Genomic DNA, 51,602 nt, shown 5'->3' on the forward strand with positions numbered 1-51,602 from the left:
TGTGTTTGTTTTTTCCTCGCGCGTGGCGGGGGCGGGCGGGTATATTTCCGCCCCCGTGGGGGGGGGGGGGGGGGGTTGGGGGGCGGGGGGGGGGGGGGGCCCCCCCCCCCCCGGCAAGGTGCTCGGCGAGTTCGTACCGAAGGCGCAGACCGGGCTGATCGTGCAGTTCTGTCTGGCCGTGATGATCAGCAGCGTGGTGGCGGGCGCCTTCATGCTGTTGCAGAACCTGACGATCCTGCGCTTGGAGGGCCGTATCGAGGCGACGCTCCAGCCGGCCCTGTGGGACCGGCTGCTGCGGCTGCCGACGAAGTTCTTCACCGAGCGCTCGACCGGCGAGCTGGCGAGCCAGGCCATGGGCATCAGCGCGATCCGCCGGCTGATGGCCGGAGTCGGCCCCGTCGTCGCCCAGTCGGTGACGGTGGGCGCGATGAACCTGTCGCTGCTGTTCTGGTACAGCGTGCCGATGGCGCTGGCGGCGATCGGCATGCTCGTCGTCATCGCGGCGGTCTTCCTGGGGCTCGGGCTGTGGCAGGTGCGCTGGCAGCGGCGGCTGGTGGTGCTGAGCAACAAGCTGAACAACCAGGCGTTCCAGACCTTGCGCGGACTGCCGAAGCTGCGGGTCGCGGCGGCCGAGAACTACGCGTACGCGGCCTGGGCGGACCGGTTCGCGCGCAGCCGTGAACTCCAGCAGAAGGTGGGGCGGATCAAGAACCTCACCACGGTGCTGGGCGCGGTGTATCTGCCGGTGTGCACGCTGCTGATGTTCATGCTGCTGGCGGGCCCGGCACGCGGGTCGATGTCGGCGGCGGCCTTCCTGACCTTCAACACCTCGGTGACGATGCTGCTGACCTCGGTCACCCAGCTGACCGGCTCGTTCGTGTCGGTGGTGGCGGCGCTGCCGCTGTTCGAGGAGATCAAGCCGGTCCTTGAGGCCACGCCCGAGGTACGCACGGCCAGCACCCGGCCGGGCCCGCTGACCGGGTCGATCGAGGCGCGCCGGCTGTCCTTCCGGTACTCCGACGACGGCCCCCTGATCCTCGACGACGTGTCCTTCGATGTCCGGCCGGGCGAGTTCGTGGCGATCGTGGGCCCCAGCGGCTGCGGCAAGTCGACCCTGCTCAGACTGCTGATCGGCTTCGACAAGCCGGTCTCGGGCAGTGTCCTGTACGACGGCCAGGACCTGGCGGCGCTCGACCAGTCGGCCGTGCGGCGGCAGTGCGGGGTCGTGCTCCAGCACGCCCAGCCGTTCACCGGGTCCATCCTGGACGTCATCTGCGGTACGGAGCCGTACACGCCGGAGGAGGCGATGGCGGCGGCCGAGATGGCGGGGCTCGCCGAGGACATCAAGCGGATGCCGATGGGTCTGCACACGATCGTCTCGGGCAGCGGTGCGATCTCCGGCGGACAGCGGCAGCGTCTGATGATCGCGCAGGCGTTGATCCGCCGGCCGCGCATCCTCTTCTTCGACGAGGCGACCAGCGCCCTGGACAACGAGACGCAGCGCACGGTCATCGAGTCGACCAAGGCCCTGAACGCCACCCGCATCGTCATCGCGCACCGGCTGTCGACGGTCCTGGACGCCGACCGCGTCATCGTGATGCAGGACGGCAAGGTCGCCCAGCAGGGGCCGCCCGCGCAGCTCCTCGCGGACACGGGCGGGCGGTTGCACGAGTTGGTGCGGCGGCAGATGGCGTGAGTGAGGTTTCTTGACAATTCCGGGTCGGCTCAGGGGTTTCCACGGCAACCCCCGAGGCGTCGCCCTGAGGGCGGCCCTGACCACGTCCCTGTGCCTTCCCTGATTCCCGTCCTGTTCGGTTGTGCCACCGAGTGGATCACTGCCACGTTCGATCTTGCGGGTCTCCCCCGCGATCCGTTCGCAGGACACTCGGAAGGGACTTCATGCGGCCACTCATCAGGGCGCTCACCGCAGCGCTCGCCGCCGGATTACTCGCGGGGGTGTCGACGCCGGGCATGGCTGCGGCACCCTCCGGCCCACACGGCACGGACACAGCGCCCCGGCAGACGATCGACTGGAAACCGTGCGCCCAGGACGGCACGGCGGAGTGCGGGACCCTGCGCCTTCCCGTCGACTGGGCGCGCCCGTCGGGCGGGACGTTCGATCTCGCGGTGGCCCGGCGCAAGGCGACCGATCCGGATCGCCGCGTCGGGGCACTGCTGGTCAACCCGGGCGGACCGGGCGACTCGGGTGTGGACTTCGCGATCACTCGGGCCAAGTCCCACTTCAGCAAGGCCGTCCAGGAGAGGTTCGACATCGTCGGGTTCGACCCCCGGGGTGTCGGCGGCAGCAGTCCGGTGAAGTGCTCCACGGAGCTGCTGGGCCGACGGCCGTCGGCCTACCCCCGCGACCAGGCCGAGTTCGATCGACTCGCCGAGTACAACCGCGCTCTGCGCGAGGACTGCCGACGGCACACCGGGCCGGTCTTCGACCACGCCGACACCTTGAGCGTCGTCCGGGACATGGACGCACTGCGCGGGGCGCTGGGCGAGGAGAAGATCAACTACTTCGGCCACTCCTACGGCACGCTGATCGGCGAGCAGTACGCGGAGGAGTACGGCGACCGCATCCGGTCCATGGCACTGACCGCGAACATCGACCACAGCATCGGCACCCGGGAGTTCCTCCTCTCCTCCGCGACCACCGCCGAGGACTCCTTCCACCAGTTCGTGAAGTGGTGCGAGCGCACCGGCTCCTGCGCACTGCACGGCCGGGACGTGACGGCCGTGTGGGACGGTTTGCTGGAGCGCGCCGACCGGGGGGAGATACACGACCCCGAGACGCCGGCGCGGACCCTCACCGCGAACGACATCACCCTGTTCGCCTTCAAGGCGTTCTACGGCCCCGACTGGACGGAACTGGCCACCTACCTGGCGGGGCTCGACGCGCAGAAACCGACCCAGCGACGAGGATCCGAGCGGTCCCGGCAGGCGGAGCCGCAGACGAAGGCGGAACCGTTCCACGCGGTGTTCTGCCAGGACTGGCGCATCCGGCCGAAGGACCACCGCGAGTTCGCCGGGCTGCCCCGGGCCGAGCTACAGGCCGCACCGCACATGCGCGGCTCGCCTCGGGTGCATGCCGCGGTGGCCGGCTGCGTCGGCTGGCCGGACGAGGTGAACAACCCGCAGCACCGTCTGCGTATCACCGAGGCGCCCAGGATCCTCATGCTGCATTCACGGCACGACCCGGCGAACAACTTCGCGTGGGCGGCCCAGGTGCACCGGCAGACCCGAGGGACGACGGTCCTGCTGCCGTACGAGGGTGCCGGACACAGCGTCTACGGGCGCGGTGACTGCACGCGTGGTGCGGTGGACGACTACCTCACGGAGCTGAGGCTCCCGATATCCGGGACCAGTTGCGCCCCGGCCGGGACGGACTGATCACGCTCAGGTGTCCAGGCCCGGGACCGGGGCGCCGGAGGGGACGCCGGCGGCCACATAGCCGGCGTAGAGCTCCTTCCAGGGCGCCCCGGCCCCGGCGTGCGGTCCCTCGAAGCGCTCCCCGCGCGCGTGTGCGTCGAGGGCGGTCAGACAGACCTCCCAGCCGGCGCTGTTGCGGGCAGCGGTGTTCTCGGCGACGAGGACGTTGGTGAGGGTGAAGCGGGTGCGCTCGGCGTCAAGGGGCTCCAGGTCGAAGTGGAGCTCGTCGCCGCCCCACTCGAAGGACAGGTGCCGGGGTTCGTCGACGGCGATCACGCGGCCGGTGGAGTCCTCCATGTTCGGGTCGCCGCCGAACTTGATCTCGCCGCCGGGGCGCAGATCGATCTCGGCGCGGGAGGGGAACCAGTGGGCCAGTTCGTCGGCGTCGGTCACGAACCGCCAGACGCGCTCGACGGGGTGGTCGTAGGTACGGGTGAAGCGGACGGCCGGGCGGCCGTCGTCCAGGGTCAGAAAGGTGCCGGTGAGGTCGGCGGTCATGGCGGATCAGTCCTTCGTGGTGGGTCCCTTGGGGTCGTACGACGTCTCGTCCGACGCCTTGTCCGACGCTTTGCCCGACGTCTCGTCCGACGTCTCGTCGAGTCGGCGGCCCAGGGCGTCCAGGCTGCGGTTCCAGAGCGCGCGGTACGGGGCGAGCCAGGCGTCGAGCTGGGCGATCGGGGCGGGGTCGAGGGCGTAGACACGCCGCTGCGCGTCCTGCCGTACCCGCACCAGGCCCGCCTCCCGCAGCACCTTCAGATGCTTCGACGTGCTCGGCTGGCTCAGCCCGCATGCCTCCACGATCTCCCCCACGGGCCGCGGCCGCTCAAGGAGCAGCGCGACGATGGCCCGCCGGTGGGGATCGGCGAGGGCGCTCCAGAGGGAGGCGTCGTCGGACATGAGACCAATATGCCTCAGAGGTTATATGCCCGTCAAGGAATACACGGGCCCTGGGACCGTCCGCCGATCGCCGGACCGGAGGTCAGTCCGTCGGCACCGCGGCCGGCAGGCCGAGCGCGGTGGAGACATGGCGCCAGATGGAGGTGAGGGCCGAGTCGAGGGTGACGGTCGGGTCGCGGAGCATCAGGCGGATGCCGTAGCCGTCGCTGAGGGACAGGACGAGGGTGCTGAGGTCGTCCACGTCGGTCGCCGTGAACTCGCCGGAGGCGATACCGCGCCGTATCGCGTCGGACACCCAGCCGTGCAGCTGGGCGTACAGGTCGACGGCGAAGACCCGGGTGGTCTCGTCGCGCAGGGCCCGCACCCACAGTTCCTGCCACAGCCGCCAGTCCTGGTGGAGTTCGGGGTCGGTCGGCAGCAGATTGCGCAGGATGCGGGCCAGGATGACCGCCGCCGGTGCCGTCTCCGCGTCGCGTTCCACGTCGACGGCTGTGTTGGCGAAGGAGTGGGTCATCGCCTCGGTGAAGAGCTTCTCGCGCGTGTCGAAGTGGTAGTGCAGCAGCGCCGTCGACACACCGGCCCGCTCGGCGACCATGCGCATGCGGATCTTCTCGAAGCCGGTCTCGGCGATGACCTCGCACGCCGCGGTCAGGATGCGCTCGCGTGTGTCTGCCGTGCGCACCTTGGTGGACACCGTGCGGCTCCCCTCGTTCGGTGGTCGTACGCCATGACCATCTTCCCTCACGACCGCCTCGCCGGTACCGGTACCTCGGGCCGTTCCTGTTCGTCGTACACATGGAAGCCCCGCCCGGACTTGCGGCCCAGCAGCCCGGCCTCCACCATCCGGGACAGCAGCGGGGGCGGCGAGTACTGGGGCTCGCGGAACTCGGCGTACAGCGACTCGGCGATGGCCCGGGTGGTGTCCAGGCCGATCAGGTCGGTCAGGGCGAGCGGGCCGAGCGGGTGCGCACAGCCCAGGACCATGCCGCGGTCGACGTCCTCGACCGTCGCGCTGCCCGACTCCACCATGCGGATGGCGGCGAGGAGATACGGCACGAGCAGGGCGTTGACGACGAACCCGGCCTTGTCCCGGGTGCGGACGACCTCCTTTCCGAGGGTGCCGGTCACGAACCGCTCGGCCCGTTCCGTCGTGGTGGGCGAGGTGAGGAGCGACGGTACGAGTTCGACGAGCCGCAGGACCGGTACGGGGTTGAAGAAGTGCACGCCGACGACGCGGTCGGGGCGGGTCGTCGCGGCGGCGAGCCGGATGACGGGGATGGAGGAGGTGTTGGTCGCGAGGATCGTGCGGTCGTCGGTGATCACGGAGTCGAGGCGGGAGAAGACGTCGACCTTGAGGCGCTCGTCCTCGGCGACCGCCTCGATCACGAGGTCGCGGTCGTGCAGGGCCTCGATCTCGTCGACGACGGTGATCAGGGCCGCGGCGGTGTCGCGTCGCCCGGCGTCGATCCTGCCGCTCCCGGCGGCCCGGTCGAGCGAGCGGGTGATGCGGAGGCGGCCCGCCCGGGCGGCCTCCGCATCGCGCTCCACGACCGTGACCGGCACGTCGGCCCGTGCGCACACCTCGGCGATGCCCGCGCCCATCAGACCGCAGCCCACCACCCCCACGCGCTTGATGTCGGTCATCGGCCTTCCTCTCTGTTCTGCGACCTCTGTTCTGCGGCCTCTGTTCTGCGGCGGCACGCGTCAGGCGACCGGCAGGTCCAGGACCCCGGAGCCACGCTTGATGAGCTCATTGGCGATGATCAGCCGCTGGATCTCGGAGGTGCCCTCCCAGATGCGGTCCACGCGCAGCTCGCGGTAGAGCCGCTCGACGGCGTACGCGCGGTCGTAGCCCCGGCCGCCGTGGATCTGCAGGCAGCGGTCGATCACCCGGCCGGAGGCCTCGCTCGCCGCGAGCTTGGCGATGGCCGCCTTGGCGTGCAGCGTCTTGCGGTCCTCGGCCGAGGAGTTGTCGACCTCCCAGGCGACCTGGTGGGTGTAGGCGCGGTTGACGGCGATGTCGACGGCGCAGTCGGCCAGCATCCCCTGGATCAGCTGGTACGAGGAGATCGGCGCCCCGAACTGCTCGCGCTCCACGGCCCAGTCACGGGACAGTTCCAGCGCCCGTTCGGCGGCGCCGGTGGTGCGGGCGGCGATCATCAGGCGCTCCTCGGTGAACCAGGAGCGGGTGATGTCGTAGCCCTCGCCGATGCCGCCGAGCACGGCGTCCTCGCTCACCTGCACATCGGTGAAGGTGAACTCGGGGTGCTCGTAGACGAAGGTGTGCATGAAGCGCGGGACGCGCGTCATCTCGATCCCCGGGGTGTCCTTGTCGACCAGGAAGAGGGTGGGCGCGCGCTCCGGGCCGGCCGCCGCGAGCACGATCATGAAGTCGGCGTGGTCGCCGACGGTCACGAACCACTTCTCGCCGTTGAGCACCCAGCCCCGGTCGTTCCTGGTGGCGGTGGTGGCGAGGTTCTGCGGGTCCGACCCGGCGCCGGGCTCGGTGACGGCGTAGCAGTCGCGCCGCTCGCCCTTGATCACCGGGATGAGGAAGCGCTCACGCTGTTCGGGGGTGCAGAAGCGGAGTGCGTTGGCGGGTCGCCAGACCATGTCCCACAGGGCGCCGGTGAGGCGACCCAACTCCTCCTGGACGGTGGCCTGTTCGGCGATGGTGAGGCCGGCGCCGCCCCACTCGGCGGGCATGTTGACGGCCTGCAGCCCGGCGTCCAGCACGGCGTCACGGATCTTGGCGTGCGCGTCGGCGGGCAGGCCGTTCTCCTCCTCGCACTGGGTCTCGTAGGTGGCGATGAAGTCGGTGAGGGCGCGGGCGTCGGCCTTGAGCCGGACCTGACGCGGGGTGAGACGGAAGTCCATGGAAGTCCTCGCTGTGCGGTGCGGAAGGGTGGGTGTCAGTGCGTGGGCAGGGCGAGCGCGCGGGTGCCGCGCTTGATGAGCTCGTTGGCGATGATCAGCCGCTGGATCTCGGAGGTGCCCTCCCAGATCCGGTCCACGCGCAGCTCGCGGTACATGCGCTCGACGGGGTAGGAGCGGTCGTAGCCCCGGCCGCCGAAGATCTGCAGGCACCGGTCGGCGACCCGGCCGGCGGCCTCGCTGGCGGCGAGCTTGGCGGTGGAGGCCTTGGCGTGCAGGGTCTTGCGGTCGGTGCCGGGCTGGTCCGCCTCCCAGGCGACCTGGTGGGCGTAGGCGCGGTTGACGGCGATGTCGACGGCGCAGTCGGCGAGCATGCCCTGGATCAGCTGGTACGAGGCGATGGGCGCCCCGAACTGCTCGCGCTCCACGGCCCAGTCACGGGCGAGCTGGAGGGCGCGCTCGGCGGCGCCGACCGTGCGGGCCGCGATCATCAGGCGTTCGTCGGTGAACCATTCCTTGGTCAGCTCGTAGCCCTTGCCGACGCCGCCGAGCACGTCCTCGTCGGCGACGAAGACGTCGGTGAAGGTGAACTCGGGGTGCCCGTTGACCGCGGAGTGCATGAAGTGCGGCATGCGGGTCATCTCGACGCCGGGCGCGGCCTTGTCGACGAAGAACAGCGTGGGCAGCTTCTCGGGCCCGGCGTCCGCCTGCACCAGCAGGAAGTCGGCGATGTCGCCGCAGGTGACGAACCACTTCTCCCCGTTGAGCAGCCAGCCCCCGTCGGTGCGGGTGGCCGTGGAGGTCCCGGAGGACGGGTCGGAGCCCGCGCCCGGCTCGGTGACGGCGAACGCGTCGAACCTCTCGGCGCGGATCACCGGCAGCAGGTACTTCTCGCGCTGCCGCTCGTCGCCGTACGCGAGGACGTTGGCGGGCCGCCAGGGGATGTCCCACAGGCAGTTGGTGATCTTGCCGAACTCCTCCTCCACGATGACCTGGTCGAGCAGGCTCAGGCCCGCGCCGCCCCACTCGGCGGGCATGTTGATGGCGTAGACCCCGGCGTCCATCGCGGCGCGGGTCAGTTCGGTGACGATCTCCTGCGGCAGGGGGCCGCCGGCCTGCTCGGACTGGTCCTCGTACCGCATCAGCAGCCGGGCGTACTCGGCGGCGCGACGCTTCAGGTCGGCCTGTTCGGGGGTGTAGCGCATGTCCATGGGGTCCTCCGGGGCGGGCGGGTGCGGCTCGGTCAGGCGAGTACGGCGCGGGAGTCGAGGGCCAGGGCCCCGTCGGGCCGTACGAGAAGGGGGTTGACCTCGATCTCGGCGATCTCGGGGTGGGCGGCGGCGAATGTCGTGATCGTCTCGACGGCCCGCGCGGCGGCGTCGACGTCGACCGGCGGGCGGCCGCGTACGCCGTCGAGCAGGGCGGCGGTGCGCAGTCCGCGCAGCAGGTGCAGGGCGCGGTCGGCGGGTACGGGGGCGAGGGTGAAGGCGATGTCGTGCAGTGCCTCGGCGAGCACCCCGCCCAGGCCCACCATGGCGACCGGGCCGAAACGCGGGTCCCGGTTGACGCCGACGATCAGCTCGATGCCGTCGGTCAGGTCCGCCATGGCCTCCACGGAGTAGGAGGGGGCGCCGAGCCGGGCGTGCATCTCGCGGAAGGCGGCGAGCAGTTCGGCCCGTCCGGCCAAGCCCAGCGCCACTCCCCCGGCGTCGGACTTATGGAGCAGGTGCAGGGCCTTGAGGACGTACGGGCCGCTGAACTCCCCTGCGGCGGCGAGCAGTTCGGCCTCGTCGTGGATCTCGCGGGCGGCCGGGAAGGCGAGTCCGGCCGCTTCGAGGGCTCTGCGGGTCTCCAGGTAGCCGCTCTCGCGCAACGGGGTTGCGGGGTGGGGCAGGGGCGTCACGCCGGTGTGCGGTGCGCCGGGTGAGGTGGCGGCGAGTGCGCGGGCGGCGTCCTCGGTGGCGCCGAAGACGGGGACACCGGCTGCGGCGAGGGTGCGGCAGCTGGGCGAGTCGGGATACATGGACTGCACGACCAGGGGTTTGGCGGTGGCGCGGTGCCGGGCGGCTATGAGGCGGGCGGCGGCCTGTTCCCCGTCCGCGAGCGCCTTGCCGCCTCCGCCGAGCCCGCCCTCGGCGGCCGCGTAGCCGCCGAAGTAGCCGGTCATCAGTACGGCGTCGACCTCCTCGGCCGCCAGCAGCGCGGCGACGGTCTCCGCGTAGGAGCCGGGGTCCTGCTCGCCCATGCCGGCGAGGTCCACGGGGTTGGCGACGGCCGACTGTTCCCACAGGGCTTCCCGCAGTTGCACCCGGGTCGGCTCGTGGAGTTCGGGCACGGTCAGCCCGGCGGCCTCGACGGCGTCGGCGGCGATGACGCCGTGGCCGCCGCCGTCCGTGAGCACGGCGACCCGGCGGCGGTCGGCGGAGCGGCGTCCACCGTGCAACGCGGCGAGGGCGACGGTGAGTTCGCGGGGTGTGGCGACCAGTTCCACCCCGGCGTCCCGGCAGGCGGCGGCCACGACGTCGGCCGAGGTGGTCAGCGCCCCGGTGTGCGACTGCGCGCTGCGTGCGGAGGCGTCCCCGCGCCCGGCGGTGAGCAGCACGACCGGCTTCCCGGCGTCCGCGGCCACCTCGGCGAAGGCCCGTCCGTCGCCGAAGTCCTCGGCGTAGACCGCGATGGCCTGGGTGCCCTCGTGCCGGGCGCAGTCGGCGAGCAGGTCGACGAGGGTGACGTCGGCCTGGTTGCCGAGCGAGACGAACCGCGAGAAGCCGAGGCCGTGCGGGCGGAAGCGGAGCTGGAGTTCGAGGGCGAGGTTGCCGCTCTGGCTCAGCAGCGCGACGCCGCCGGGTGTGAAGGTGTCGGAGGCCAGGAAGAGATCGGTGGTGTTGTCGGCCAGCCCCAGGCAGTTGGGCCCGACCATCACGGCACCGGCGGCCCGCACCCGCTCGGCGACGGCGTCCTGACGGGCCCGCCCGGCGTCGCCGGTCTCGGCGAAACCGGCGGTGATCGCGACGATCGCCCGGGCCCCACAACGCAGGGCTTCGTCCACGGCGTCCTCGAATCCGGCGGCGGGCACGGAGACCACGGCCAGGTCGACGGGCTCGCCGATCGCGCTCAGGCTGGGGGCGGCGGTGCGTCCGAGCACCGTGCCACCGCGCCGGTTGACCAGGTGGACGGGGCGGCGGCCGTCCGCACGGACGGCCTGGGCGGCGATGGCGTGGCCGTACTTGGCCGGGTCGTCGCTGGCTCCGACGACGGCGACGGAGACCGGGTCGAAGAGGGCGGACAGGTCACGTCCCATGTCACTTCACCAGCCGCAGCGCGGAGTTGGGGCAGGCGGCGACGGCGGCCTCGGCGGCGTCCTCCCCGCCCGGCGGCACTTCGGCGACGCGCACCTGCGCATAGCCCCACTCGTCGAGGTCGATCAGCTCGGGCGCGGGTTCCTGGCAGAGGCCGTAGCCCTGGCAGCGGGTGGAATCCAGCAGGAGTTTCATGGTGCGGTCCTTTCGGTGCGGCGAGGCGGGCAGAGCGGGGTCGGGGACGGGGGCACGGTCCGCGAACGGGGGCGCGGTCCGTGGAGGGGGCTTCGATACGGCTCAGGGCACCGGCACCCTGAACCGGCGTCCGTCCTCGGGCCTCGCCCCTTCGCAGGCGGGGCAGACGGAGCGGCAGTGGGCGTCGACGCGGTCGGAGAAGTGGGCGAGGAGGGTGGCGACGACACGGGCGGCGGCATCGAGCAGTCCGCAGGCCCCGCGACCGGGCAGTTGCTGCGACCATCGGTGCAGCTTGGCGACCGTGTCGTAGCCCGCCTCCCCGTGTGCGACGGCCACGAGGGCCTTGGTCATCGCCCCGGTTCCGGAGAGGCACACTCCGCACTGCCGGGCGCTCTGCGCCCCGAGATAGGCGGCGGCCTCCACGGCCACGGCGACCGGACAGTCCTCCGGGCCCAGGAAGTGCAGCGCACCGCAGCCGAGGGCGCCGCCGGCCGCGTTCAGACCGTCGTGGTCCAGCGGGAGGTCGGCCCAGCCCTCGCCGTACAGCCCGCCGAACAGGCCGCCCAGCAGCACCGCCTCGGCCCTGCCGTGCCCGCACAGATCGGCGAGAACCTTGAGATGCGTACCGGCGGGCACCTCCACGAGCACGGCACCACCACCGGCACCGGATCCCGCACCCGCGGCACCGGCACCCGGGGCACCAGCCCCCGACAGAGTCACCAGGTGCGCCCCCGCGACAACCTCCGCCTCCTCGGGCCGCGAGTACATCACCGCGACCCGGGCCAGCGTCTCCACATTGGCGACCAGCGTCGGCGCGCCCCCGACCCCGCTCTCGAACGGCCGCGGGGGTTTCGCCGTGGGCAACGCCGGGCCGCCGTCGATACGTCGTACGACCGCGCTCTCCTCCCCCGCGACATAGGTGTGCTCGGTCCGTACGACCTCGACGGGCAGCTCGGGCGGACACTCGGCGAGCGCCCGTCGCACGGCCCGCTCGGCGAGGGCGTCGGAGAGGTACACGAAGCCACGTTCGGCACCGGTCATGGCCGCGGCCAGCCGCAGACCGTCGAGGACCGTATGCGGGCGATGCCGCAGCAGCCAGCGGTCCTTCACGGAGCCCGGCTCGCCCTCCTCCCCGTTGGCGACGACGACGCGCGGGCCCGGTGCGTCACGCACGGCACGGAGCTTGATCGCGGCGGGGAAACCGGCCCCGCCCCGGCCGCGCAGCCCCACGGCGGCGATCCGGTCGAGCAGGCGGTCGGGCGCGACGAGCGGCGCGTACCCGCCCACGGCGAGGTACCCGTCGACAGCGGGATTCCCGTCGACGTTCTCGCCGCCGAACGACCCGTCACCGGGCCGCGGCGGGGCGAGGAGGCCCTGCCGTCCTTCGGGGAGGAGGGAGATCACGCCGGTCATACGGTGCTCCTGAGCTCGCGGTGGCCATGGGGAGCGGTCGTGTGGCGAGCCCGCAGCCGCTCCAGTGCCCGTTCCAGGTCCCGCCGCTGTGTGGCGGTGCGGTCGTAGCCCGCTCCGGGCAGGCCGATCAGCATGCGGTGGTGGTCGAGGACGACCTCGCCGGCCAGCAGGGCCGCCCCCGGATCGGCGGACCGGGATGCCGCGGCCCGGACGACCAGCTCGGTGACTTCGCCGAGGTAGCGCAGCCACCCGCGCTGGGTCCCGCGCAGCACCAGCCGCTCGACGCGGTGCCGTTCGGCGGCGACGACGGCCGAGGGCGGGCGGCCGTCCGGCGGAGACCGCAGGGCGGCCACCGCGGCGGGCAGCTCCTGTTCGGGCTCCGGCGTGAGGCCGAGCCAGACGAGACTTCGGCGAGCGCTCATGCGTGCCTCCGGGGTCGCACCGTCTCCGGATGCTCCGGAGGCGGTGGCGGCGCGGCCAAGACGTGGGCGGGGGGATGCTCCGGCGCCGGGACGAGAGCGGCGGCGAGCTGTGCGGGGTGTCCGGATTCGAACGCCCCATGTGGCGCGGTGCTGAAGTCCGCGGGCTTGTGGAATGCGCCCGGGCATCCGGCTTCGAGCCCGGGCCATCCATCTGCCAGGAGACTAACTAACTAATCAGTCAGCTCACAAGTCTTGACTTGTTCCCACCATCGCCCCACTCTGACTAACCAATCAGTCAGCCGGATCGCGGCAGATCACGGCAGGTCCGTGACTCGCTCCTGCCCCCGCCCCGGTCCATCCCCTCACCGCCCATCGCCGCCGCAGCGGCGCGGAGGAGGACCCCATGAACCCCTCGACGACCCGGGCAGCGGAGACCGTCTCCCCTGCCCCGCCGCAGCCGCCCCCCGAGCTCTCCGAGCATCCCGGGGAGGCCCTGCCGGCCCGCTACTACACAGATCCGGCCATCGCCGACGCCGAGACCGACCGGATCTTCGCCAAGTCCTGGCAGCTCGTCTGTCACGAGTCCGACCTCCCCGGCCCCGGCGCCCGGCTCACCGCCACCGCCGCCGGACGCGAGGTGCTGGTCGTCCGTACCGAGGACGGCTCTCTCGCCGCCCACCTCAATGTGTGCCGGCACCGCGGAACCCGTCTGGTCGCCGACCCGGAACCGTCGGGCAAGGCGATCCGCTGCCCGTACCACGGCTGGACCTACAAGCTGGACGGACGCCTGGTCGGCGCCCCCGAGGCGCGCCGGATCCCCTGCCTGGACAAGCCACGCCTCGGTCTGCACCCGGTGAACGTGGAGTCCTTCCTCGGCTTCGTCTTCGTCAACCTCGACATGGAGGCGACCCCGCTGGCCGAGAGCTGCGCCGGGCTCGCCGAGGCCGTCGGCCACTACGCCGGGCCCGGCCTGGTCCCCGTGGGCAGGCACCGTATCCACGACCTGGCGGGCGGCGAGGAGCAGAACGCCAACTGGAAGGTGATCGTCGACAACTACCTGGAGGGCTACCACGTCCCCGTGGCCCACCCGGCGCTCATGCGACTCCTCGACTACGCGGCGTACACGGTGGACGTCCAGGAGAACTACGTACTGTTCGAGTCACCGCTGCGCGACAAGCCGTCGTCGAACTGGACCGAGCGGCTCTACCAGCGGCTGGCGACCCCGATGCCGGGGCTGGCCGAGGCCGACCGGCGGGTGTGGCGGTACGCCGTGATCTACCCCAATACGCTCATCGACTTCTACCCTGACCACGTGCTCGCGTGGACCGCCCTGCCCACCGCCCAGGACCGGGCGGCGATTCCCGGCGCCTTCTACACCAAGCTCGGGGAAGGCATGCGCACCCGGCTGGCCCGGCGGCTCAACATCCACATCGGCTGGGTCACCAACGACGAGGACGCCGAGCTGGTGGAGCGGGTGCAGGCCGGTCTGCGCACTCCCGGTTTCGAGCCGGGGCCGCTGTCGCAGCGCGAGGCCGCCGTCGGCTGGTTCGCCCGCCGGGTCAGGAAGGATCTGGAGGGGGCCGACCAGTGACACCCGCCGTCCCGGCGCCGTCACCGCGCCCGCACCGACGCCCGCGTCGGCGGCCCGCCGCCGCAGGCCTGCCGTCGGCCCCGGCCTCGCCCTTACCACGCGCCCTCTGAGCCGCGCACGCACCCTCCCCAGACCGGTCATCCCTTCGGCATCAGGGCCCGAAGCGAGCCGACCAGCCGGTCCCGCCCTGGACTTGTGCCGTTCCTCGACGGAGAGGACGCTTCATGTCCCCCGAGGTACCACCGCCGTCCCGTCGCGCCGTGCTGCGGGCGGGCGCCTGCGGCCTGCTGGGCGCAGCGGCCGGCGGCTGCGGGTTCATGCCCGCGAAAACGCCCGACGCGAAACAGCTCGCCCCGGTCGAGGCGCGCGTCGACGGCGATCTCGTCTACTTCAACTGGGCCGACTTCGTCGACCCGGCCGTGTTCAAGGGCTTCGAGAAGGAGTACGGCGTCAAGGTCATCCAGTCGAACTTCGACTCGATGGAAGGCATGGTCGCCAAGCTCAACGCGGGCAACCGCTACGACATCATCTTTCCCACGGCCAAGTGGGCCCAGCGGCTGGTGCGCGGAGGCCGGCTGCGCCGTATCGACCACTCCCGGCTCGCGCACTCCCAGGCCATATTCGGGACGTACGACTACTTCGCGGACCCGTGGTACGACCCCGGTTCCGCGCACACCGTCCCCTTCACCGCGTACAAGACCGGCATCGGCTGGCGGCGCGACAAGATCGGTGAACTCAGCGATTCCTGGCGGGACCTGTGGAACGACCGGGCCAAGGGCAAGGTCTTCCTGCTGGACGACCGGGACGAGGTGCTGGGCATGGGCGCCCTCGCGCTCGGCCTCGGCGTCAGCACCGGTGACACCGGCGACCTCGACCGCATCACCTCCTTGCTGGGCACCTTGCGGCCGCGACTGCGTGGCTTCTCCAGCGACAGCTACAACAACCTCCTCAACGGCAACGCGCTGATCCAGCAGGCCTGGAGCGGCGACATGGCCGCCATGCTCTACCAGGCGAAGGACCCGTCCGTGTTCGGGTTCGAGGCCCCCAAGGAGGGCACGCCGATCAACACCGACTGCTACGCCATCCCTTGGAACGCGCCCCACCCCGGCACCGCGATGCTGTTCATCGACTACATGCTGCGGCCGGAGAACGTGAAGAAGAACATCGAGTACATCGGCTACCCGATGCCGGTCGCGGGCTCCGAGAAGACCTACGCCGATCTTGTCGAGCCCTTCCCGGAGTGCATGGTCACCCAGGACGACCTGAAGGCCGGTCTGTTCTTCCGCAACGGCGGCAGCGCGGCGGAGGACGCCCGCGACACCGCCTGGACCCATGTGAAGGCGGGCTGAGACATGGCACTGCTCCGCCCCTCCTCACGCACCCGGCGCCGGGACGCGAACGGCACCCGTATCTGGACCTGGCTCATGCTGCCCGGGACCGTGTGGATGACCGGCTTCCTGATCGCCTCGCTGGTCCTGGTCGCCGTCCTCGCGGTCGGCACCACCGACGAGCTCGGCAACCCGCGCTTCGGCTTCGACCTGGCCGGTGTGCGCGCCCTGACCGACCCCGCCTACACCGAGGTCCTCGCCCGCTCCCTCGGCTACGCCCTGCTGACCTGCGTGATCTGTCTGCTGATCGCCTATCCGGTGGCGTACACGATCGCCCTGTACGGCGGGCGGTACAAGCACGCGCTGATCGCCGCGATCGTGGTGCCGTTCTTCGCCAACTACCTGGTGCGGATGTACGGCTGGTCGGTGGTCCTCTCCGACGACGGGCCGGTGCTGCGCGCCCTGCGCGCGATCGGTCTGGCCGGCGACGGCACCAAGATCCTCAACAGCGGTTTCGGCGTGGTCGCGGGACTCGTCTACGGCTTCGTCGTATTCATGATCATCCCGCTGTACGCGGCCCTGGAACGCCTCGACGTCTCCCTCATCGAGGCCGGCCGCGATCTCTACGGCGGCCCGGTCCGCACCTTCTTCTTCGTCACGCTGCCCGCCACCCGGCAGGGCGCGGCGGCCGGGCTCGTCCTGGTCTTCCTGCCCGCCATGGGCGACTTCGTCAGCGCCCAGCTCATGGGAGGCCCGGACCAGATCATGATCGGCAACCTCATCCAGGACAAGTTCTTCCAGGGCCAGAACTGGCCGCTCGGCTCGGCCCTGACCATGCTGCTGATGCTGGTCCTGCTGATCGGGATGCTCGGCTATCTGCGGCGCACCCGCAAGGACGAGGCGGAGGCGCTGCGATGACCCTGGTCAGCACCCCCTCCACCACCGCTCCGGCCCACGAGTCCGCCCGGACGCGAAAGCGCCCACGCGCCCAGCGCAGGCCCCGCCTCCTGATCGCGGTCACCGGGCTGTTCTTCGCGCTGCTCTACCTGCCCATCGCGGTCGTGGCGCTCTTCTCCTTCAACTCGCAGAAGTCCCTGACCGTGTTCGACGGGTTCAGCCTGCGCTGGTACCGCGCCTTCGCCCACGACGACGTGCTCATCGCCTCCCTCGGCACCAGCCTGCGCATCTCCCTCGTCGCGATGGCCGGTTCGGTCGTCCTCGGGGTGGCGCTCGCCGTCGGGCTGGTCCGCTGCCGTACCCGGCTCGGCTCACTGGCCGGGCTGATCATGCTGGTGCCGCTGATCACGCCGGAGATCGTCACGGGTGTGGCGTCGATGCTGCTGTTCAAGGGGCTGGGCGTGTCCCTGTCCACCGGCACCGTGATGCTCGCCGAGATCACCTTCTCCATCTCCTACGTCACCGTCATCCTCCGTTCCCGGGTCGCCGCGCTGAACCCGGAGGTGGAGGAGGCCGCCATGGACCTCGGCGCCACCCGGTGGCAGGCGGTCCGGCTGGTGACCCTGCCCGCGCTGCTCCCGGCCGTGCTGGCCAGTGCCGTACTGATCTTCGCGCTGGTCTTCGACGACTTCGTCCTCGCCTACTTCACCACCGGCGTCGACCCGCAGCCCCTGTCGGTGCGGATCTACTCGGCGATCCGCTTCGGCGTACAGCCCACCATCAACGCGGTCGGCACGCTCATGCTCGCGGGATCCATCGCCCTGATCGCCCTGGCCCTGTTCATCCCGCGCCTCTTCGGCCGCCGCGGCGGCCTCGACATCCTCTCCGGAGAGTGATCCCCATGGACGCGACCCCCGCCGTCCGGCTCGACGGTGTCTCCAAGCAGTTCGGCGACTCCTATGCCGTCCACCACCTCGACCTGGACATCGAGGCCGGCCACTTCTTCTCCCTGCTCGGCCCGTCCGGCTGCGGCAAGACCACCACGCTGCGCATGATCGGCGGGTTCAGCGACCCCACCGAGGGTGCGGTGCTGCTGGCCGGTGAGGACGTGACCGACCTGCCGCCGAACAAGCGCAACGTCAACACCGTCTTCCAGAGCTACGCCCTGTTCGACCATCTGAGCGTCGCCGACAACGTCGGCTTCGGCCTCAAGCGCAGCGGCGTCGCCAAGGCCGAGATACGGCAGCGGGTCGGCGAGATGCTGGAGCTGGTCCAGCTCGCCGGTCTCGCCGACCGCAGGCCCCGTACTCTCTCCGGCGGCCAGCGCCAGCGCGTCGCCCTGGCCCGCGCGCTGGTCAACCGTCCCGCCGTACTGCTCCTGGACGAGCCGCTGGCCGCCCTGGACCTGAAGCTGCGGCGCCAGATGCAGGTGGAGCTGAAGCAGATCCAGCGCGAGGTCGGCATCACCTTCGTCTTCGTCACCCATGACCAGGACGAGGCGCTGACCATGTCCGACCGGATCGCCGTGATGAACGCGGGCCGCATCGAGCAGTGCGGCACCCCCGAGGACATCTACGAGCACCCCGCCAGCCGCTTCGTCGCCTCCTTCATGGGCACCTCCAACCTGATGACCGGCACGTACCGCGGTGGTGAGGTGGCCCTGGAGAAGGGGCCCGCCCTGTCCGTCGGCTCCCGTTCCGAGATCGCGGACGGCACCGCGGTCAGTGTGTCCGTGCGCCCCGAGAAGATCTGGCTGTCGGACTTCGAACCGGGCATGTCGAAGCTGAGCGGTGTGATCCGCGAGACCGTCTACAGCGGCCCGACCACGACCTATCTCATCGAACTCGCCCCGGGCGTCACGCTGTCGGTGCTGGAGCAGAACACGGCCCGTGCCCGCATGGAGGACCGCTGGAGCGGCGGGGAGACGGTGGAGTTCGGATGGCGGCCCGAGCACTGCCTGGTCCTGGCCTGAGCGCCCCTGACACAAGAAAGCGAAACCCATGCATCACGACGTGATCGTGCTCGGCGCCGGTCTCGCCGGGCTCGCCGCCGCCCGGGACCTGGCCTCCGCCGGCACCGACGTGCTCGTCCTGGAGGCCCGGGACCGCGTCGGCGGCCGGGTCGAGCAGACCCGCACACCCGACGGCCGCACCGTCCAGCTGGGCGGTGAGGTCGTCGGCCACGGGCACACCTCCTATCTCCGGCTCGCCAAGGAACTGGGCCTGGCGCTGGTTCCCAGCTATGTCCAGGAGCCGGGCCGCATGTCCCGCGCGACCCCGGAGGGGCTCTCGGCCGGTGAACCTCCGCACTGGTTCGGCCCCGGGGACGCGGCCCTGCACTCGCGCCTGAGCAAGGAGTTCTCCGCCCTCGCCGCCACCGTCGACCCGGACGATCCCTGGTCGCATCCGGACGCGCCCGCCCTGGACCGGCTGTCCGTGGCCGACTGGCTGCGCTCCCGGGAGGCCACACCGGCGGTGGTACGTCTGTGGGACATCGGCCAACTCGCCCTGGCGGGCGGCTCGTACGAGCGGATATCCCTGCTCGCCGCGCTGCGCAAGAGCGCGGCGGTCCCCGGCTCGGGCACGGGCGACTACGACTACGACGACTGGGAGGGACTGCGGCTCGCGGAGGGCTCGGCGACGCTCGCCGAGGTCCTGGGCCGCGTCCTGGGTCCGCGCATCCGGCTCGGTTCACCCGTCGCCGCGCTGGACGTCCGCCCCGGCCGCTGCACCGTGCGCCTGGCCTCCGGCGAGGTCCTCACCGCCGGTGCCGTGGTGAGCGCCCTGCCCGTCGGCCCGCTGCGGGACGTCGCCGTCAGCGGGGTGAGCGAGGCGCGGCTCGCCTCCCTGCACCGGCAACGGCAGGCCACGGCCGCCAAGTTCGCCGCCGTCTACGACCGTCCCTTCTGGCGGGACGCGGGTCTGAACGGCCTGTCGGAGGCGGAGGGGGTGCTGGGCAGCACCTGGCCGCAGAACGAGGGCGTCCTGTCGGCGCTGATCCCGCCCGAGCGCTATGGCGTCCTGCTCGGCGCCCCGCCCCACCTGCGCACGCCCGAACTGCTCGCCGAGATGGCCGGCATGTTCGGTGACGAGGCGCTGCGGCCGAGCGCCTGCCATCTGCGGCTGTGGGGCACCGACCCGTGGACCCAGGGCTATGTCACCCAGTGGCCGCCGGGCGAGGTCATGGCCGTCGGGCCGCTGCACGGCACGCATGAACCGCCGTTCTACGTCTGCGGCTCCGACCAGTGGGTCGCCGGTTATATGGAGGGCGCCGTCCGCACCGGCCGCGCCGCCGCCGAGGAGGCGCTGCGCCGTGGCTGACACCGACCGCCTCAACCACATCGGCGGCAAGGAGGTACCGGCCGCGTCCGGTGCCACCCTGTCGTTGATCGACCCGGCCACCGCACTTCCCCATGGCACGGCCCCGCTCTCCGGTCCCGAGGACGTGGACGCGGCCTGCCGGGCGGCCGAAGAGGCCTTTCAGGACTGGTCGTCGACGACTCCGGCGCAGCGGCAGTCGGCGCTGCTGCGGATCGCCGACTCCCTGGAGCGGGAGGCCGAGGCGGTGACCCGCGCCGAAGTCGCCGACACGGGCAAGCCGCGTGCCCTGTTCCTCGCGGACGAACTGCCCGCGATCGTGGACGTGTTGCGGTACTTCGCCGGGGCCGCCCGCAATCTGCCGGGCGCCGCGGCGGCCGAGTACACGCCGGGCCGCACCTCCGTCCTGCGCCGGGAGCCGGTCGGGGTCTGTGCGCAGATCACGCCGTGGAACTACCCGCTGATGATGGCCGTATGGAAGATCGCCCCAGCCCTAGCGGCCGGCAACACCGTCGTGCTCAAACCGTCCGACACGACGCCGTCGTCGGCGCTGCTCCTGGCCCGGCTGGCCGCCGAGCACCTGCCGTCGGGTGTGCTCAACGTGGTGTGCGGCGACCGTGACACCGGGCGTGCCCTCGTCGCCCACCCGGATGTCAGGCTGGTGGCCGTCACCGGAAGTGTCCGCGCCGGACAGGAGATCGCGGCGGCCGCGGCGGCCGACCTCAAACGGCTGCATCTCGAACTCGGCGGCAACGCACCGGTGTTGATCCACTCGGACGCCGATCTCGACGACGCGGTCGAGCAGTTGTCGTCGCTGTCCTTCTACAACGCCGGGCAGGACTGCACGGCCGCGACCAGGATCCTGGTCGACCGGCGGGTCCACGACGACTTCCTCGCGCTCTTCGCCGACCGTGCCGCCCGCCGGCAGCCCGGAGCACCGGACGACGAGCGCGCCGATTTCGGTCCACTCGCGAACGCGGCCCAACTCGCCGCCGTACAAGGCCTGTTGGAGCGGCTCCCGGGGCACGCCGAGGTCGTCACGGGTGGCGCGGTCCTGGACCGGCCCGGCTACTTCCACCGGGCCACGGTGGTCGCCGGAGTGCGGCAGGAGGACGAGATCGTGCGGAGCGAGGTGTTCGGCCCGGTCGTCACCGTCCAGCCGTTCGCCGACGAGGCGGAGGCGTTCCGGCTGGCCAACGGGGTCCCGCAAGGGCTCGCGGCGAGTGTGTGGACTCGTGACCACGACCGGGCGATGCGGGCGAGCCGGGCGCTGCGGACCGGCATCGTGTGGGTCAACACGCACGGCACGACGGTGTCGGAGATGCCGCACGGCGGTGTACGCCACTCCGGGTACGGCAGTGACCTCTCGCTCACCGGGCTGCTCGACTACACGCAGGTCAAGCACGTCATGCTGTGACGGGCGTACGGCTCCGGGCGGCCCGCCCTACTGCTTGGCGCCGAAGGCCTGCGTCCACCAGGGGCCGCCCGAGCCGTTGTGGATGCCGACGCCGATGTCCTTGAACGAGCAGTTGAGGATGTTGGCACGGTGCCCGGGGCTGTTCATCCAGGACTCCATCACCGCTTCCGGGGTCTGCTGGCCCTGGGCGATGTTCTCGCCGTAGGTGGACCAGCGGTACCCGGCGGCGGTGATGCGCTGGCCGGGGTCGGCGCCGTCGGGGTTGGTGTGGTCGAAGAAGCCGCGCGCGGCCATGTCGTCGGAGTGGCCCTGCGCGGCCTTGTTCAGCAGGGGGTCCTCCGCGAGCGGACCGCAGCCGGCGGCCGACCGCTCCTTGTTCACCAGCGCGACGACCTGCCCGACGGTGTCGGTCGGGGCCGACTGCGGCTGGGGCGTGGCGGTCGGGGTCCGGGTCGGGCTTGTGGACGGCCGGGGCGTGGGCGAGGGCTTCTTGGTGGGTTTGGGGGATTTGGAGGGGCTTGCCTTCTTCGACGGCGACTTGGACGGCGAGGGGGACTTGGACGGCGACGCGGAGGTCTCGATCTCGCTGGGCTCCGCCAGGTCCACGGAGGGGGCGCCGGCGGCCCGCGCGGCGGCGGTCTCCTCGGTCCCGGTGCCGGGGTCGGTGTCGAAGTACCAGAAGCCTCCGCCCGCGACGCAGGCCGCCACGACGGCGCCGCCGACGGCCCGGCGTTTGATCCGCCGCCGACGACGGGCCTCTCCACGGGAGAGCGTCCGGCCGCGCACGGCACGGTGACCACCGGTCGCGTCGGATCCGGCGTAGCCCGCCGACGCGCTCAGCCGGGAGGTCGACGCCACCGCGGCGATTCCGCCGGAGGCGGACAGCACCCGCTCCAGCAGTGCGGGTGCCGCGGCGACCAGGGCGAGGCCGGCCAGCAGTCCTTCGGCGGGCATCAACCCGCTCCACATACCGGAGCAATACGTGCAACCACGAGCATGACGGGCTATTCGCTTGCGCCACAGCGCCGAGGGCCGACCGTCCCAGGAGACCAGCACACCTTGCAGTTCCCCGCATCGGGGCCGGGCGTCAAGCGCCCGCACGACCACCCGGGCCGCCTCCAACTGCGCCTTCATACGCTGCACCCGTACCGCCGTGTGCTGCGGCGACAGCTCCAGAGCCTCGGCGACCTCGGCGCGGGTCAGCTCGCCGGCGCACTCCAGCCACCACAGGGACAGCAGCCCCCGGTCGTCGGGCTCCAGCCAGCGGGTGGCGCGTGCCGTCTCCTGGCGCTGGCCGGACAACTGGAGCTGCACCATGGTCAGGTCCACGAAGTCGGCGCCCGGATCCGCGAGATCCTCGGCCTCCTCGACGGCGCCGGGGGCCGACTGCCGGTCGTGCCAGTGCGCCCGGACCTGGTTCATCGCGATCGCCACGAGCCAGGAGCGGAAGCTCTCGGGGGTGCGCAGACCGCCGAGCGCGTCCAGGGCGCGCAACATGGTCTCCTGCACCACGTCGTCGACGTCGACGGAGCCGTTCAGAGCCCTCCCCACGATGTTGTAGACCAACGGGAGGTACGCACTGACCAGGGCGTCCTGAGCCTCCGGGTCGCCACTGCGGGCCGCGGTGACCAGCCCCGCCAGTTCGCTCGTGCGCTCTGTACTCATCAAAAACTTCCCTGTCCTCGACGGCGAACGAAGCTGTCCGATACATGGGAGATCGATCGATGAGCTGCCGATAACAGTTCTTCGGACGCTTGTTCCACGAGAGACTCACGGGGTCTGCGCGGCGGCGCAATGGAGGACGTCACATCGAGGGGACCGAACCGCCGATCAGTCAATCGTCGCGAGCGAAATTCACCAGGTCGAGTGAACCGAATCTTGCGAGGGGCATCGCAGGGATGCTCACGCTCGCCTCCGGGTAACTACCCGGATCAAATACGCCCCTTCCGAGGTGGAGCGGACATGACGCCGGACGCCGACGACCGCGCCCCCTATCCGACCGAGGACTTGGCAGCGGACCCCTTCCGCTCCGCGCCGCCCGCGGCGAACGCGCATGCCCGCACACGTAGATGCGGGCCGTTCACCGTGGTCGAGGTCATCGGTGAGATCGATCTGGCGACGGCGACACTCGTCGCCGAGCATCTGGACGCGGCGACGGCGAAGCCGGAGTCGGACGTTCTGGTCGATCTGCGGCGGGTCGACTTCTTCGACTGCTCGGGACTGCGCGTCCTGTGCCGGGCAGAGACACGGGTCAGAGACCGGGGCGGCCGCCTCCGCATCGTCTCCGACGCTCCGCGGATACGGCGGCTGCTCGGCGGTGCGGGGCTGTTGGGCCGGTTCGCGCCGCTGTCGGCCATTCCGGGCGAAGGCGGCGATTCCACCTGATCCGCGGCGTCGGCCATTTGGCGATCCACGGTGTCGGACGGCCGGCGATCCGAGGTGTCGGCCGGGCGGCCCCACTCCGCCCGACCGACCCCCGGTGCGAGATCGCGGGGCCTCACGGCACGACACGCACTCCCCATCTGCGAGCCGCTGCCGAACTGCACGAGGCCGTACGATCCCGGTCCCTTAGAACGCGAAGAGGCTGGTCCCGTAGGAGCTCTTCACGCACTCGTTGGCGAAGGTGCGCTCATAGGAGACGCGCTTGCCCTGCCAGACGCCGTCGACCGTGACGAACACGGGGTCGTACTGCTTGGTGCACAGCACGCCGTCCCGCGCCCCCAGGGCCTCGAAGTCACCGCCCACGCCACGTAGTTCGGCGCACGCCGACGCCGCGTCCGGGTGCGTGCCGGACGACGTCGGGGCGCAGCTCAGCGTGACCGCGCGCATCGGCGTAGTCACGGTGGCACTGTCACCGTAGGCCATGGTGAGCACCAGGGCCGAGGGGGCGTAGAGCGAGGCGGGGGTGGCGTCGTGGGCGGCCATGGCAGATCCGGTCAGGGGTCCGCAGATGGCGGTGGCCGTCAGGCCGAGGGTTGCTGCCCAGCGCGCGGTGTTCCGCATTGTGTGCATCCTTCCGCTTGTGTCGGGGGTGTGCCGGCTCCAGCGCGATCGGTGCCGGAGCGACGAGCGGGAGTCTGCCGAGTCCGTCGCGGAAACTCACATCGACACCACCGGTTTCAGTAACCTTGCGTATTGAATCAGTGGCGTGAAGTGACGGACTTCGAACGTTCCAACGCTGGAAGTTGGCGGCTCTTGATCGTTCCAAGTCGCCATGTGGCTGGATTTCGCACATCGATTAATAGGCCTGAAACATTCCGGTTGGGCCCTCCGGTTGCGCTCTCGGCGGACTCGCCGCCGGGTCCTTGTGTTCCCGGAAGGGCGGAGTAATGGTGATTACATGATTACCACCGAGCAACGAGAGAAGCTGCGCGGCTGGTTCGCCGGCCGCCTGCCGGACGATCTCTTCGAGGAACTGGCCGAGGTGACGGTCGACCGCGAGGAGATCACCGTGATCGGCCGTATCCCCGCTCCCCACCTGGCCGAGGACGTCTCGGCCGCCGAGCGGGAGGCGGCCGTGGAGGGCCGGATCCAGGAGTTCCGGGAGCGCACCCGGGAGACCAGGATCGGGGTGGCCCGGGAGGCCGAGCACCGGTTCCGCCGGAAGGTCTCCTGGGGCGTGGAGTGCGGCGACGAGCGCGCCCTGTTCACCCATATCGCCGCCCCGGTGATGACCCGGCTGCGTCAGCCCGAGCGACAGGTCCTCGACACCCTGATCGCCGGCGGGGTCGCCCGCAGCCGCAGTGACGCCCTCGCCTGGTGCGTACGGCTGGTGCAGCGGCACACCGACGACTGGCTCGCCGAACTGCGCGAGTCCCTGGAGAACGTCCAGCGGGTGCGGGCGCAGGGGCCGGACGCGGAACCGGAGGACACCCAGGACACCCCCACGGAAAGCGACTGATGGAGGTTTCATCCACTGACGGTGCAGAACATGGATGAACCGTCCTCTGGTGTGGCTCTTGCGCACGGCCGTACCGTCTGCAGATCCCCGAGAGGACGGCATCCGCGCTGCCCGCACACCCCAGCGGCAGGCACCGGCCGTCGCCCCCGACGCGCCACAACGCGCTCCACCGCCCCGCCCACGCTGGAGCCCCCGTGTCCCCTCAGCCCGAACTCCCCTCCCCCGCCGCCTCCCTGACCGAGGTCGAGTCCCACGGCGTCGACCGCATCCCGGACGCCGAGCGCACCGCGACCCCGCTGGACCTCTTCCGCCTCGCCTTCGGCGGCGCGAACACCTTCTCCACCTGTGTCCTCGGCGCCTTCCCGATCCTGTTCGGCCTCTCCTTCTGGCAGGGCCTCGCGGCCACGCTCCTCGGGGTCGTCGCGGGCGCGCTGATCCTCTGCCCGATGGCGGTGTTCGGACCGGTGAACGGCACCAACAACGCCGTCTCGTCGTCCGCGCATCTGGGCGTGCACGGCCGTGTCGTCGGCTCCTTCCTGTCCCTGCTGACGGCCGTCGCGTTCTTCTCGATCTCGGTGTGGAGCTCCGGCGACGCCCTGGTCGGCGGCGCGCACCGGCTCTTCGGCCTGACGCGCGGCAATGTGTCGTACGTCGTGGCGTACGCCGTCTTCGCGGGGCTGGTCCTCGCGGTGTGCGTGTACGGCTTCCGCTTCATGCTGTTCGTCAACAAGATCGCCGTGCCGTCGGCGAGTGTGCTGTTCCTGCTGGGCGCGTTCGCCTTCGCCGGCGACTTCGACCCGTCGTACGCGGGCGTGTTCACGGACTCCGCGGACGCGGCGACCCGGTCGCTGTTCTGGCCGTCGTTCATCGGCGCGGCGCTCATCGTGCTGTCCAACCCCGTCTCGTTCGGGGCGTTCCTCGGCGACTGGTCCCGCTACATCCCGGCGAGCACGCCGCGCCGCAGGGTGATCGGTGCCGCGTTCCTGTCGCAGATCTCGACACTGCTGCCGTTCGTCTTCGGCCTGGCGACCGCGAGCATCATCGCCGCGCAGGTGCCCGAGTACGTCGATCCGGCGGCGCCCGACTTCGTGGGCGGGCTGCTGGCGATCTCGCCGGGCTGGTACTTCCTGCCGGTGTGTCTGCTGGCGCTGATCGGCGGCATGGCCACGGGCACGACGGCGCTGTACGGGACGGGCCTCGACTTCTCGTCGGTGTTCCCGCGGCTGTCGCGGGTGCAGGCGACGCTGCTGGTCGGCGTGCTGTCGATCGCGTTCATCTTCGTCGGGCGGTTCGGGCTGGACCTGGTGCAGTCGATCTCGACCTTCGCCACCATGATCATCACCTGCACCACGCCCTGGATGGTCGTGATGATGCTGGGCTACTGGACCCGGCGCGGCTGGTACGACCCCGAGGCCCTGCAGGTCTTCAACCGCCGTCAGCGCGGCGGCCGTTACTGGTTCGCGCACGGCTGGAACTGGCGGGGCATGACCGCCTGGTGGGTGGCGGCGGTGATCGGCGTGCTGTTCACCAACATCCCCGGCCAGTTCGTCGGCCCGCTGGGTGATCTCGCGGGCGGGGTGGACATCAGCCTGCCGTTGTCGCTGGTCGTCGCGGCCGTGCTGTTCCTGGCGCTGCTGCGGGTGTTCCCCGAGCCGAGGGCCGTCTACGGGCCCGAGGGAGCGCGGCTGGCCCGCACCGTCGAGGTGCCGGTGCCGCCGATCAGTGGGCCGGGGGCGGTGTCAGTGCCCTCGACTACCTTGATCTCATGACCGATTACGTTCTGGTGGCGGGTGCGAAGCTGGGTGCATGGGCGTGGGACGAGGTGGTGCCCGAGTTGCGGGCGGCCGGGCACGAAGTGCATGCGCTGACGCTGTCCGGGCTGGCCGAGAAGCGGGGAACACCGGCCGGACAGCAGACCCATGTGCGGGACGTCGTCGAGGAGGTGGAGCGCCTCGACCTGCGGGACGTGGTGCTGGTCGGGCACAGCTACTCGGGCGTTCCGGTCGGGCAGGCCGCCGAGCGGATCGGTGACCGGCTGAAGCGGATGGTGTACGTCGACGCGAGCGTCCCGACCGACGGGAAGTCGTTCCTGTGGGGCTGGCCGAGCGACGGGGTGCGGACGGCGATCGCGGCGAACGGCGGCTTCTGGGCGCCCTTCTCCGGCGAGGATCTGGCGGACCAGGGCCTCACGGACGAGCAGATCGCCCGGATCGTGCGGGGCGCGACAGCCCACCCCGGCGCCACGCTCACCGAACCGGCCGTCCTGACCGGCTCGCTCGCCGAGATGCCGACGACCTACGTCAAGTGTCTGCTGGACTGGCCGGAGCCGAGCGACGACGTCGCCGAACTCCTCAAGAGCGACCGCTGGAACCTGGTGACCATGGACACCGGCCACTGGCCGATGTTCTCCCAGCCGCGGGAACTGGCCCGCATCCTGCACGAGTCCGTGACCGCCCCCTGAACCACCGCCCGCCTACCGGTCGGTATGGTCGGCGTACAGCGCGTTCTCAGTGACGAGAGGCGGGGCCGGCGCATGGGCAAGCACTGGGCGGACTTCCAGTACGAGATCTATCTGAACGGGATGACGGGTGCCGTACCCCGGTTGCCCACCGATCTGACCCGGCTGGAGGAGCTGACCGAGCAGCGCCTCGGCCCCGGCCCGGTCGGCTATGTGGCGGGCAGCGCGGGCGACGGCAGCACCGCCCGTGCCAACCGGGCGGCCCTGCACCGGCGCCGGATCGTGCCCCGCATGCTGCGGGACGTGCACGAACGGGACCTGTCCGTCGAGGTGCTGGGCCGCGCCCTGCCCGCTCCGCTGGCGCTGGCCCCGATCGGCGTGCTGTCGATCATGCACCCGGACGCCGAGTGCGCGGCCGCCCGGGCCGCCGCCGCGCAGGGTGTGCCGTTCACCCTGTCCTCGGCGTCCAGCACCCCCATGGAGCAGGTCGCGGAGGCGATGGGCGACGCCGAGCGCTGGTTCCAGCTGTACTGGCCGAAGGACCCGGAGGTGGCCCGGAGCTTCCTGCACCGGGCGAAGGCGGCCGGGTTCACCACGCTCGTCGTCACCCTGGACACGCCGATGCTGGCCTGGCGGCCCCGCGATCTCGACCAGGCGTATCTGCCGTTCCTGCACGGCGTGGGCACCGCCAACTACTTCTCGGACCCGGCCTTCCAGGCGGGCCTGGCCAAGCCGGTGCTGGAGGACCCCAACGCGGCCGTCATGCACTTCGTCGGCATGTTCTCCGACCCCGCCAAGACCTGGCCCGACCTGGCGTTCCTGCGGGAGAACTGGGACGGCCCGATCGTTCTGAAGGGCATCCTGCACCCGGACGACGCCCGCGCGGCGGCCGACGCCGGGATGGACGGGGTGGTCGTCTCCAACCACGGCGGCCGTCAGGTGGCCGGCTCGGTCGGGGCGGCGGACGCGCTGCCCCGGGTCGTGGCCGCAGTCGGTGACCGGCTGACCGTGCTGTTCGACAGCGGCATCCGCACCGGCGACGACATCTTCAAGGCGCTCGCGCTCGGCGCGCAGGCGGTGCTCGTCGGCCGGCCGTACGCCTACGGGCTCGGCCTCGACGGACAGGCGGGCGTCGAGCACGTCATCCGCTGTCTGCTCGCCGAACTCGACCTGACGCTCGCCCTGTCCGGACACGCCGCGCCGGCCACGATCGGCCCCGCCGACCTCATCGAGGAATCCGCATGACCGCACCGAAGAACGTCCTCGCCGTCATCGCCCCGCACGTGGGCGGCCGTGCCATCGGCGCCGGCCTCGCCACGCTCTTCCCCGAGGGCGCGGACGTCACCGTCGTCGAGGCGGCCGGTGAGGACCCGGCCGCCCTGCGCGCCGCCCACGTCGTCATCACCGCACTCGCCCCGGTGACCGCCGAACACCTCGCCGCCGCACCGGAGTTGGAGCTGGTGCAATGCGCGAGCCACGGCTTCGACTACGTCGACGTGGACGCGGCACGCGAGCGCGGAGTGCGGGTGTGCAACATCGGCTCCAGCGGCGCCGAGGCGCAGAACGTCGCCGAGCAGACCTTCGCCCTCATGCTCGCCCTGGCCAAGCAGCTGATCCCCGCCCACACCGCGCTCGTCGAGGCCGACTGGGCACTCCCCCGCCTCCAGCACTCGTTGACCGAGCTGTGCGGCAAGACGCTGGGCATCGTCGGCCTCGGACAGATCGGGCGGCAGGTCGCCCGCCGCGCCGTCGCCTTCGACATGACCGTCGTCTACGCCGGACGCCACCGACTGGCACCGGAGACGGAGGCCGAGTTCGGCGGCGCCCGCCATGTCCCGCTGGACGAACTGCTGAGCACCTCCGACTACGTCTCCCTGCACACCCCGCTCACCGGGGAGACCCGGCATCTGCTGAACGCCGAGCGGCTCGGGCTGCTCAAGCCGACGGCGTTCGTGATCAACACCGCGCGGGGCGCCCTGATCGACCAGGACGCCCTCGCCGACGCACTGGAGAAGGGCGCCCTGGCCGGGGCGGGCATCGACGTCTTCGACCCCGAACCCCCCACCCCGGCCCTGCGCCTGCTCCGCGCCCCGAACGTGGTCCTCTCCCCGCACGTCGGCGGCGTCACCCGCGAGACCCTGGTCCGGATCGCCCTGGCCGCGGTCCAGAACGTGACCGGCTTCCTGTCGGACAGGGCGCCACAGGATGTCGTGAACTGAGCAGATCGGGGCGCATGCCGCCGCAATTCGGCAGCGCCCCAATTGGGGCGCGGGGAACTGCGCGACCAGCCACGACGGCGCCGCTGACGACCGGCGACCATTCCCAGCACCCCACCATCCCGGCACTCCCCGCGGAGCGTCTACGCGTTCTCCTCCCCCACCCGCACAGCGCGCGCCACCGGCCTCTCACTCTCCCGGTTCGACAGCGACCCAGGACTCGCCGACGCCACCGGATCGACCGCCCAGCGCTGTGCGTCCGAGCCGTCGCGGACCTTGACCACGATGTCGGCGCCCACGTCCCCCGTGGTCGGCGCCAGGGCGAGCCGGTCGTCCCAGCGGGGCAGCAACTCGCCCTGCACGGTGAGGTCGTAACGCACGTCGTCGGCCCGCTTCCCGTGGTCGTCGGCGCACTTGCCGAGGATCACCACACCGGCGTCGGCATGCGAGTCCAGGCACAGCTCGGGATCGGCCGCGCTGCGCAGCTGGCCGTCCGTCCGGTACGACCACTGCTGGGTGTCGTCGGCCGAGCAGTCGGCCAGCTCGGTCCCGGCGCCGGCTTTCGGCTTGCCGCGGATGTCGAGGCACAGGTCGGCTTCGGCGTTGCGCAGCCTGGACTGCCAGGGTGCGGTGGGGAGTTGGGCGGTGCCCGGCGGCGACGTGGACACCGCGGGCGGCACCTGGGATCCGGTGCCGCCGCCGGTGGCGGAGGCGGCCGGGTCGACGCCGTCGTCGTCGGAGAGCAGGCCGGTGGCGAGCATGGCGGCGATCAGCCCGGCGGAGGCCAGGCCCACGCCGGTGAGCAGCGTCCGTGGGGAGCGCGGTCCGCCGGCGGGTCTGCGCACCTGCGTGGGGATGCGCGACAGCAGACGCCGGCGCCCGCCGCCGTGCCGGGCGGAGCCCCGGGCGCGGGGCCCGCCGCCCTGGGTGCGGCCCGGACGGGTGTCGAGATAGCGGCGCGCGCCCCAGCCGAGTACCGCCTCGGCGATGAGTACTCCCAACCCGCCCTCGAAATGGCTCAGTTGTTCGGCGGCGTTACGGCAGTAGCGGCACTCCGTCAGATGCTGCTGGACATCCGGCAGCAGTGCCCCGCCCCGGCGAATCGGGACGTCGAGGAGACGGTTGTAGAAGCGGCAATCCTTCGTCGGCGCGAGTTCCCGATGGGCATGTACACAACCTTCGCGGAATTTATCACGCGCTTGTTCGAGCGCGGCCGCGGCGGTAACGGTATCCATGCCCAACAGACCGGCCGGCACGGTTAGCGGCTCGGCCTCGACCTCGGTATGCCAGAGCAGGCATCGGGCAAGTCCCGGAAGCGCCTGGAATGACCGATCGGCGAGTCTGCGATTTTCGGGCGTCATCGACTTCGCCGTACGCATCCCGCGACCGCCCGCGGGTTTCGCCAGCTCCGGCAGTACATCCGCTATTCGTTCCTCGGCGGACCACTGGCGGATCGTGTCCCGGACGGCGACGAGGAGCCGGGGCCGCAGCGCTGCGGCCGGTTCGCCCAGCGCCAGACGGTCGAGGACCTGATGGAAGGCGGCGGCGGTGACCATGTCGGCGACGCCGGTCGGTGCGGCGAGACAGATCACCGCGTATTCGCGGCCCGATTGCCAGTGCCGCGCCATGAGCAGCGCGACGGACGGAGCGGCCTCACCGTCGGGGCGGCCCCGCAACCGCGCGGCGAGGCCTTCGTCGGATTCCTCGGGAACGCCTCCGGGCGGTGGGTAAGGGGGGCGAGGGGGGTGGGGGGTGGGCACTGAAGGGAATCCTTCCCACGCGCAGGTGACTCAGAAGGTCTGATCGCCGAAAAGGATGAGCGGTCTGGTGTGTACCTTTTCGGCGCGAGCGCGGGGAGCACGAATTCACCAACGACCATCCGCGCCGGTTCCCCACGGAACGAATGAGCCCCGGTTTTTTCCAACCCCCCACAGCTAGTTCACCCTTGCACAGCGCACTCATGCCAACAAGGCACTTGAGCAACATCCGCACCATTGAAAGAAAGTCAGATACGGCCGCAACTCGCCGCACCTGCGGGACCTTTCGTCATTCCATGCGCCCCGTGTGAAACACACGCACATGCCGGAGCACCACGCACGCTCCCCCGCGCACCACCGGCGTAGTCCACTGGAAGCGGCCCCTCGGAAGGCCACGCGTGGGACGGCGGCTCTCCCGCGCGCCACGGGCCGCCGACCCCGTTCCTCCCGCCCTCGGTCGGCGGCCCCGAGGGGCGGCGGGGGAACGGGGGCGGCGGGGTGTCAGATCTGCCAGGAGCGCAGCCGGTCGGCCGCGCCGTACACGTCGGCCTTGCCGGACATCAGGTCACGGGCTAGGTCGACAAGGGCGCCGTAGGGCGGGTCGATGCCGACCCCGCTGACGAACATGTAGGCCACCGCGGCCGAGCAGGCGAACCTGGCGTTGGCCGAGGGGAGCGGCTTGAGCTGGGCGAGGGTGTGCAGCAGTGCGGCGGCCCGCCAGGCCGGGTCGGAGTCGATACCCAGGCGGGGCGGATCCACGCGATGACGCGCGACGGCGGCGACCAACGCGGAGAAGTCGTTGATCGTGGGCTGGTCGGGCAGGACCTCTTCGTGCCGCTGGAGGAGCCAGGGCACGTCGATATGGATCACTGGTGCCATAGGTCAGGCAGCCCGTCCCTCGCCCTTGGCGGGCGGTTCGTCGTCGGGGAAGGCGGCCGCGAACTCGTCCGCGTGCGCCGAGAAGAACCGGCGGAACGCCTCGGCGCCCTCCTGCAGCGCACGGTGCCGGGCTATGTCGGCCGCTGCGGCCTCCCGGACGAGCGCCTTCATCGATGTACCGCGTTCCTTGGCGATCTGCCGCAGGTCCTCTAGCTCGCGGTCGCTGAACTCCACGTTGAGAGCTGGCATGCCCTCACGGTACCGCTCGGGTACTTACCCGTAAATACATGCAGGTCAAGTGTGATGCACGACGGTACCGAGAGGGTGTGGAGGGCAGTGTCGGGCACCCGGCTGCCCGCCGGGCGGACCGAGACGTGGGTCACATTCGGCCGTGGGATGTCACACTCCGGCCCACGCCGGGCCTCGCAGTAGTGAGCGCGCACTGGGAGGCCCCCGCCATGTCCGACATCCCCGTATCCGTCAGCGACGACGCGACGGCCGTCTTCGTCCAGCACCGTGAGCTGATGTTCGGCGTCGTCTACAACATGCTCGGCAGCGTCGCCGACACCGAGGACGTACTGCAGGAGACCTGGCTGTCGTGGACGGCCCGCCTCGCGGGCTCGCCGCCCGACGGGATCGCCAACCCACGGGCGTACCTCGTGCGGATCGCCGTCAACCACGCGCTGGCACGGCGGGCCGCGATCAGCCGCCGTCAGGAGACCTACGTCGGCCCGTGGCTGCCCGAGCCGCTGGTCGCGGACGGCGAGGAGACGGGCGCCGACGATCCGGCCCTGCGCACCGAGTCCGTGTCGCTGGCGATGCTGGTCGTGCTGGAGTCGCTGACTCCGCTGGAGCGGGCGGTGTTCGTGCTGCACGAGGTGTTCGGGTACCCGCACACCGAGATCGCGGAGATCATCGACCGCAGCCCGGCGGCCGTACGGCAGCTGGGGCATCGGGCCCGGGAGCATGTGCATGCGCGGCGGCCGCTGTACGCGGCGCATCCGCGGGTGCGGCGGGAGGCGACCGAGCGGTTCGTGCGGGCCGCGGTGGGCGGGGACCTCGCGGCGCTGATGGAGATCCTCGCGCCGGACGTGACGGTGTGGACGGACGCCGGCGGCAAACGCAAGCGGGCGGGGCTGCGCCCCGTGCACGGGCGGGACAAGGCGGTCCGGCTCTTCGACTCGTTCACACGCCGCGGCGGCGCGGGCGACGGCGGAGGCCACCTGGACCTGCGCTACCGGCGCGTCAACGGCGACGACGCGGCGGTGCTGTTCCAGGGCGGGGAGCCGTACGCCGTTCTGGTCCTGGACCTGACGCCGGACGGGGAGCGGGTGTCCGGCGTCTATGTGGTGAGCAACCCGGACAAGCTCACGCATGTGCGCAGGGAGGGGGCGTGAGCGCCCGGGAGGTGTCCGCGCCCGGCAGGGGTGAGCGGGTCGCGGACTGGTTCGACGGACGGCTCGGCATCCACTCGCTGGGCCGGAAGTATCTGCGCAAGGTGTTCCCGGACCACTGGTCGTTCCTGCTCGGCGAGATCTGCCTGTACAGCTTCGTCGTGCTGATCCTGACGGGCGTGTATCTCACCTTCTTCTTCCACCCGTCGATGAACGAGGTGACGTACCACGGCAGTTACCTCCCGCTGAACGGCGTGCGCATGTCCGAGGCGTACGCCTCCACGCTGGACATCAGCTTCGACGTGCGCGGCGGGCTGCTGATGCGGCAGGTGCACCACTGGGCGGCGCTGGTCTTCGTCGCCGGGATGCTCACGCACATGATGCGGCACTTCTTCACGGGGTCGTTCCGCAGGCCGAGGGAGATCAACTGGCTGTTCGGCTGGACCCTGCTGTTCCTCGGCATGTTCGAGGGGCTCTTCGGCTACTCGCTGCCGGACGACCTGCTGTCGGGGACGGGCCTGCGATTCGTGAACGGTGCGCTGCTGTCCGTCCCGGTCGTCGGCACGTATCTGTCGATGTTCCTGTTCGGTGGCGAGTTCCCGGGCCATGACATCGTGGCCCGCTTCTATTCGCTGCACGTCCTGGTGATCCCCGGCATCATGGCCGCGCTGGTCGTGGCGCACCTCCTGCTGGTCGTGTACCACAAGCACACCCAGTTCGCGGGACCCGGACGCACCGAACGCAACGTCGTGGGCGCCCCGTTCATGCCGGTGTACATGGCGAAGGCGGGCGGCTTCTTCTTCCTGGTCTTCGGCGCGCTGGCCCTGCTCGCGGCGGTGGCGTCGATCAACCCGGTCTGGTCGTACGGCCCTTACCGCGCCGACCAGGTCTCCACCGGCGCCCAGCCGGACTGGTATCTGGGCTTCGCGGAGGGGCTGGTCCGCGTCATGCCGGGCTGGGAGATCACCCTGGGGGGCCACACGCTCGTCCTCGGGGTGCTGATCCCGGTCGTGGTCTTCCCGCTGCTGCTGGTCCTCATCGGCGTGTACCCCTTCGTGGAGGCCCGGATCACCGGCGACAGGCGTGAGCACCACCTCCTCGACCGCCCCCGCAACCGGCCCGTCCGCACGGGCATCGGCGCGGCCTGGATCAGCCTCTATCTGATCCTGCTGGCGGGCGGCGGCAACGACATCGTGGCGACCCGGCTCCATCTGTCGATCAACACCGTGACCTGGACGATCCGCATCGCGGCACTGATCGTCCCGGTGGCCGTGTTCGTGATCGCCCGCCGTGTCTGCCTGGGTCTCCAACTCCGGGACAGGGAGCGGATGTTGCACGGCCGGGAGACCGGCGTGATCAAGCGGCTGCCGCACGGCGGGTATGTCGAGGTGCACGAACCGCTGGATCAGGCCCAGTTGCACACACTGACCGCGCACGAGCGGCCCGGGGAGCTCGTCGAGCACGACTCCTAGCACTCCCCTGCCCTGACTGCCGCCCCGCTGTGCCGATCCTCTTCCGTCGAGGACGGTGGCCCCTAATCTTGTGTCACAGACGTGCACAGCGAGTCGTCGGACAGGGCAAGGGAGGCGCCCCTGAGCGGGCGCCGGAGGGGGGCCTCCTTGTGCGAGGAGATCGAGGACCGGGTACGGCGGACCGCCGTGGACGTGCTGGTGGCCAGCGACAGCCTGCGGTCGCCTGAGGACCGGGAACAGTTCCTCACCCTCGTACTCGACCGGCTCAGGCGCACCGGACAGCTGCCTCGCCACACCATCCCGCGCAACCAGTACGTCTCCCTGCTGATGCTCTGCATGAAGAGCCCGCTCGACGGCCGCGGCCCGGACGGCCTTTCGTGCCTCGCATCCGTTCTGGATCTGCTGGACCCGGGCTCGGCGGAGTCCCTGCTGATGTCCCGTCTCTGCGACGAGTGGAACGCCGCGCGCACCCTGCCGGCCGAATTCACCGAGTCCTGGGATCTGCTGGAGGACTCCCTCCTGTCGCTGCGGCTCGCCGACGACGAGCGCAGGCGTCTGGTGGCCCGGGCGACCCTGTCACGATTACGCACCCTGCCCGACCACAGCATCACGGCCTGGTCCGACTTCCTCTACCTGGTGGGCCAGAACACGGCACCGGGACAGGTGCCGCCGTGGATGGCGTATCTCGACGAGGCGTCCGCGTGGATGGACGCGGCGCACCGCCAGGAGCTCCGGGCCATCAACCGGCACCGGGCCGTGCGCTGGGAGTTCGGGGACGCGCTCGACCGCCGGCGCTACGGGCGGCAGGCCGAGCGGCAGCCGGCCACGCACGACGAACATCTGGCCATCCGGATCATGCCCGCACCCTTCGACGAGGGCCACTACACCGTGTCCCACTGGTTCCACTCCGACGCGCGGGGGCCGGACTTCGAGGGGCGCCGTGACAGCCCGGTGATCCCGTTCGCCGACCTCCAGCGGACGGTCAGCGAGGTGATCTCCGAGGTGGAACGGACCGAGGGGGACCGTCCGGGACAGCTGCGGCTGGAGTTCGTGCTCCCGCTGGAACTGATCAACCTGCCCGTCGAGTCCTGGCCCCTGGACGCCACGGAGGACTCGCATCTGCTGCTCGGCATGAGCTATCCGGCGGTGGTGATCCGCAGTCTGGACCGGCTCCTGGACCAGCGCTGGCACGGCTGGTGGCGGCTGCGCTGGCAGAACCTGCGGCAGGAACCGACGGCCAGTTCCGTCTACATGAGCATCCCGAACAACAGCCCCCAGCACGCGCGCCGGGTGGTGGCCGGAATGCTGGACGAGGCGCATGTGGCGGCCGTGTTGAGCGAACCGCCCGAGGAGGGTCGGGCGCACGGCTGTCTGGAGTTCAAGACGGCGCTGCGCACCGGCTATCCGGTCGTGGTGTGGCACCGCACCAGCGAGTCCACCACCGAGTTCCGGCAGGTGCTCAGCGAGCTGTTCGCCGGTGGCTTCGCCGATCTGCTGCCACGGATCACCCGTTACCGCAGGCAGGCCGCCGCGCTCGGTCCGGGCACGGCGGAGCACCACATCGGCCGGCACCTCGCGGTGCTGTGGGACGACCCCGACCGCAAACCGCTGTGAACCGGCCCTCGACCCCGTACCGGTCGCCCGCGGCCGGTCCCCATAGGGAGGAACGGCCCATGGACTCCACGCCCGCACCCGCGTGGTGGCTCTACCGAGGCACCGGTGTGCCGCTGAGCCCGGACGAGCGCGACCGCCGCTGGCCCGCTGCACCGCCGTGGCGGGCGTACTCCGGCGGCCCCGACGAGCCACTGCCGCAGGCGCAGGACGAGGCGGGCACCAGGATCCTCGGGGCCGCGGACACACCGTGGGCCTCCGATCCCGGCGAGGTGCTGAAGGTCAACACCGCGATCCTGCTGCGCCGTCCGCTGCTGGTCGGCGGCGCCCCGGGCTCCGGCAGGTCTGCGCTCGCGTACCGGATCGCGCGGGAACTGGGCCTCGGTCCGGTGCTGCGCTGGCGAATCACCGGCGGCAGCACCCTCCGCGACGGGCTGTACGGCCCCGCGGGCGGCGGTTCGGTGCGTCTGGGCCCGCTGGGTACCGCGCTGCTGCCCCTGCGACTGCCGCGCGTCGTCCTGGTCGACGACCTCGACCGGGGCGGCTTCGACCTTCCCGACGACCTGCTGGGCGTCCTGGAGGACGGGGAGTTCACGATCCCCGAACTCCTCGGCCCTGCCGGGGCGGCGGAGACGGGCCCCCTGGTCCACACCTGCGACAGGGGCGTGACCGCAACCGTGCGCGACGCGGTCGTCCGCTGCCACGAACCACCCCTCGTCGTCGTCACGACCAGCGCCGAGCACGACCTCTCCCCGGCCTTTGTGCGGCACTGCGTGTCCCTGGATCCCGCACCCATGTCCCCGGAGCGACTGGCCGCCCTGGCTCACGCCCGGTTCCCCGCCCTTGCCGGGCAGGAGCAAGACAGACTGCTCGACCGGCTGCTCGAACTGGCGCTGCGGGAGCCGAGTTCCGGTCATGTGACCGCGCGGCTCCTGGACGCCCTGCATCTGGTGGCCGGGGGTGCCCTCGGCGCGGGCCGGGAAGGTACTGAGGATGGGGAGGCAGCCCTCGACGCCGTCTGGCGATGGGTTGCCGTGGAGGAGCCATGACGTCCTTCGACGGCCGGGACGGCCATCGCGCGCGCCAGGTCCAGCGGGCTCCCTGGGCGCAGTCCGGGCGCTGGACGGACATCGCCGATCCTCAGGGCGTGCTGAGCGCGCTGCGCGGGCTCCGCGAGGCCCCCGGGCGGCTCTCCTGGGACGCGGTCGTGGCGGTGGACACCCACCCCGGCATGGCGGTCTGGCAGGACACGGCGGCGGAGTTCACCCAGCTGCTGCGGCGTTCTCGGGTCTTCCGCCGGGTGGACCGATGCGGTCTGAGCCCACTGCCGCCGGGACACGACGTGGCGCCCCGCGGGTCACCCGGCCGGCCGGGACGCCTGCTGCTGGTGGTCACCGACGGCAACGCACCGGGCTGGCGGACCGGCCACCTGGGCCACGTCCTGCACCGGTGGGCGCAGGCCGGCGCGCTGGCCGTGGTCCACCTGCTGCCCCACCAGGCCTGGCCCGAGGCCGGGGTCCCGACCTGGCCGCTGTCGCTGCGGTCGGCGGGGCCCGGTACGCCGAACCGACAGCTCGGGACACGACCGCGGCCCCTGGGGCTCGGCACGCAGGGCGAAACGGTCGACGCAGAGCCCTGTCTTCCGATTCCCGTACTGGAGTTGGCCCAGCGCGGCCTGGCGTCCTGGGTGCATCTGGTCACGGGTCCCCGGGGGAGGTGGGTCCGGCTCCCGCTGACGTTCGCCGCCCCGCACCCGGGCGGCGCGCCGCCTGCACCCGCCCCCACGCGCACCTTCTCCGGGGCCGCCGAGCACGTCGCGTCGTTCCGCCGCGCGGTGTCCCCCGAAGTCACCGCACTGGCCACCCTGCTTGCCGCGACGCCGCTGGCGGTCCCCCTGGTGCGGCGGGTACTGACGAGCCTTCGGCCCGGGGCCCGGATCTGCGACTTCACACAGTTGCTCACCCATGGGCTGATCCACCCGGTCATCGGCCCACCGCCGCAGACCTCCCCCGCCGGGCCCCGCATCGCGTACGACTTCGAACCGGGCGTCCGGGGCGAGCTGCTGGCCGCCGGGCGGATGGAGGAACTGCTGCAGGTGATCGACCTGGTCGGCGAGGCGCTGGGCCCGTCGGGCCGCGGTCTGTGGCGGGTGCCCGGGCTGCTGGCCGACCGGGACGATGCGCCGCCGCGCCCGGTGAACGAGGAGACCCGCCTCTGGGCCGAGGCGGAGATCGCCGTACTGCATGCGCTGTCGGGCCCCCACGCCGCCCAGGCACGGGTGCTGGAACACGAGATCCTCCGGTCCGCTGCCCAGGGCTCGGACAGGGGCGTCACCCACAGCGCACCGGCACCATCCCCTTCGCACCTGCGGAAGCAGGAGGACCTGGTGAACGAGCCGAGCAACACACCGAAGCCGCGCACCGACACCACGCCCGGCAGCGAGCCGGCGCAGCGGAGCGGCACCCCTGCAGTCTGGGGCGGCGTCCCCCCGCGCAATCCCAACTTCACCGGCCGGGAGGAACTGCTGGAAGCCCTGCATCGCAGGCTGCGCAGGGAGAAGGCGACCGCCGTGCTGCCCAACGCCCTGCACGGCATGGGCGGCGTGGGCAAGTCGCTCCTGGCCGTCGAGTACCTCTACCGCCATCTCGGGGACTACGACCTCGTCTGGTGGATCTCCGCCGAGCGCACGCCGCAGATCGCCCTGTCCCTGGTCGAACTCGCCCCTCGCCTCGGGCTGGAGGCCGGACACGAGGCCACGTGGTCGGTGGCGGCCGTCCTGGAGGCGCTGCGCCGCGGCGAGCCCTACGACAAATGGCTGCTGGTCTTCGACAACGCGGACAGCCCCGAGGCTGTGCGCCCCTTTTTCCCCTCCGGCGGGCCAGGCAGCATTCTCGTCACATCGCGCAATCCGCAGTGGGCGAGCGTCGCCAAGCCGCTGGAGGTGAACGTCTTCCGGCGCGAGGAAAGCGTGGACCTGTTACGCCGGCGCGGCCCGGACATCACCGACGACGAGGCCGATCGGCTCGCCGAGGCTCTGGGCGACCTGCCGCTGGCCGTCGAGCAGGCCGCCGCCTGGCGGGCCGAGACCGGCATGCCCGCGGACGAGTACCTGCGGCTGCTGGACGAGAAGCAGGTCGACCTGCTGAGCCTCGCGGCCCCTCTCGACTACCAGCTGCCGGTCATCGCGGCCTGGAACGTCTCGCTGGACCAGCTGGAAGCGAAGAACCCCGCCGCGATGCAACTGTTGCAGTTGTGCGCCTTCTGCGCGCCCGAGTCGATCGCGCGCAACCTCTTCGCGGGACGGCCGGGCGCCACCATCACCCCCGAACTCGACCGGGTCCTGCGCGACCCGATCCGCCTCGGCCAGGCCATCCGGGAGATCGGCCGGTACTCACTGGCACGGTTCGACTTCCGCGCCAACTCCCTTCAGATGCACCGGCTCGTACAGGCGGCTCTGATCGCCCGGATGACAGAGGCCGAACAGCAGCGCCTGCGCCACGGCATCCACCTGCTGCTGTCGGCCAACGACCCCAACGACCCGCACAACGCGAATCAGTGGCAGCGCTACGGCGAGCTGTACGCGCACCTGATCGTCTCCGAGGCGGTCCGGTCCACCGACCCGTACGTGCGCACCCTGATCGTCAACGAGGTCCTGTACCTCCTGCGTTCGGGGAACTTCGACGCCGCCCTGCAACTGGCCGAATCGGCCTACGAGTCCTGGCGGCAGAACGGCGGGGAGGACGACACGAAGACGCTGGAGGTGTCCAAGTGGACGGCGGCCGTGCTGCTCAGCATGGGCCGCTACGCCGAGGCGGCCGCCGTCAACGACCGGGTGCTGCAGGCCTACCGGCGCACCGTGGGCGAGGAGCACGAGGACACACTGGACGCGCTCGGCAACGTCGCCATAGACCAGCGCGTCAAGGGTGACTTCGCGGCCGCGCTGGAGCTGGCGGAGTCGGTGCACGCGCGCTATCGGCAACTACTCGGTGAGGAGGACCCCGAGACCCTGCGAGCGGCCCACAACCTGGGCGTCAGCCTTCGGCTCGCCGGCCGTTTCGCGCGGGCCCGGGAGCTGGACGAACGGACCTGGCACAGCAAGCAGCAGCTCTACGGCCAGGACCACGTGGTGAGTCTGGTGACCTGGCTCAGTGTGATCCTCGACATCCGGGAACTGGGCGACTACCACACGGCGTTGACCCAGCAGCGCGAGCTCACCGAGCGCGCCGTCCGGCTGCTGGGTCACGTCAATCCGCTCACCCTGTCCAACCACCTGCATCTGGCGGTGGCGCTGCGCAAGGCCGGCCGGCACACGGAGGCACAGGCCACGGCCCTGCAGGCGCAGGAGGCTCTCGTCGGCCGGTACGGCGAGAACAACCCCGGGTCCATGGCGTCGGCTCTGGAGCTGTCGATCGATCTGAGGCACTCCGGCGACCTGGCCACCGCGCGGGAGCTGGGCGAGCGCATCAAGGCGAAGTACGCCGAGACGTACGGCCCCACGCATCCGCACACGCTGTCGGCCGGGATCGACCTCGCGGTCACGCACCGGCGCCTCGGCGACGCCGAAGCCGCGCGCGCCGTGGACGAGCGGGCGCTGCGGGACCTGTGCCGGATCCTCGGCGAGCGTCACCCCTCGTCACTGGTGTGCGCGATGAACCTGGCCAGCGATCTGTTCGCGCTCGGCGAGTTCGCTGCCGCACGGGAGCTGGACGAGCGGACCCTGATGCTGTCCACCGACGTGCTCGGGGCGGACCACCCCTCCACCCTGGCCTGCGCCGCCAACCTCCCGCTGGATCTGCGTGCGCTGGGCGAGCACGAGGAGGCGGAGCGGCTGCACAGCGCGACGGCGGAGCGGCTCAACCGGGTACTCGGGGCGGACCATCCCGCCGTGCGTCAGGCCATGGACTGGGAGCACCGCGCGGACTGTGACATCGACCCGCTGCCCTTGTGAGCGCCGGTGGACGAGCCGTCGCCGTCCCAGGCGCGGGCCAGCCAGCCGGCCAGTTCGGCCGGGGGCGGGGTCTGCCCCGAGCTCCGGTTGACGGCCAGGGAGACGGCGCGCAGCAGTTCCGGTCGCTGCGCGAGAGCGGGGTGACCGAGGAGCAGCCCGAGTCCGCCCCAGGAGGCGGGCCGTTGTGTCTCCTCGGCGTACAGCGCCGCGGCCCTGGTCCGGTCGCCCACGACGTAGGCCACGTCTGCCGGGGTGACGCCGTTCGGCAGCGGTCCGCCGTCCCGCGCCGCGGCGAAGGCGTGCGGGTCGGCGATCCTCAGTCGGACGAGGTGCGCGAAGGCATCCAGACGGCAGCCCGCGGGATCCGTGACGACGCTCCCGCCCTCCTCGGCCACGACCAGCGGTGGCCGCGTGCCGCGCAGCCAGGAGTCCGTGGCCGCGCGCACGGTCGTCTCGTCGGGCGACACGTGGTGGGCGCGCCAGGCGGCACGTTGGTGGGCGGCTGCCTGCTCGGCGAGCAGCAGCGACGTCTCGGGCACCGGGTCGGCGTCCCAGGAACGGATGTCCGCGAGCAGGGCGAGCACCAGCCTGCGGCCGGTCGGTGTCAGCGCCGGGTGGGTGCGCAGGGTTTCCAGGGTGGCGCGCGACTCACGCCGCCACAGCGCGAACTCGAAGCGGGCGCGTTCGCGTGCGCTACCGCTGTCGCGGGCGCTGCGGGCCCGCCAGAAGCGGGCGACGCCGGAGAACGCGAAGGCTCCGTGCAGGACCCCGGTCAGTGGCCTGGGGTCGTCCCGCCACGGCGCGTGGAAGAGGTCGGAGGATTCATCGGCCAGCGGTGTCAGGTGCATGAGGCCGTTGAGCAGGGTGTGGCGGAACTCGTGGACCAGGGTGACCGCGAGTTCCACGGTGACCTCGTCGTCGGCCAGTCGGGCATCCGGCGCGGAGAGGGTCACGCATCCGAACGCCTCGGAGGCGGAGGCGCTGCGTGGCCGGAAGCGCTCCCCGGTCGGCAGCGGCACGAGCGAGAACAGGCCGGCCGCGAGGGCCTCGGCGCTCTCACGGTGGTCCTCGACCAGTTGCGTCCACGCACGGTCGAGAGCGCTGTGCCAGTGCCGTAGCTGTGCCTCGTCGAGCCGGTCGGGCCCGGTGGTACCGGCGATCACCGGGTATCGGGCCTGATCGTCGACGGTTAGGTTGAGAGTGAGGCCCCGATGGCTGAGGGACAGCCGACGCGTGCCCGACCAGCCCGGCGCGTCCCGGGTGGCATCCGTCGGCACGTCCACGCCGGACCCGCCGTCCCGCAGGTCACGGATCCGAGCCGTCCCGCCCTGCGCGCTCACCTCGGCCACACCCCATGGCTCGGCGGCGGCCAACTGCGCCTCGCCCAGGCACGGGAGGAGAACGGCACCGTCGCGCGCCGGGACGATGATCCGGCAGCCGACACCGGCGAGTACGGCGCCGGCCGCGGCCAGGGCGTGCAACTGGCCCACGTCGGACCACAGGGGCGCGTCACCGTCCTCCGAGCCGCGCAGTCGGCGCAGCGTATGAGCCGCCCACAGCCCGGTCTGCGGGTCCATCAGCAGCCGGTGCACCGTCTGTGGGCTCCGGCGCTGGGCCCGCGCGAGCAGGTCCCATGCCTCGCGCGCCGACGCGAGGGCGCCGACCGCGGCCGGGCGGGCGGAGACCTCGTCCACCAGCACACGTAACAGCAGAAGACGGCGGCTGTACTCGGCGTCGAGGAGTGCGTGCGTCGCGGGGAGCGATTCCCCGGTGGAGCAGAGCATGGCGAAGGAGTCGTCGTCGAGTCGGTGATGCCGCAGAGCAGGGTCGGGCGTGGTCTGCCCGGAGCGCTCGGGTTCCTCCGCGGCTTCACATGACCTGCGCACGAACACTTCCTCACCCACGGTGTCCACAGCCTCGGATCGGTCGGATCCGACGTGGAGCGCACACTACCGGCCGGGACTGGAGGTGAGTCGGATCTCGGTCAACTGGGCTCGCTGCCGCCCCGGGTGCTGAACGGCCGGTCGACGCTGGTGAGCAGCATGTCCACCGCGGGCCGCAGCGCGGCATGGCCGACTTGGGGAAGCTCGTCCAGCGAAAGGTGGGACAGCCGGGGCAGCCAGGACTGGACGCTCGCGGACTCCGCCGCTTCACAGGACTCGCACATGGGCCCCGATCGTAAGGGACGCGGGACGACTCACACAGGCGTCTGGGTGATCAGCCGGTGTGTCCGCTCCGCCTCCGGGCTGCCTGCCGCACACAGCAGCACCGCCTCCGCCAACTCCTGGAGAGCCCCCGGCCGCCGCGCGCAGGTACGCAAGATGCTGATCGTGTCCAGCCGCGGTCGGCTGTGCCGGGGAATGGCGGCCCGCACGCCGATCCTCAGCAGGCCCAGGATCTCCTCCCGGCCGTGGGGGTCGATGAATTCGTCGACCGACAGCAGGGCGTCCGTCAGAGTGCGGAGCACATCCGGGGTGAGGTCGGTGTGGTCGGGGCTCGCGCCGTCGGGGTGGCCGCGGGAGAGGAGCTGGCCCTCGTCCCCGTCCCAGGTGCGGGACCACACGTACGTGGGTGTCTGCTGCGGCATCCCCTCCGCACGCAACCGGGTGAAGCGGTCGCGCAGGCGGTCCATCAGGGCGCCGGGGTCCGGGGGCCAGTCGGCGCCGAGGGCCGTGTCGTCGGCGAGGGCGGCCAGTGCCTCACGGCTGAACAGGCCGGTCCGGGAGTGTGTCAGGTTGGCTGCGGCCTCACCCGGGCGGACGGCGAACAGGACCGCCTGATTGCGCGCGGTCACGGGGCTCGCGGCCCCGTAGTCCTCGTGCGGGAGCGCGCGCCGCGTGCGCCACGGGTCGCGCAGGCTCTGGCAGGCATCGACGAGCCAGATCTGGCGGGGGTGGGCGGGGACGGAACGGTAGTAGGTCAGGAGCGCGTCGAAGTCCAGGTTGAGGAGGTCCTGCGCGGTGGCGTCCGCGTGGACGAGCCTGCGCCGCCCCTCGGCGTCCACCACTCCGTGTCCGCCCCACACCACCCACAGCAGTTCGCTCTGCTGAGCCGTGACGGTCCTGAGCAGCGTGCGGTGCACGGTGGCGCGGTCGGCGGGCAGGACCTGGTACGGCAGATCGCGCACCGTCGTGGGGTGCTCGGACAGCAGCGCCGTGATCCGCTCGGGCGGCACACCCCGGGACATGAACCACTGCGCGAACCGCAGCGCGTCGGCCACCGGTCCGTCGAGATCCCACGCCGGGCCCGCCTCGTAGTGGTCGATTCCCACGACGACGACGGTGGTGCGGCTCGGATCCACCTGCTGCTGCGGTGAGTTCATCCCTTCAGTGTGCCGCCCGGGCGGTCTCAGCGGGTCATCCCTGGTCCGCCACGAACGACGCCATCCGGGTCAGCGCCGAGTTCCAGTTGATGGTGTGCTCGTTCGTCGACCAGGACTGGATGTCGTCGATGTAGCAGAACTGACCGACGCAGCCCTTGAGTTTGCTCTGTGCGTAGGGGTCCTGGATGCCGGAGTTCGGTCCGCCCGCCAGCGTGCCGGCCGGCGGGTTGGGCTGGCTCGCATCGAGCTGGTGGGCGTACCAACGGGCGTGCTGGTTGTGGGAGTTGACCTCGCCGTAGCCGGTCACGTACGAGATGTTCAGCGCGTTGCGCCCGAAGAGGTAGTCCATGCTCTGCACCGCTGCGTCACGGTATTTCGAGGCGCCCGTGATGTCGTACGCGGTGGCGATGACGACGGCGTTGTGCAGGATCTGGTGGTTGGAGCCCCAGTCGTAGAGGTTGCCGGCCGGGGCATAGGGCATGCCGTACGCCTGTGACTTCAGGGTGCCCAGATAGCCGTCCGCACCCTTGATCACCGACTGGCGCACCTTGTCCCGGCCGGGCAGCGCGCTCGGCACGGTCGCCAGGTCCAGCCGGGCCGCCGCCGCGGTCCTGGCCCAGTCGTAGCCGAGGGAGCCGAAGACGTCCGCGGTGTGGACGGGCGAGTTGAGGACGTGATCCGCGAACTCCCGCTCCCCCGTGGTGAGATACAGCTCGGCCGCGGCCCAGTAGAACTCGTCGGTGACGTTGTTGTCGGCGTAGGTGCCGCCGCCGACGCCGTCGCTCTCGGAGGCGTACCGGTCGGGGTGCGCGAGCGCCGCCGACCAGGCCTTGCGCGCGGCTGCCAGCGTCTTCGCCGCGAACTCCTTGTCGTATGCCTTGTACAGGCGCGCCGCCTGCGCGGCGGTCGCCGCCAGGTTGAGGGTCGCCGCGGTGGACGGCGGATGCAGCTCGCGCTTTTGCGGGTCGTCGCTCGGCAGCAGCGGCAGGCCCGTCCACTGCTCGTCGTGGATCTTGTGGTGCGCCATGCCGGCCAGTGGCTGCCCCGCGGGCACCTGCATCTTCAGCAGGAACTCCAGCTCCCAGCGGACCTCGTCCAGGATGTCCGGCACCTTGTTGCCGCTCTCCGGGATGGCGAGCGTGCCGTCGCGCAGCTTCCCCGGCTCCCCGGTGCGGGCCAGCAGTTCGCGCTCGTAGGTGCTCAGCAGTTCCCACACGGAGATGCCGCCGTTGACGACGTACTTGCCGTGGTCGCCCGCGTCGTACCAGCCGCCGGTGACATCGAGCTTGTAGTCGCACACGCCCGGCTGGCAGGGCACCGCGCCGTCGCCCTGGTTGGGTGCCACGCCGACATGTCCGGCGGGGCGGGCATAGCCCGGGCGCAGGTCGTCGCGGATCGCGATGCCGCTGCGCTGTGTGTAGTAGTACTTCACGGCGTCCAGGCGCAGCCGCTCATAGGCGGCCGTCCCGATGTCGAACGGGCGGCTCGCGTCCCCGTCGGCGACCAGCGTGAAGTCCTTGCCCTGCCTGCGGTAGGCGCCGAAGTCGATGGAGTGGACGTTCTGCGCGGAGGAGACGTCGGTGCCGCGCGGCACGGTCCAGCCGTGGGCGACCACGGTCCCGGACGCGTCCTTCAGCTGCCAGGGCAGCTTCTCGGTGGCGGCGGTGACCAGCGTGGCGTTCTTGGGTCCGGTGGGCAGATAGGCGACCTGGTTCACGCGTACGCGCGGCCCGGTGTCGGGTTGGTAGACGTCCGGCGGGACGCCGCCCAGCAGGGAGGCGTTGTCCATGCAGAAGCGCCACGCGTCCGCACTGCCGCCGACCTGGAAGGCGACCTGGCCCTGCGGGGTGTCGACGGGTGAGGTGAAGGTGTACGCGTAGGAGTTCCCGGAGACGCTGAGCTCGGGCGTCACCTCGAAATAGGTGTCGTACGGCGCCGCCGAGAGCCCGACGATCGCCCGCACGGCATGACCCTCGGGCGAGCCGTTCGCGGTGAAGGAGAAGCGGTACGACTCGCCCTTCACCAGGGTGATGTCGTTCTGGCCGACTGCGGCGTCCCAGCGGTCGGCGGTGCCGCCGGGTACGTCGGCGCAGAGCTGTCCGCCGGACAGGCCCGCGGTGACGTTGCTCGTCGTCCACCATGGTGCGGTGGTGGTGTCGAAGGTGCCGTTCTTGAGCTGCTCGACCTCTTCGGCGGTGGCCGGTGCGGTGAGGCCTACGGCCAGTAGGGCCGTCAGGGTCAGCAGGGTGGCTCTGCGTCGTTTCACGTCTGGGCTCCTCGGGTGAGGTGCGGGTGACGCTCCCGGCGTGGGAGCGCTCCCAGATGCGGACGCAGTCCATGCTTGTTGGCGACATGACAGTCCGTCAACGGTCCGGACGGGCTGCTTTGGTCTGCGGCGCCGTTGTGGCTGGTCGCGCAGTTCCCCGCGCCCCTGAAAGGGGCGCTGTTGAGCCCGGTGTCCGGACCGTGACGTGGGTCAGGCTGTAGGTATCTCCAGCTTGCTGATCCGTACCGCTCCTCGCGCCTCCCCCGGATGAGCGCTGGTCAGGGTGAGTCGTAGACGGGAGCCGCGTACCGCGTCGAAGGTGATGATGCTGGGCGCGTCCGAGTCGGTGGCCCACTCGACGGCCGCTCCCTCGACCGGCACATACCGGCGGCCGTCCCACACCTCGACCGCGACCGACACCGGCCGCGTGTGCGTGGCGTCCAGCGTGAAGTTGACCTCCACCCGGTCGAAGGTGCGGGCCCGCCCGAAGTCGACGGACACCCAGTCCTGCGCCCGGGCCCCGTCGACGGCGGGCAGCAGGGCCGTGGCCGCCTTGACGAAACCGTTGGACCAGCCGGTGGCCGGGTCGCCGTCGAGCATGGCCGCCGGGAGGGTGTCGGGCCGCCCGGAGTAACTGGCGTCCGCGAGCGGGTAGTTGGAGGGTGCCGGGTGGTCGGGCTCGAAGTCCGTGGGCGGCGTGAGCGCGGCGGACCCCGCGTGGGTCGTCCGCACGGTCACGCCGCCCGTCCGCAGGCCTTCGGCCCGTGCCGTCACCTTCAAGGTGCCCGCCTTCGTGCCGGACCGTACGATCGCCAGGGCCTTGCCGTGGAAGGCGGTGCGGGTACTGGCCTGGTAGCGCTCGGCGCTCTCCTCCCGCCCGTTGTCGAGCCCGGCGAGTGAGCCGCCCGTCACCTCGAAAGAGATCAGGTCCTCGGCGTCGGGTACCACGACACCCCTCGCGTCGACGACCTCGGCGATCACGAAGACCAGTGAACGGCCGTCGGCGGCAAGGGACTTGCGGTCGGCGGTCAGCCGGACGGCGTTCGGCGCACCGGCCGTGCGCAGTACGTCGGCGGCGACCGCTTTGCCGCCCCGGCGGGCCACGGCCTTCAACTCCCCTGCCCTGTACGGCACTTTCCAGGTGAGGTGGAGTTTGCCCGCGCTGCCGCCCGGGCTGGTGTAGCTGCCGGGGTAGGGGCCGTCGGTGAAGGTCTTGTCGTCGCCGGTCGCCTCGGTGGTCTCCAGGTAGGCCCGGCCGTCGACGGTCTTCTTGGTGTCGAACGTGCGCGTGCCCAGCGACTTGCCGTTGAGGAACAGCTCGACGGTGTCGACGTTGGAGTACGCCCACACCTCGACCGTGTCGCCGTCGGCGTGGTTCCAGGTCATGGGGAGCAGATGAACCATCGGTTCCTCGACCCACTGGCTCTGGAACAGGTAGTACATGTCCTTCGGGAAGCCGGCCGTGTCGACCGCGCCGAAGAAGGACGCCTTCACCGGGAAGACGTCGTACGGCGTCGGCTCGCCGATGTAGTCGATGCCCGACCACAGGAACTGCCCGGCGAACCACTTGCGGTCCCGGTCCTTCTTGTGCCCGTACTCGCCGCTCATGGTCCAGGAGGCGAGGTTGTTGTCGTACGACGAGGTGGCCCGTCGGCCCGGCGTGTGGTTCTCGCCGGTGTTGAGGCGTTCGGGCTCCTGGTACGCGCCGCGCGTGGACGTCTCGGAGGACGACTCGGACTCGAAGAGGAACAGGTGGGGGTAGCGGGCGTGCAGGGCGTCCACCGACTTGGCGGTGTTGTAGTTGAGGCCGAGGCCGTCGAGCTTGGCCAGGATCAGATCGCCCGGTGTGCCCGGGGCGGGGACGCTGCGGTGGCGGTGGGAGCCGATCACGACCGGGCGGGTGTCGTCGCAGGCCTTGATGGCGGCGATGAGCCGGTCCGCCATGGCGAGGCCTGAGGTGGCGGTGAACTCGGAGATCTCGTTGCCGATCGACCACACCAGGACGGCGGGCGAGTTGCGGGCCGCCAGCACCATCTCGGTGATGTCCTTGTCGGCCCACTCGTCGAAGAACCGCCCGTAGTCGTAGCGCGTCTTGGGCGAGCGCCAGCAGTCGAACGCCTCCACCAGCATCACGATGCCCATCTCCTCGCAGACCCGGATCATCTCCGGCGAGGGCGGGTTGTGGGAGGTACGGAAGGCGTTGACGCCCATCGACTTCATGATGGTCATCTGCCGCCGGATCGCGTCGACGCTGACGGCGGCACCCAGCGCGCCCAGGTCGTGGTGCAGGTCGACGCCCTTGATCTTGCTGTGGGTGCCGTTGAGGTGGAAGCCCTCGTCCGGGTCGAAGCGGAAGGTGCGGAAGCCGAAGGTGGTGCGGTAGGTGTCGGTGGTGGTGCCGCCGACGCGCAGTTCGGTGTTCAGGGTGTAGCGGTGGTGCGGGGTCTCGAAGTCCCACAACTTCGGGTCGGGGACCACGAGTTCATGGGTCGCCGTCGCCTTGTCGGTGACGGCGATCGTGGAGGACGTACGGGCGACGGTACGGCCCCCGGGGTCGACGACCCGGGAGACGATCTCGACGTCCGTGCCGGCGGCGGAGGCGTTCACCACCGAGGTCCGCACCCGTACGGTGCCCCGCTCCTCGGTGATCTCGGGCGTGGTGACGTATGTGCCCCAGCGCTCCACGTGCACCGGTTCGGTGACGACGAGGCGGGCCTCGCGGTAGATGCCGCTGCCGGAGTACCAGCGGCTGCTGGGCAGCCGGTTCTGCACCTTGACCGCGAGGACGTTCTCGGTGCTGCCGTCGGTGTGCACCAGGCCGGTGAGGTCGAAGGCGAAGCCGGTGTAGCCGTAGGGGTGGCGGCCGGCCTCCTCTCCGTTGCAGTAGACGTACGAGTCCATGTAGACGCCGTCGAACTCCACCGATATCCGCTTCGCCGCGAGGGCGGGCGGCAGGGTGAAGGCGAGGCGGTACCAGCCGAGGCCGCCGGGGAAGAAGCCGGTGCCGCTGGTGGTGCCGTGCTCGGTGGTCGGGGCGAACTCGATGCTCCAGTCGTGCGGCACCGCGACCTCGCGCCAGTCCGAGTCGTCGTAGCCGGGCTCGGCGGCGTCGGCGTACTCGCCGGTCGGGTCGGTGATGCCACCCGGGTTGACCAGGGCGAAGCGCCAGCCGTCGCGCAGCGCGACCGTGCGGCGGCCGGACGCGGCACCGGCGAGTTCCGTGGCGGCCTGTGCGGCCTGTGCTGTCGATGCGCTCAGCAGCGCTCCGGCCGCCGGAGCGGCCGTGGAGGCGACGAGTAACGATCTCCGAGTGACTGTCATGGCGGCTCTCCCTCATCAGGGCCCAGAAGTACTCACAACTGATCGCGAACGAACAGATTCTGACGGAGTGACACGCGGAGGAGTCAAGGGTGCGCACGAGGGTTCCGGTACGGGCGGGGCGCCGAAGCACTAGGCTGGAGCCCAAGTCACACGCTTGATCACCGTGAGTGTGCGCGATGGAGTGGCGACCATGAGCCCGGAGTATCCGTTCGACGAGGCCGCGACGGCCCGGGCGGTCATCGATGACAGCGGCGTGCTCGTCGAGTGGAACGCGGGGGCCGAGCGGCTGCTGGGCCACCGCGCCACCGACGTCCTGGGGCACCCGGCCGCGAATCTGCTGGCCGACGAGGAGTACGGCCGCCCCGGCGCCCCGCGGGGCGAGCGCTGGGACGGCGTCCTCAGCCTGCGCCACCGCGACGGCGGCACCGTGTCCGTATGGCTGCTCGCCCACCGGGTACGGGCGAGGGACGACGGGCCCGACCGCTGGCTCGTGGTCACGCCGGTCGAGGGAGACGGCCCCCGGGTGCCCGGCGACCCGCTGGACAACGTCGCGCTGCTCGACTCTCCCTGCGCCATCGCCATCTACGACGAACGGCTCCGGCTGCGCCGGATCAACGCCGTCATGGCCGAGGTCCTCAGCCTCGCCGAGGAGAACATCCGGGGGCTGCGGGCGCCGGAACTGAGCGGCAGGGCCCAGAGCCACGACATCGAGCGGCAGCTCCTGCGCGTGCTGACCACGGGCCGGGGCACCGACGTACGGACGTACATCCCGGTCGGCGGCGACCGGACGTACACCTGGCTGGCCCGGATGGCCCCGATCACCGACGCCAAGGGGCGGGGGGGGGGGGGGGGCGAAACCGGTGGTGCGGGGCGGGGTCGCCCGGGGCGGGCGGGGGCGGGGGGGCGGCGCGAGGGGGGGGGGAGCGTGGGGGGCGGGACGATGGAGGCGAGTGGCCCGAGCGAACCCCAGAC

40 protein-coding genes and 1 pseudogene are annotated in these 51,602 nt (G+C 71.4%); 21 read left to right on the forward strand and 20 right to left on the reverse strand.

What is annotated here, in order from left to right:
- Positions 1-100 precede the first annotated feature (100 nt).
- Both ACFWYS_RS23910 and ACFWYS_RS23915 read left to right on the forward strand, forming a co-directional pair.
- A pseudogene (locus ACFWYS_RS23910) lies at positions 101-1,696 on the forward strand (NHLP bacteriocin export ABC transporter permease/ATPase subunit); the annotation flags it as partial.
- A 203-nt stretch (positions 1,697-1,899) separates the two neighbouring features.
- Positions 1,900-3,396, forward strand: coding sequence for an alpha/beta fold hydrolase (locus ACFWYS_RS23915; RefSeq protein ID WP_384772441.1), 1,497 nt, complete (start codon positions 1,900-1,902; stop codon positions 3,394-3,396).
- Between the two features lie 6 nt (positions 3,397-3,402).
- Here ACFWYS_RS23915 and ACFWYS_RS23920 read toward each other — a convergent pair whose 3' ends face one another.
- The 10 genes from ACFWYS_RS23920 to ACFWYS_RS23965 all read right to left on the reverse strand — a co-directional run bounded on the left by ACFWYS_RS23920 (position 3,403) and on the right by ACFWYS_RS23965 (position 12,535).
- The gene (locus tag ACFWYS_RS23920; protein WP_384772444.1) at positions 3,403-3,933 is read right to left on the reverse strand and encodes an SRPBCC family protein; all 531 of its coding nucleotides are present in this window, start codon (positions 3,931-3,933) and stop codon (positions 3,403-3,405) included.
- A gap of 6 nt (positions 3,934-3,939) precedes the next feature.
- Positions 3,940-4,332 carry an ArsR/SmtB family transcription factor gene (locus ACFWYS_RS23925; RefSeq protein ID WP_384772446.1) on the reverse strand — a complete coding sequence of 131 codons (393 nt, stop codon included), beginning with the start codon at positions 4,330-4,332 and terminating at the stop codon, positions 3,940-3,942.
- A gap of 82 nt (positions 4,333-4,414) precedes the next feature.
- Positions 4,415-5,026 (reverse strand): TetR/AcrR family transcriptional regulator, encoded by a 612-nt coding sequence (locus ACFWYS_RS23930; RefSeq protein ID WP_384772449.1) that lies wholly within the window; start codon positions 5,024-5,026, stop codon positions 4,415-4,417.
- A 47-nt stretch (positions 5,027-5,073) separates the two neighbouring features.
- A complete protein-coding gene (locus ACFWYS_RS23935) occupies positions 5,074-5,976 on the reverse strand; it encodes a 3-hydroxybutyryl-CoA dehydrogenase (RefSeq protein WP_384772452.1) in 903 nt (300 codons plus the stop codon).
- Positions 5,977-6,036: 60 nt separating this feature from the next.
- A complete protein-coding gene (locus tag ACFWYS_RS23940; RefSeq protein ID WP_384772455.1) occupies positions 6,037-7,209 on the reverse strand; it encodes an acyl-CoA dehydrogenase family protein in 1,173 nt (390 codons plus the stop codon).
- Positions 7,210-7,244: 35 nt separating this feature from the next.
- Positions 7,245-8,417, reverse strand: a complete 1,173-nt coding sequence (locus tag ACFWYS_RS23945; RefSeq protein WP_384772457.1) for an acyl-CoA dehydrogenase family protein — start codon at positions 8,415-8,417, stop codon at positions 7,245-7,247.
- 32 nt (positions 8,418-8,449) lie between these two features.
- Complete coding sequence (locus tag ACFWYS_RS23950; RefSeq protein WP_384772460.1) at positions 8,450-10,507, reverse strand: acetate--CoA ligase family protein; 2,058 nt, start codon at positions 10,505-10,507, stop codon at positions 8,450-8,452.
- Between the two features lies 1 nt (position 10,508).
- Entirely contained in the window at positions 10,509-10,700 is a 192-nt protein-coding gene (locus ACFWYS_RS23955) for a ferredoxin (protein ID WP_384772463.1), read from the reverse strand.
- A gap of 102 nt (positions 10,701-10,802) precedes the next feature.
- Positions 10,803-12,113: an NADH-ubiquinone oxidoreductase-F iron-sulfur binding region domain-containing protein gene (locus tag ACFWYS_RS23960; protein ID WP_384772466.1), complete on the reverse strand. Its 1,311-nt coding sequence runs from the start codon at positions 12,111-12,113 to the stop codon at positions 10,803-10,805.
- Positions 12,110-12,535 (reverse strand): hypothetical protein, encoded by a 426-nt coding sequence (locus ACFWYS_RS23965; protein WP_384772469.1) that lies wholly within the window; start codon positions 12,533-12,535, stop codon positions 12,110-12,112. Before ACFWYS_RS23965 ends, ACFWYS_RS23960 begins: the two co-directional genes overlap by 4 nt.
- A gap of 403 nt (positions 12,536-12,938) precedes the next feature.
- On the opposite strand from ACFWYS_RS23965, the gene ACFWYS_RS23970 reads away from it, so the two are divergent.
- The 7 genes from ACFWYS_RS23970 to ACFWYS_RS24000 all read left to right on the forward strand — a co-directional run bounded on the left by ACFWYS_RS23970 (position 12,939) and on the right by ACFWYS_RS24000 (position 21,085).
- On the forward strand, positions 12,939-14,126 hold the full coding sequence (locus ACFWYS_RS23970; RefSeq protein WP_384772471.1) for an aromatic ring-hydroxylating dioxygenase subunit alpha: 1,188 nt from the start codon (positions 12,939-12,941) through the stop codon (positions 14,124-14,126).
- A 224-nt stretch (positions 14,127-14,350) separates the two neighbouring features.
- Positions 14,351-15,475, forward strand: coding sequence for a spermidine/putrescine ABC transporter substrate-binding protein (locus ACFWYS_RS23975; protein ID WP_384772474.1), 1,125 nt, complete (start codon positions 14,351-14,353; stop codon positions 15,473-15,475).
- A gap of 3 nt (positions 15,476-15,478) precedes the next feature.
- Positions 15,479-16,372, forward strand: a complete 894-nt coding sequence (locus ACFWYS_RS23980) for an ABC transporter permease (protein WP_384772477.1) — start codon at positions 15,479-15,481, stop codon at positions 16,370-16,372.
- Positions 16,369-17,247 carry an ABC transporter permease gene (locus ACFWYS_RS23985; RefSeq protein ID WP_384772479.1) on the forward strand — a complete coding sequence of 293 codons (879 nt, stop codon included), beginning with the start codon at positions 16,369-16,371 and terminating at the stop codon, positions 17,245-17,247. Before ACFWYS_RS23980 ends, ACFWYS_RS23985 begins: the two co-directional genes overlap by 4 nt.
- Before the next feature lie 5 nt (positions 17,248-17,252).
- Positions 17,253-18,323: an ABC transporter ATP-binding protein gene (locus tag ACFWYS_RS23990; protein ID WP_384772481.1), complete on the forward strand. Its 1,071-nt coding sequence runs from the start codon at positions 17,253-17,255 to the stop codon at positions 18,321-18,323.
- Positions 18,324-18,351: 28 nt separating this feature from the next.
- Positions 18,352-19,671: a flavin monoamine oxidase family protein gene (locus tag ACFWYS_RS23995; protein WP_384772484.1), complete on the forward strand. Its 1,320-nt coding sequence runs from the start codon at positions 18,352-18,354 to the stop codon at positions 19,669-19,671.
- Complete coding sequence (locus ACFWYS_RS24000) at positions 19,664-21,085, forward strand: aminobutyraldehyde dehydrogenase (RefSeq protein ID WP_384772487.1); 1,422 nt, start codon at positions 19,664-19,666, stop codon at positions 21,083-21,085. Before ACFWYS_RS23995 ends, ACFWYS_RS24000 begins: the two co-directional genes overlap by 8 nt.
- 27 nt (positions 21,086-21,112) lie before the next feature.
- Here ACFWYS_RS24000 and ACFWYS_RS24005 read toward each other — a convergent pair whose 3' ends face one another.
- Positions 21,113-22,750, reverse strand: coding sequence for a sigma-70 family RNA polymerase sigma factor (locus ACFWYS_RS24005; RefSeq protein WP_384772490.1), 1,638 nt, complete (start codon positions 22,748-22,750; stop codon positions 21,113-21,115).
- 297 nt (positions 22,751-23,047) lie between these two features.
- Between ACFWYS_RS24005 and ACFWYS_RS24010 the strand changes: the two genes are divergently transcribed.
- Positions 23,048-23,470, forward strand: coding sequence for an STAS domain-containing protein (locus ACFWYS_RS24010; RefSeq protein ID WP_384772493.1), 423 nt, complete (start codon positions 23,048-23,050; stop codon positions 23,468-23,470).
- 183 nt (positions 23,471-23,653) lie between these two features.
- On the opposite strand, the gene ACFWYS_RS24015 is transcribed toward ACFWYS_RS24010, so the two are convergent.
- Positions 23,654-24,088, reverse strand: coding sequence for a protease inhibitor (locus tag ACFWYS_RS24015; protein ID WP_384772496.1), 435 nt, complete (start codon positions 24,086-24,088; stop codon positions 23,654-23,656).
- Between the two features lie 337 nt (positions 24,089-24,425).
- Here ACFWYS_RS24015 and ACFWYS_RS24020 point away from each other — a divergent pair, with 337 nt between their 5' ends.
- From ACFWYS_RS24020 to ACFWYS_RS24040, 5 genes are all read left to right on the forward strand, one after another.
- Positions 24,426-24,986: a hypothetical protein gene (locus ACFWYS_RS24020; protein WP_384772499.1), complete on the forward strand. Its 561-nt coding sequence runs from the start codon at positions 24,426-24,428 to the stop codon at positions 24,984-24,986.
- A gap of 194 nt (positions 24,987-25,180) precedes the next feature.
- Complete coding sequence (locus tag ACFWYS_RS24025) at positions 25,181-26,755, forward strand: purine-cytosine permease family protein (RefSeq protein WP_384772502.1); 1,575 nt, start codon at positions 25,181-25,183, stop codon at positions 26,753-26,755.
- Positions 26,752-27,447 (forward strand): alpha/beta fold hydrolase, encoded by a 696-nt coding sequence (locus tag ACFWYS_RS24030; RefSeq protein ID WP_384772505.1) that lies wholly within the window; start codon positions 26,752-26,754, stop codon positions 27,445-27,447. The genes ACFWYS_RS24025 and ACFWYS_RS24030 overlap by 4 nt, the downstream gene beginning before the upstream one ends.
- A gap of 72 nt (positions 27,448-27,519) precedes the next feature.
- Positions 27,520-28,689: a lactate 2-monooxygenase gene (locus ACFWYS_RS24035; RefSeq protein WP_384772508.1), complete on the forward strand. Its 1,170-nt coding sequence runs from the start codon at positions 27,520-27,522 to the stop codon at positions 28,687-28,689.
- On the forward strand, positions 28,686-29,663 hold the full coding sequence (locus tag ACFWYS_RS24040; RefSeq protein WP_384772511.1) for a 2-hydroxyacid dehydrogenase: 978 nt from the start codon (positions 28,686-28,688) through the stop codon (positions 29,661-29,663). Before ACFWYS_RS24035 ends, ACFWYS_RS24040 begins: the two co-directional genes overlap by 4 nt.
- Before the next feature lie 140 nt (positions 29,664-29,803).
- On the opposite strand, the gene ACFWYS_RS24045 is transcribed toward ACFWYS_RS24040, so the two are convergent.
- The 3 genes from ACFWYS_RS24045 to ACFWYS_RS24055 all read right to left on the reverse strand — a co-directional run bounded on the left by ACFWYS_RS24045 (position 29,804) and on the right by ACFWYS_RS24055 (position 32,545).
- The gene (locus ACFWYS_RS24045) at positions 29,804-31,420 is read right to left on the reverse strand and encodes an RICIN domain-containing protein (RefSeq protein WP_384772514.1); all 1,617 of its coding nucleotides are present in this window, start codon (positions 31,418-31,420) and stop codon (positions 29,804-29,806) included.
- 498 nt (positions 31,421-31,918) lie between these two features.
- The gene (locus ACFWYS_RS24050) at positions 31,919-32,296 is read right to left on the reverse strand and encodes a toxin Doc (RefSeq protein ID WP_384772517.1); all 378 of its coding nucleotides are present in this window, start codon (positions 32,294-32,296) and stop codon (positions 31,919-31,921) included.
- Between the two features lie 3 nt (positions 32,297-32,299).
- The gene (locus ACFWYS_RS24055) at positions 32,300-32,545 is read right to left on the reverse strand and encodes a hypothetical protein (RefSeq protein ID WP_351137795.1); all 246 of its coding nucleotides are present in this window, start codon (positions 32,543-32,545) and stop codon (positions 32,300-32,302) included.
- A 209-nt stretch (positions 32,546-32,754) separates the two neighbouring features.
- Between ACFWYS_RS24055 and ACFWYS_RS24060 the strand changes: the two genes are divergently transcribed.
- From ACFWYS_RS24060 to fxsT, 5 genes are all read left to right on the forward strand, one after another.
- On the forward strand, positions 32,755-33,693 hold the full coding sequence (locus ACFWYS_RS24060) for a sigma-70 family RNA polymerase sigma factor (RefSeq protein WP_384772520.1): 939 nt from the start codon (positions 32,755-32,757) through the stop codon (positions 33,691-33,693).
- Positions 33,690-35,162, forward strand: coding sequence for a cytochrome bc complex cytochrome b subunit (locus tag ACFWYS_RS24065; RefSeq protein WP_384772522.1), 1,473 nt, complete (start codon positions 33,690-33,692; stop codon positions 35,160-35,162). Before ACFWYS_RS24060 ends, ACFWYS_RS24065 begins: the two co-directional genes overlap by 4 nt.
- Before the next feature lie 147 nt (positions 35,163-35,309).
- Entirely contained in the window at positions 35,310-36,776 is a 1,467-nt protein-coding gene (locus ACFWYS_RS24070; RefSeq protein WP_384772525.1) for a hypothetical protein, read from the forward strand.
- A gap of 59 nt (positions 36,777-36,835) precedes the next feature.
- Positions 36,836-37,822 (forward strand): MoxR family ATPase, encoded by a 987-nt coding sequence (locus ACFWYS_RS24075; protein WP_384772528.1) that lies wholly within the window; start codon positions 36,836-36,838, stop codon positions 37,820-37,822.
- The gene (gene fxsT / locus ACFWYS_RS24080; protein ID WP_384772531.1) at positions 37,819-41,721 is read left to right on the forward strand and encodes an FxSxx-COOH system tetratricopeptide repeat protein; all 3,903 of its coding nucleotides are present in this window, start codon (positions 37,819-37,821) and stop codon (positions 41,719-41,721) included. Before ACFWYS_RS24075 ends, fxsT begins: the two co-directional genes overlap by 4 nt.
- Here the strand turns inward: fxsT and ACFWYS_RS24085 are convergent.
- From ACFWYS_RS24085 to ACFWYS_RS24105, 5 genes are all read right to left on the reverse strand, one after another.
- The gene (locus ACFWYS_RS24085) at positions 41,664-43,607 is read right to left on the reverse strand and encodes an HEXXH motif domain-containing protein (RefSeq protein ID WP_384772533.1); all 1,944 of its coding nucleotides are present in this window, start codon (positions 43,605-43,607) and stop codon (positions 41,664-41,666) included. The genes fxsT and ACFWYS_RS24085 overlap by 58 nt on opposite strands.
- 98 nt (positions 43,608-43,705) lie before the next feature.
- Positions 43,706-43,888, reverse strand: a complete 183-nt coding sequence (locus tag ACFWYS_RS24090; protein ID WP_384772535.1) for a hypothetical protein — start codon at positions 43,886-43,888, stop codon at positions 43,706-43,708.
- A 30-nt stretch (positions 43,889-43,918) separates the two neighbouring features.
- On the reverse strand, positions 43,919-45,043 hold the full coding sequence (locus ACFWYS_RS24095; protein ID WP_384772538.1) for a hypothetical protein: 1,125 nt from the start codon (positions 45,041-45,043) through the stop codon (positions 43,919-43,921).
- 34 nt (positions 45,044-45,077) lie between these two features.
- Positions 45,078-47,309, reverse strand: a complete 2,232-nt coding sequence (locus ACFWYS_RS24100; protein WP_384772540.1) for a glycoside hydrolase family 9 protein — start codon at positions 47,307-47,309, stop codon at positions 45,078-45,080.
- A 210-nt stretch (positions 47,310-47,519) separates the two neighbouring features.
- Positions 47,520-50,630 (reverse strand): glycoside hydrolase family 2 TIM barrel-domain containing protein, encoded by a 3,111-nt coding sequence (locus ACFWYS_RS24105; RefSeq protein WP_384772543.1) that lies wholly within the window; start codon positions 50,628-50,630, stop codon positions 47,520-47,522.
- A 190-nt stretch (positions 50,631-50,820) separates the two neighbouring features.
- Here ACFWYS_RS24105 and ACFWYS_RS24110 point away from each other — a divergent pair.
- Positions 50,821-51,602 (forward strand): PAS domain-containing protein (locus ACFWYS_RS24110; RefSeq protein WP_384772546.1); only part of this gene is annotated, 782 nt, incomplete at its 3' end.

The organism is Streptomyces sp. NPDC059010 (genome assembly GCF_042740355.1).
Taxonomy (GTDB): Bacteria; Actinomycetota; Actinomycetes; order Streptomycetales; family Streptomycetaceae; genus Streptomyces.

Coding starts and splice junctions, on each gene's coding strand:
- ACFWYS_RS23915 (WP_384772441.1), top strand. CDS start 1,900: ATGCGGCCACTCATCAGGGCGCTCACCGCAGCGCTCGCCGCCGGATTA.
- ACFWYS_RS23920 (WP_384772444.1), bottom strand. CDS start 3,933: ATGACCGCCGACCTCACCGGCACCTTTCTGACCCTGGACGACGGCCGC.
- ACFWYS_RS23925 (WP_384772446.1), bottom strand. CDS start 4,332: ATGTCCGACGACGCCTCCCTCTGGAGCGCCCTCGCCGATCCCCACCGG.
- ACFWYS_RS23935 (WP_384772452.1), bottom strand. CDS start 5,976: ATGACCGACATCAAGCGCGTGGGGGTGGTGGGCTGCGGTCTGATGGGC.
- ACFWYS_RS23940 (WP_384772455.1), bottom strand. CDS start 7,209: ATGGACTTCCGTCTCACCCCGCGTCAGGTCCGGCTCAAGGCCGACGCC.
- ACFWYS_RS23945 (WP_384772457.1), bottom strand. CDS start 8,417: ATGGACATGCGCTACACCCCCGAACAGGCCGACCTGAAGCGTCGCGCC.
- ACFWYS_RS23950 (WP_384772460.1), bottom strand. CDS start 10,507: ATGGGACGTGACCTGTCCGCCCTCTTCGACCCGGTCTCCGTCGCCGTC.
- ACFWYS_RS23955 (WP_384772463.1), bottom strand. CDS start 10,700: ATGAAACTCCTGCTGGATTCCACCCGCTGCCAGGGCTACGGCCTCTGC.
- ACFWYS_RS23960 (WP_384772466.1), bottom strand. CDS start 12,113: ATGACCGGCGTGATCTCCCTCCTCCCCGAAGGACGGCAGGGCCTCCTC.
- ACFWYS_RS23965 (WP_384772469.1), bottom strand. CDS start 12,535: ATGAGCGCTCGCCGAAGTCTCGTCTGGCTCGGCCTCACGCCGGAGCCC.
- ACFWYS_RS23970 (WP_384772471.1), top strand. CDS start 12,939: ATGAACCCCTCGACGACCCGGGCAGCGGAGACCGTCTCCCCTGCCCCG.
- ACFWYS_RS23975 (WP_384772474.1), top strand. CDS start 14,351: ATGTCCCCCGAGGTACCACCGCCGTCCCGTCGCGCCGTGCTGCGGGCG.
- ACFWYS_RS23980 (WP_384772477.1), top strand. CDS start 15,479: ATGGCACTGCTCCGCCCCTCCTCACGCACCCGGCGCCGGGACGCGAAC.
- ACFWYS_RS23985 (WP_384772479.1), top strand. CDS start 16,369: ATGACCCTGGTCAGCACCCCCTCCACCACCGCTCCGGCCCACGAGTCC.
- ACFWYS_RS23990 (WP_384772481.1), top strand. CDS start 17,253: ATGGACGCGACCCCCGCCGTCCGGCTCGACGGTGTCTCCAAGCAGTTC.
- ACFWYS_RS23995 (WP_384772484.1), top strand. CDS start 18,352: ATGCATCACGACGTGATCGTGCTCGGCGCCGGTCTCGCCGGGCTCGCC.
- ACFWYS_RS24005 (WP_384772490.1), bottom strand. CDS start 22,750: ATGAGTACAGAGCGCACGAGCGAACTGGCGGGGCTGGTCACCGCGGCC.
- ACFWYS_RS24010 (WP_384772493.1), top strand. CDS start 23,048: ATGACGCCGGACGCCGACGACCGCGCCCCCTATCCGACCGAGGACTTG.
- ACFWYS_RS24015 (WP_384772496.1), bottom strand. CDS start 24,088: ATGCGGAACACCGCGCGCTGGGCAGCAACCCTCGGCCTGACGGCCACC.
- ACFWYS_RS24020 (WP_384772499.1), top strand. CDS start 24,426: ATGATTACCACCGAGCAACGAGAGAAGCTGCGCGGCTGGTTCGCCGGC.
- ACFWYS_RS24030 (WP_384772505.1), top strand. CDS start 26,752: ATGACCGATTACGTTCTGGTGGCGGGTGCGAAGCTGGGTGCATGGGCG.
- ACFWYS_RS24035 (WP_384772508.1), top strand. CDS start 27,520: ATGGGCAAGCACTGGGCGGACTTCCAGTACGAGATCTATCTGAACGGG.
- ACFWYS_RS24040 (WP_384772511.1), top strand. CDS start 28,686: ATGACCGCACCGAAGAACGTCCTCGCCGTCATCGCCCCGCACGTGGGC.
- ACFWYS_RS24050 (WP_384772517.1), bottom strand. CDS start 32,296: ATGGCACCAGTGATCCATATCGACGTGCCCTGGCTCCTCCAGCGGCAC.
- ACFWYS_RS24055 (WP_351137795.1), bottom strand. CDS start 32,545: ATGCCAGCTCTCAACGTGGAGTTCAGCGACCGCGAGCTAGAGGACCTG.
- ACFWYS_RS24060 (WP_384772520.1), top strand. CDS start 32,755: ATGTCCGACATCCCCGTATCCGTCAGCGACGACGCGACGGCCGTCTTC.
- ACFWYS_RS24075 (WP_384772528.1), top strand. CDS start 36,836: ATGGACTCCACGCCCGCACCCGCGTGGTGGCTCTACCGAGGCACCGGT.
- fxsT (WP_384772531.1), top strand. CDS start 37,819: ATGACGTCCTTCGACGGCCGGGACGGCCATCGCGCGCGCCAGGTCCAG.
- ACFWYS_RS24090 (WP_384772535.1), bottom strand. CDS start 43,888: ATGTGCGAGTCCTGTGAAGCGGCGGAGTCCGCGAGCGTCCAGTCCTGG.
- ACFWYS_RS24095 (WP_384772538.1), bottom strand. CDS start 45,043: ATGAACTCACCGCAGCAGCAGGTGGATCCGAGCCGCACCACCGTCGTC.
- ACFWYS_RS24105 (WP_384772543.1), bottom strand. CDS start 50,630: ATGACAGTCACTCGGAGATCGTTACTCGTCGCCTCCACGGCCGCTCCG.